Source organism: Sphingomonas sp. PEI4, assembly GCF_056679955.1.
Map to the genome: position 1 here is coordinate 2,875,172 of NZ_CM155258.1, position 56,050 is coordinate 2,931,221.

52 protein-coding genes and 4 pseudogenes (1 of these 56 only partly in view) are annotated in these 56,050 nt (G+C 62.7%); 20 read left to right on the forward strand and 36 right to left on the reverse strand.

Annotation, left to right across the window (positions count from 1 at the left end; translation table 11 throughout):
• Positions 1–93 precede the first annotated feature (93 nt).
• Positions 94–648 carry a TetR/AcrR family transcriptional regulator gene (locus tag AC1MLZ_RS13345; protein WP_480958893.1) on the forward strand — a complete coding sequence of 185 codons (555 nt, stop codon included), beginning with the start codon at positions 94–96 and terminating at the stop codon, positions 646–648.
• A gap of 15 nt (positions 649–663) precedes the next feature.
• Entirely contained in the window at positions 664–1,128 is a 465-nt protein-coding gene (locus AC1MLZ_RS13350; protein WP_480958894.1) for a nuclear transport factor 2 family protein, read from the forward strand.
• 67 nt (positions 1,129–1,195) lie between these two features.
• Here AC1MLZ_RS13350 and AC1MLZ_RS13355 read toward each other — a convergent pair whose 3' ends face one another.
• Positions 1,196–2,095 carry a LysR substrate-binding domain-containing protein gene (locus AC1MLZ_RS13355; RefSeq protein ID WP_480958895.1) on the reverse strand — a complete coding sequence of 300 codons (900 nt, stop codon included), beginning with the start codon at positions 2,093–2,095 and terminating at the stop codon, positions 1,196–1,198.
• Between the two features lie 150 nt (positions 2,096–2,245).
• Here AC1MLZ_RS13355 and AC1MLZ_RS13360 point away from each other — a divergent pair, with 150 nt between their 5' ends.
• A complete protein-coding gene (locus tag AC1MLZ_RS13360; protein WP_480958896.1) occupies positions 2,246–3,625 on the forward strand; it encodes an NAD-dependent succinate-semialdehyde dehydrogenase in 1,380 nt (459 codons plus the stop codon).
• 120 nt (positions 3,626–3,745) lie between these two features.
• On the forward strand, positions 3,746–4,366 hold the full coding sequence (locus AC1MLZ_RS13365; protein WP_480958897.1) for a hypothetical protein: 621 nt from the start codon (positions 3,746–3,748) through the stop codon (positions 4,364–4,366).
• 321 nt (positions 4,367–4,687) lie between these two features.
• Here the strand turns inward: AC1MLZ_RS13365 and AC1MLZ_RS13370 are convergent, their stop codons facing one another.
• Both AC1MLZ_RS13370 and AC1MLZ_RS13375 read right to left on the reverse strand, forming a co-directional pair.
• The gene (locus tag AC1MLZ_RS13370; protein ID WP_480958898.1) at positions 4,688–5,419 is read right to left on the reverse strand and encodes a TetR/AcrR family transcriptional regulator; all 732 of its coding nucleotides are present in this window, start codon (positions 5,417–5,419) and stop codon (positions 4,688–4,690) included.
• 138 nt (positions 5,420–5,557) lie between these two features.
• Positions 5,558–6,145 carry a DUF308 domain-containing protein gene (locus tag AC1MLZ_RS13375; RefSeq protein ID WP_480958899.1) on the reverse strand — a complete coding sequence of 196 codons (588 nt, stop codon included), beginning with the start codon at positions 6,143–6,145 and terminating at the stop codon, positions 5,558–5,560.
• A 354-nt stretch (positions 6,146–6,499) separates the two neighbouring features.
• On the opposite strand from AC1MLZ_RS13375, the gene AC1MLZ_RS13380 reads away from it, so the two are divergent.
• From AC1MLZ_RS13380 to AC1MLZ_RS13390, 3 genes are all read left to right on the forward strand, one after another.
• Entirely contained in the window at positions 6,500–6,646 is a 147-nt protein-coding gene (locus tag AC1MLZ_RS13380; protein ID WP_480958900.1) for a hypothetical protein, read from the forward strand.
• Entirely contained in the window at positions 6,639–7,301 is a 663-nt protein-coding gene (ribB, locus tag AC1MLZ_RS13385) for a 3,4-dihydroxy-2-butanone-4-phosphate synthase (protein ID WP_480958901.1), read from the forward strand. Before AC1MLZ_RS13380 ends, ribB begins: the two co-directional genes overlap by 8 nt.
• 117 nt (positions 7,302–7,418) lie before the next feature.
• On the forward strand, positions 7,419–8,192 hold the full coding sequence (locus AC1MLZ_RS13390; RefSeq protein ID WP_480958902.1) for an AraC family transcriptional regulator: 774 nt from the start codon (positions 7,419–7,421) through the stop codon (positions 8,190–8,192).
• Here the strand turns inward: AC1MLZ_RS13390 and AC1MLZ_RS13395 are convergent.
• The gene (locus tag AC1MLZ_RS13395; protein WP_480958903.1) at positions 8,174–9,745 is read right to left on the reverse strand and encodes an alpha/beta hydrolase; all 1,572 of its coding nucleotides are present in this window, start codon (positions 9,743–9,745) and stop codon (positions 8,174–8,176) included. The two genes, AC1MLZ_RS13390 and AC1MLZ_RS13395, sit on opposite strands and share 19 nt — an antisense overlap.
• A gap of 234 nt (positions 9,746–9,979) precedes the next feature.
• Between AC1MLZ_RS13395 and AC1MLZ_RS13400 the strand changes: the two genes are divergently transcribed.
• A complete protein-coding gene (locus AC1MLZ_RS13400) occupies positions 9,980–11,158 on the forward strand; it encodes an aspartyl protease family protein (protein ID WP_480958904.1) in 1,179 nt (392 codons plus the stop codon).
• A 159-nt stretch (positions 11,159–11,317) separates the two neighbouring features.
• Here AC1MLZ_RS13400 and AC1MLZ_RS13405 read toward each other — a convergent pair whose 3' ends face one another.
• On the reverse strand, positions 11,318–12,811 hold the full coding sequence (locus AC1MLZ_RS13405) for a catalase (protein ID WP_480958905.1): 1,494 nt from the start codon (positions 12,809–12,811) through the stop codon (positions 11,318–11,320).
• Positions 12,812–13,146: 335 nt separating this feature from the next.
• On the opposite strand from AC1MLZ_RS13405, the gene AC1MLZ_RS13410 reads away from it, so the two are divergent.
• Both AC1MLZ_RS13410 and AC1MLZ_RS13415 read left to right on the forward strand, forming a co-directional pair.
• Positions 13,147–13,857 (forward strand): siderophore-interacting protein, encoded by a 711-nt coding sequence (locus AC1MLZ_RS13410; RefSeq protein WP_480958906.1) that lies wholly within the window; start codon positions 13,147–13,149, stop codon positions 13,855–13,857.
• Between the two features lie 159 nt (positions 13,858–14,016).
• Positions 14,017–15,150 (forward strand): fatty acid desaturase family protein, encoded by a 1,134-nt coding sequence (locus AC1MLZ_RS13415; protein WP_480961555.1) that lies wholly within the window; start codon positions 14,017–14,019, stop codon positions 15,148–15,150.
• Between the two features lie 8 nt (positions 15,151–15,158).
• Here the strand turns inward: AC1MLZ_RS13415 and AC1MLZ_RS13420 are convergent, their stop codons facing one another.
• The 11 genes and pseudogenes from AC1MLZ_RS13420 to AC1MLZ_RS13470 form a co-directional block, all read right to left on the reverse strand.
• A complete protein-coding gene (locus AC1MLZ_RS13420; protein WP_480961556.1) occupies positions 15,159–15,893 on the reverse strand; it encodes an SDR family oxidoreductase in 735 nt (244 codons plus the stop codon).
• Between the two features lie 437 nt (positions 15,894–16,330).
• A complete protein-coding gene (locus AC1MLZ_RS13425; protein WP_480958907.1) occupies positions 16,331–16,792 on the reverse strand; it encodes a putative quinol monooxygenase in 462 nt (153 codons plus the stop codon).
• Complete coding sequence (locus AC1MLZ_RS13430) at positions 16,767–17,177, reverse strand: (R)-mandelonitrile lyase (RefSeq protein WP_480958908.1); 411 nt, start codon at positions 17,175–17,177, stop codon at positions 16,767–16,769. The genes AC1MLZ_RS13425 and AC1MLZ_RS13430 overlap by 26 nt, the downstream gene beginning before the upstream one ends.
• Positions 17,178–17,238: 61 nt before the next feature.
• Positions 17,239–17,559, reverse strand: coding sequence for a carboxymuconolactone decarboxylase family protein (locus AC1MLZ_RS13435; RefSeq protein WP_480958909.1), 321 nt, complete (start codon positions 17,557–17,559; stop codon positions 17,239–17,241).
• Positions 17,560–17,602: 43 nt separating this feature from the next.
• Positions 17,603–18,721, reverse strand: a complete 1,119-nt coding sequence (locus AC1MLZ_RS13440; protein WP_480958910.1) for an MFS transporter — start codon at positions 18,719–18,721, stop codon at positions 17,603–17,605.
• Between the two features lie 189 nt (positions 18,722–18,910).
• Positions 18,911–19,819 (reverse strand): LysR family transcriptional regulator, encoded by a 909-nt coding sequence (locus AC1MLZ_RS13445; RefSeq protein WP_480958911.1) that lies wholly within the window; start codon positions 19,817–19,819, stop codon positions 18,911–18,913.
• Positions 19,820–20,155: 336 nt separating this feature from the next.
• Positions 20,156–20,293 (reverse strand): hypothetical protein, encoded by a 138-nt coding sequence (locus AC1MLZ_RS13450; RefSeq protein ID WP_480958912.1) that lies wholly within the window; start codon positions 20,291–20,293, stop codon positions 20,156–20,158.
• A gap of 473 nt (positions 20,294–20,766) precedes the next feature.
• Complete coding sequence (locus tag AC1MLZ_RS13455) at positions 20,767–21,630, reverse strand: hypothetical protein (RefSeq protein ID WP_480958913.1); 864 nt, start codon at positions 21,628–21,630, stop codon at positions 20,767–20,769.
• Positions 21,631–22,034: 404 nt separating this feature from the next.
• Positions 22,035–23,005: pseudogene (locus tag AC1MLZ_RS13460) on the reverse strand (SDR family oxidoreductase).
• Positions 23,006–23,364: 359 nt separating this feature from the next.
• A complete protein-coding gene (locus AC1MLZ_RS13465; RefSeq protein WP_480958914.1) occupies positions 23,365–23,634 on the reverse strand; it encodes a DUF6351 family protein in 270 nt (89 codons plus the stop codon).
• Positions 23,635–23,657: 23 nt separating this feature from the next.
• Positions 23,658–23,828: pseudogene (locus AC1MLZ_RS13470) on the reverse strand (transposase); the annotation flags it as partial.
• Here AC1MLZ_RS13470 and AC1MLZ_RS13475 point away from each other — a divergent pair.
• Positions 23,746–23,949, forward strand: a complete 204-nt coding sequence (locus AC1MLZ_RS13475; RefSeq protein ID WP_480961612.1) for a hypothetical protein — start codon at positions 23,746–23,748, stop codon at positions 23,947–23,949. The pseudogene AC1MLZ_RS13470 and the gene AC1MLZ_RS13475 overlap by 83 nt on opposite strands.
• Before the next feature lie 70 nt (positions 23,950–24,019).
• Here the strand turns inward: AC1MLZ_RS13475 and AC1MLZ_RS13480 are convergent, their stop codons facing one another.
• From AC1MLZ_RS13480 to AC1MLZ_RS13490, 3 genes are all read right to left on the reverse strand, one after another.
• On the reverse strand, positions 24,020–24,529 hold the full coding sequence (locus AC1MLZ_RS13480; protein ID WP_480958915.1) for a DUF2243 domain-containing protein: 510 nt from the start codon (positions 24,527–24,529) through the stop codon (positions 24,020–24,022).
• 313 nt (positions 24,530–24,842) lie between these two features.
• On the reverse strand, positions 24,843–25,928 hold the full coding sequence (locus AC1MLZ_RS13485; RefSeq protein WP_480958916.1) for an SDR family NAD(P)-dependent oxidoreductase: 1,086 nt from the start codon (positions 25,926–25,928) through the stop codon (positions 24,843–24,845).
• A gap of 3 nt (positions 25,929–25,931) precedes the next feature.
• Positions 25,932–27,032 (reverse strand): SDR family oxidoreductase, encoded by a 1,101-nt coding sequence (locus AC1MLZ_RS13490; RefSeq protein WP_480958917.1) that lies wholly within the window; start codon positions 27,030–27,032, stop codon positions 25,932–25,934.
• A 96-nt stretch (positions 27,033–27,128) separates the two neighbouring features.
• Between AC1MLZ_RS13490 and AC1MLZ_RS13495 the strand changes: the two genes are divergently transcribed.
• Positions 27,129–28,442, forward strand: coding sequence for a cytochrome P450 (locus AC1MLZ_RS13495; RefSeq protein WP_480958918.1), 1,314 nt, complete (start codon positions 27,129–27,131; stop codon positions 28,440–28,442).
• Positions 28,443–29,190: 748 nt separating this feature from the next.
• Here the strand turns inward: AC1MLZ_RS13495 and AC1MLZ_RS13500 are convergent.
• Positions 29,191–30,348 (reverse strand): tetratricopeptide repeat protein, encoded by a 1,158-nt coding sequence (locus AC1MLZ_RS13500; RefSeq protein ID WP_480958919.1) that lies wholly within the window; start codon positions 30,346–30,348, stop codon positions 29,191–29,193.
• A gap of 332 nt (positions 30,349–30,680) precedes the next feature.
• Between AC1MLZ_RS13500 and AC1MLZ_RS13505 the strand changes: the two genes are divergently transcribed.
• Positions 30,681–32,447 carry a sensor domain-containing phosphodiesterase gene (locus AC1MLZ_RS13505; protein ID WP_480958920.1) on the forward strand — a complete coding sequence of 589 codons (1,767 nt, stop codon included), beginning with the start codon at positions 30,681–30,683 and terminating at the stop codon, positions 32,445–32,447.
• Between the two features lie 92 nt (positions 32,448–32,539).
• Here AC1MLZ_RS13505 and AC1MLZ_RS13510 read toward each other — a convergent pair whose 3' ends face one another.
• From AC1MLZ_RS13510 to AC1MLZ_RS13530, 5 genes are all read right to left on the reverse strand, one after another.
• Complete coding sequence (locus tag AC1MLZ_RS13510) at positions 32,540–32,899, reverse strand: circadian clock KaiB family protein (protein ID WP_480958921.1); 360 nt, start codon at positions 32,897–32,899, stop codon at positions 32,540–32,542.
• Entirely contained in the window at positions 32,900–34,678 is a 1,779-nt protein-coding gene (kaiC, locus tag AC1MLZ_RS13515; protein WP_480958922.1) for a circadian clock protein KaiC, read from the reverse strand. It abuts the gene before it with no gap.
• Entirely contained in the window at positions 34,675–36,831 is a 2,157-nt protein-coding gene (locus tag AC1MLZ_RS13520; protein ID WP_480958923.1) for a putative bifunctional diguanylate cyclase/phosphodiesterase, read from the reverse strand. The genes kaiC and AC1MLZ_RS13520 overlap by 4 nt, the downstream gene beginning before the upstream one ends.
• Before the next feature lie 291 nt (positions 36,832–37,122).
• On the reverse strand, positions 37,123–37,566 hold the full coding sequence (locus AC1MLZ_RS13525) for a hypothetical protein (RefSeq protein ID WP_480958924.1): 444 nt from the start codon (positions 37,564–37,566) through the stop codon (positions 37,123–37,125).
• A 263-nt stretch (positions 37,567–37,829) separates the two neighbouring features.
• Positions 37,830–38,288: a CAP domain-containing protein gene (locus tag AC1MLZ_RS13530; RefSeq protein WP_480958925.1), complete on the reverse strand. Its 459-nt coding sequence runs from the start codon at positions 38,286–38,288 to the stop codon at positions 37,830–37,832.
• Between the two features lie 584 nt (positions 38,289–38,872).
• Between AC1MLZ_RS13530 and AC1MLZ_RS13535 the strand changes: the two genes are divergently transcribed.
• From AC1MLZ_RS13535 to AC1MLZ_RS13545, 3 genes are all read left to right on the forward strand, one after another.
• Complete coding sequence (locus AC1MLZ_RS13535; RefSeq protein WP_480958926.1) at positions 38,873–39,343, forward strand: response regulator transcription factor; 471 nt, start codon at positions 38,873–38,875, stop codon at positions 39,341–39,343.
• Entirely contained in the window at positions 39,330–40,520 is a 1,191-nt protein-coding gene (locus AC1MLZ_RS13540) for an ATP-binding protein (RefSeq protein ID WP_480958927.1), read from the forward strand. The genes AC1MLZ_RS13535 and AC1MLZ_RS13540 overlap by 14 nt, the downstream gene beginning before the upstream one ends.
• Positions 40,521–41,036: 516 nt before the next feature.
• Positions 41,037–41,339 (forward strand): RNA polymerase sigma factor sigma-70 region 4 domain-containing protein, encoded by a 303-nt coding sequence (locus AC1MLZ_RS13545; RefSeq protein ID WP_480958928.1) that lies wholly within the window; start codon positions 41,037–41,039, stop codon positions 41,337–41,339.
• 420 nt (positions 41,340–41,759) lie between these two features.
• Here AC1MLZ_RS13545 and AC1MLZ_RS13550 read toward each other — a convergent pair whose 3' ends face one another.
• Together AC1MLZ_RS13550 and AC1MLZ_RS13555 are read right to left on the reverse strand one after the other, a co-directional pair.
• Entirely contained in the window at positions 41,760–42,416 is a 657-nt protein-coding gene (locus AC1MLZ_RS13550) for a response regulator transcription factor (RefSeq protein WP_480958929.1), read from the reverse strand.
• Between the two features lie 542 nt (positions 42,417–42,958).
• Complete coding sequence (locus AC1MLZ_RS13555; RefSeq protein WP_480958930.1) at positions 42,959–43,858, reverse strand: histidine kinase dimerization/phospho-acceptor domain-containing protein; 900 nt, start codon at positions 43,856–43,858, stop codon at positions 42,959–42,961.
• 505 nt (positions 43,859–44,363) lie between these two features.
• On the opposite strand from AC1MLZ_RS13555, the pseudogene AC1MLZ_RS13560 reads away from it, so the two are divergent.
• Positions 44,364–44,582: pseudogene (locus AC1MLZ_RS13560) on the forward strand (haloacid dehalogenase); the annotation flags it as partial.
• Positions 44,583–44,655: 73 nt separating this feature from the next.
• On the forward strand, positions 44,656–45,192 hold the full coding sequence (locus AC1MLZ_RS13565; RefSeq protein ID WP_480958931.1) for a hemerythrin domain-containing protein: 537 nt from the start codon (positions 44,656–44,658) through the stop codon (positions 45,190–45,192).
• On the opposite strand, the gene AC1MLZ_RS13570 is transcribed toward AC1MLZ_RS13565, so the two are convergent.
• From AC1MLZ_RS13570 to AC1MLZ_RS13585, 4 genes are read right to left on the reverse strand one after another with little or no spacing between them, the layout of a single operon-like run.
• On the reverse strand, positions 45,189–45,899 hold the full coding sequence (locus AC1MLZ_RS13570; RefSeq protein WP_480958932.1) for a Crp/Fnr family transcriptional regulator: 711 nt from the start codon (positions 45,897–45,899) through the stop codon (positions 45,189–45,191). The two genes, AC1MLZ_RS13565 and AC1MLZ_RS13570, sit on opposite strands and share 4 nt — an antisense overlap.
• A 55-nt stretch (positions 45,900–45,954) precedes the next feature.
• On the reverse strand, positions 45,955–46,077 hold the full coding sequence (gene cydX, locus AC1MLZ_RS13575; protein WP_082470763.1) for a cytochrome bd-I oxidase subunit CydX: 123 nt from the start codon (positions 46,075–46,077) through the stop codon (positions 45,955–45,957).
• Between the two features lie 25 nt (positions 46,078–46,102).
• Positions 46,103–47,242 (reverse strand): cytochrome d ubiquinol oxidase subunit II, encoded by a 1,140-nt coding sequence (gene cydB, locus AC1MLZ_RS13580; RefSeq protein ID WP_480958933.1) that lies wholly within the window; start codon positions 47,240–47,242, stop codon positions 46,103–46,105.
• Positions 47,243–47,256: 14 nt separating this feature from the next.
• Positions 47,257–48,843: a cytochrome ubiquinol oxidase subunit I gene (locus AC1MLZ_RS13585; protein WP_480958934.1), complete on the reverse strand. Its 1,587-nt coding sequence runs from the start codon at positions 48,841–48,843 to the stop codon at positions 47,257–47,259.
• A gap of 121 nt (positions 48,844–48,964) precedes the next feature.
• On the opposite strand from AC1MLZ_RS13585, the gene cydD reads away from it, so the two are divergent.
• Both cydD and AC1MLZ_RS13595 read left to right on the forward strand, forming a co-directional pair.
• Complete coding sequence (gene cydD / locus AC1MLZ_RS13590; RefSeq protein WP_480958935.1) at positions 48,965–50,626, forward strand: thiol reductant ABC exporter subunit CydD; 1,662 nt, start codon at positions 48,965–48,967, stop codon at positions 50,624–50,626.
• A gap of 848 nt (positions 50,627–51,474) precedes the next feature.
• Positions 51,475–52,002, forward strand: a pseudogene (locus AC1MLZ_RS13595) (ATP-binding cassette domain-containing protein); the annotation flags it as partial.
• Positions 52,003–52,147: 145 nt separating this feature from the next.
• On the opposite strand, the gene AC1MLZ_RS13600 reads toward AC1MLZ_RS13595, so the two are convergent.
• From AC1MLZ_RS13600 to AC1MLZ_RS13620, 5 genes are all read right to left on the reverse strand, one after another.
• Entirely contained in the window at positions 52,148–52,876 is a 729-nt protein-coding gene (locus AC1MLZ_RS13600) for a sterol desaturase family protein (RefSeq protein WP_480961557.1), read from the reverse strand.
• 59 nt (positions 52,877–52,935) lie between these two features.
• Positions 52,936–53,640 (reverse strand): OmpW/AlkL family protein, encoded by a 705-nt coding sequence (locus AC1MLZ_RS13605; protein WP_480958936.1) that lies wholly within the window; start codon positions 53,638–53,640, stop codon positions 52,936–52,938.
• A 490-nt stretch (positions 53,641–54,130) separates the two neighbouring features.
• On the reverse strand, positions 54,131–54,949 hold the full coding sequence (locus AC1MLZ_RS13610) for a hypothetical protein (protein ID WP_480958937.1): 819 nt from the start codon (positions 54,947–54,949) through the stop codon (positions 54,131–54,133).
• A 42-nt stretch (positions 54,950–54,991) separates the two neighbouring features.
• Entirely contained in the window at positions 54,992–55,648 is a 657-nt protein-coding gene (locus AC1MLZ_RS13615; protein WP_480958938.1) for a hypothetical protein, read from the reverse strand.
• 74 nt (positions 55,649–55,722) lie between these two features.
• On the reverse strand, positions 55,723–56,050 hold the final stretch of the coding sequence (locus AC1MLZ_RS13620; RefSeq protein ID WP_480958939.1) for a hypothetical protein. The gene runs 383 nt beyond the window's last position; only the last 328 of its 711 coding nucleotides appear in the window; its start codon lies beyond the right edge, outside the window; its stop codon occupies positions 55,723–55,725.

Genomic DNA, 56,050 nt, shown 5'->3' on the forward strand with positions numbered 1-56,050 from the left:
GCATGGTGATAAACGATTCGGCGGTCAATTACAACAATGAGCATTGTGGAAATAAAGAGAGGGCGCGGTCGCCCCCCTGCCTTCGACCGGAACGTGGTTCTCGACGCGGCGATGCAGGTGTTTTGGGCTGCGGGCTATGAGGCGGCATCCATTCCGATGCTGACCGAGGCCATGGGCATATCGGCGCAGAGCCTCTACGCCGCCTTCGGCTCGAAGGAGGCGCTCTATCGAGAGGCGCTGGAGCGGTATCGCGTGACGATCGGCGGGTTCGGGGCGCGTGCGCTGGAGGAGGAGGCCGATGCGCTGGCGGCGGTCGAACGCCTCCTTCGCGATGCGGCAACCGTCTTTGCGCGCACCGTCGGCACACCGGGCTGCATGATCGCCACGCCCACCACCAGCGCGACGGAGAGGGAGCTGACAAACCTTGGCCGCGACTTGCGCGCCGACAGCATCGCGAGCGTCGAGCAGCGCCTCGAACGCGGCATCGCCGAGGGGCAGGTGCGCGCCGATGTGGATTGCGCTGCCTGGGCCCGCTATGTGGGGACAGTCGTGCAAGGGATGTCGGTGCAGGCGAGAGATGGAGCGTCGGCCGAAGCGCTGCTGATGACTGCCGACATCGCCGTGCAGTCGCTGGCCGTGCTGCGATAACGTAGAGGTGTAACCATGTCCCGTCCCCCCTTTCCGCCCTTCACCGCCGAAACAGCGGCGCAGAAAGCCCGCATGGCCGAGGACGCCTGGAACGGCCGCGACCCGGAGAAGGTGTCGCTCGCCTACACGTCGGACAGCGTATGGCGGAACCGGGACGTTTTCCTGACCGGACGGGAGGCGATCGTCGCGTTTCTCACGCGCAAATGGGCGAAGGAACTGGACTATCGCCTCATCAAGGAGATGTGGGCGCACGAGGGCAATCGGATCGCGGTGCGATTCGCCTATGAATGGCGCGACGACAGCGGCAACTGGTTCCGCTCCTACGGCAATGAGAATTGGGCGTTCGACGAAGCCGGTCTGATGGCGCGTCGCATAGCCTCGATCAACGATCGCCCGATCGCGGAAGGGGAGCGCAAATTCCATTGGCCGCTTGGCCGACGTCCGGACGATCACCCCTCGCTCAGCGATCTTGACCTCTGAGCAGAAGGCAAATCCTTACCGCATAGGCATCGACGTCAACTGACCCACTTTAGACGGGCATTCTGGATTAGGGCTTGTTCCGTGCCGCGCCGCCGCATGCCGCTCCCGTTAAAAACGCGCGCAACTGGCTGATCAGGCGCTCTTTGTGGCCGTCCGGTCCGGCGACCAGATAATAGGTTGAATCGCCGCGGTCGACCTCGGTTGGATGTGGCAGCATCAGACTGCGCTGCTCGAGCTCGGTCTCTACGAGGACCCTCTGTGCGAGCGCGACACCATTTCCCTCGATTGCCGCCTGATAGGCCAGGGCGGAGCTTTCAAGCTCGCGCTTTCGCAGCAGTCGCCCATAATCCACCCCGGCGGTGTCGCACCACAAGTGCCAGTCGTCCGGGCGCGCACGCGACACCAATATGGTCTGTTCGGCGAGCCACGCGACATCGGCTGGCCTGCTCGGTCGGATGAGCGCCGGGCTACAAACCGGCACGAGCACGTTGGAGACGAGCCGTGTGGATCGATATTGCGGCCAGTTGCCGTCCCCCAGCCGGATCGCCGCGTCGAAATCGCCGAGATCGCTCCATTCCGAATCCATGCTGAGGCGCACATCGATCTCCGGATGCGCGAGCTGGAACTGGGTGAGACGCGGGATGAGCCAGCGCGTTGCGAAGGTAGTGTGCGACCGGAGCCGCAGCACCGAGCGACCGGCATTGCCGTGCAGGATTGCGCTGGCCTGGCGCAGCCCTTCGAAGTGGGCGGTGACGCGCTCGAAATAGGCGGCGCCGGACGCGGTGAGCGCCAGCCCCCGGCCGTGTCGCACGAAGAGGGGGACGCCGAAATGCTCCTCCAACTGGCGTAGCTGATGACTCACCGCCCCGGCCGTGACCAGCATCTCTTCGGCAGCCGTCTTCACGCTGCCGACCCGGGCGACACATTCGAATGCCGACAAAGCATTCAATGGAGGCAAATCGCGCACGCAACATTCCTCAACTGTTGAGCAAGATTACTCCGTTGTTCCGATCCGACCAAGGCCGCAGATAAGCGTGATCGGCGAACGCCTTCCCCCCGAACGGCGGTCGGGACCCTAAGACCCGACGATATCCCGTCGCGGAGCAAAGGAAACATCATGATCAAGGTCACAAATCCGGCCGACGGCTCTGTCGTCGGCGAAGCACCCGAATATAGCACAGCGGAGGTCAAGGCCGCGATCGACCGCACGTGCGACGCGTTCCCGGCATGGTCCCGGCGTCTCGCCAAGGAGCGTGGCGACCTGTTGCGCCGCTGGTTCGAACTGGTGCGCGCCGACAGGCGCCTCTTCGCCGAGATCATGGTCCAGGAAAACGGCAAATGCCTGTCCGAAGCGCTGGGCGAGGTCGATTACGGCCTCGGCTTCATCGAATGGTATGCCGAAGAGGCCAAGCGCGTTTACGGCGACACCATCCCGACCCACGCGCTCGGCGCGCAGGTGCTCGTCACCAAGGAGCCGGTCGGCCCCACGGCCGCAATCACGCCGTGGAACTTCCCGTTCATGATGATCACCCGCAAGATCGCCACCGCGCTGGCGGCGGGCTGCACGATGATCATCAAGCCATCGGAAGAGACGCCACTCACCGCCTACAAGCTGCTCGACTATGCCCGCAAAGCCGGCATTCCCGAGGGCGTTTTCGAAATGGTGACCGGCGATTCCAAGGCGATCGGCGAAGCGTTCACCGGCGATCCGCGTATCCAGAAGATTTCCTTCACCGGATCGACCAACGTGGGCAAGCTGCTCGCGCGGAACAGCGCCGACACGCTCAAGAAGATGACGCTCGAACTGGGCGGCAACGCGCCGTTCCTGGTCTTCGATGACGTCGATCTGGACGTGGCCGTTCAGGGGCTCGTTTCCGCCAAGCTGCGCAATTCGGGTCAGGTCTGCATCTCGCCGAACCGCGTCTATGTCCAAGCCGGCATCCACGATGCGTTCGTGGAGAAGCTAAAGGAGGCGGTCGCCAAGATCCGCGTCGACCAGGGCATGCAGGACGAATTCGTCGTTGGCCCGCTCATCAACCAGTCGGGGCTTAACAAGGTCGCGGCGCTCGTCGCCGATGCGGCCGACAAGGGCGCGCGGGTCGTTCTGGGTGGGCAGCCGGCACCGCAGGGCGGCCTGTTCTATCTGCCGACGATCCTCACCGGCGTCACCGACGGGATGCAGGTCGCCTCGACCGAAATCTTCGGGCCGGTGTTCGCCATTTACCGCTTCGAAACCGAGGACGAGGTCGTCACGCGCGCCAACCACAGTGAATATGGCCTCGTCGCCTATGCCTATACCCGCGAGATCGGTCGCGCCTTCCGCCTTTCGCGCAATATCGAGGCGGGGATGGTGATCCTCAATTCGGGTTCAGTCGGCACGGCGTCGGTGCCATTCGGCGGCATCAAGCAGTCGGGTTATGGCCGCGAGGGCAGTTATTACGGCATCGAGGAATATGTGAACGTCAAGTACGTGCTCATGGCCGGCCTCGACATCTGAGCCACGAGGCGGAAGCGACGCTTACGCCGCTTCCGCCTCGACCGGCGCCCAAGAGCGACTGCGATTGTTGCCGCGCTGCTGTCGCCTCGAGCGGCCGCCCGCAGGCGACGAAGGATGCACATGGCGCTTGTTGTCGAACTTGTTTGTCCAAACCGGGAACTGCGTACCGGCATAGATCGTCGCACCCAGGAAAAGCGAACGAAGGCGCCATCCGTGGTGGCAGCTGAGCTGCAAGCGACGCCGTCTGTGAGTTCCAGATACAGTTCGCACGGCTCCCAAGTCTCTGCATCTGGGCAGGCCTCGCCCCACGCCGGCCCGCTCGATCAGCGGGTGACTGTCGACATCTGGCGCAAGCAATATCGTCACGGCAACGAGGCTACTCCGTTCGAGACATTCGCGCGCGTCGTCGACGGTGTATACCCTCAGGATACCAGCCATGCCGCCGCCGGGCTCGATGCGCTGGGAGCGCGCGACTGGGTGCGGGGCGGGGGCATCCTCGCCAGCGCGGACATCGGCAAGCGGGTCATCAGGGTTAACTGCTTTGTGAGCCCGATCATCCAGGCTTCGATGGACAGCAAGCCCGATCTGCCGGGCGTTGGCATCATGCCGGCGCTCAACGTCGCTACCTTCACCCCCGCAGCAGGGCGGCGGCATCGGCAGGGATTTCGGCTCCTTCCGCCCGATGGCGCGGCGGTGATCGGTCGCATCCTGCGCCAGCGTTCGGCGCCGCAGCAGGAATAGTATGCCGGGGTAGCATCCGACCCCGGCAAGACCTGCCCGAGCTGCAAGCGCGATACCGCGCACAAGATCGAGGGATGCCCCACATGCTATCAATGCGGCTACAGCAAGTGTGACGGGGCTGATCCAGAGCCGATGCTCCGGGGAAGGCTGAAGACTTCCCCGGCTTCTTAAGGGCGTTCCACAAGGTGATCCCACTTTCCGCTGGGATGACGGTCTGTGCAAATATCAGCTAGCATTGCACCGCGTGGTTCGATGCGCTGACGAAAGTTTACGAGATGCCCGTTCCGACGACGACACGTGCAAAAACACAACCGGTGAAGCTTAGGTCGTGGACGCGCGTCCGGTTCTCATGCGTGTCAGGAACGCATCGGCGACGAAGGTAAATTTGGACGGATCGTGAAAGGCCCTAGCCATCACCATGGCGCCGTAGATCGTCGTTTGAAAAAACTGCGAGGACCGCTCGGGATCGAGCTCCAACGTGATCGTGCCCTGTTCGACGCCCAACGTCATCACGCGCTTCAACCATTGGTTGAGGTCATTGAAATGGCCGTGCACCGCGTCGGCCACGGCAGGCGGAAGGCCGGGCATCTCGACCGCCAGTACGCCGGCGAGACAGAAAGACGCCGTCTGATCCTCGATGCAGCGTTTCCAATACTCGACATAGGCGTCGAGCTCGGCGAGAGCATCCGAAGTCTCGCCGTCAAGCGCTTCGATCTGCTCCTTGATCGCCAAACGCTGTTGCTCGACCACGGCCACCACCAGATCCACCTTCGATGGAAAATGATGGTGGATGCTGGAGTTCCGGATGCCGAGGCGCTTGGACAGATCGGCATAGCTGAAGCCATTATAACCGACATCCGCGATGAGCTGCCTGGTCTCCTGGATCAATTTGCTGGCGGTATTGCTCTCGGTCAACGCAACTTCCTTCTGGTAGGTCGGCGACATAACGCTGCCGACCCGACCGGGCAAGAAGGACTGCGCCTCCCACGGATGTGGGCGGAAGCGCCGCCGGGATCGCTGGATCCGTTGCTCACGCGCGTTCGGCAGCAGCAATGCCGGTGCCTTGGTCCCAAGTGAGGTTCCAGGGGATGTGCTCGGCCGCCCAGGGCAGGGCGGCAGCGCACATAAACGGGGTGCAGGGCATCCCAGCGGTGGGAGAGACACGCCGCCCAAAAGGAAGTCTTGCCGGGATCAGAGTGCTGGGCGCTGCACGGGCCTGCGTGCGTCGCTCACCAACAGCCAGATCGCCGAGACCAGGAAGTAGAACGCACCGAATGCGGCGTAAGGGGCGATGCTGGTTATGCTCACCGCGTCGGTGCCACCCGCTCCCTTGACCATGAACACGCCTGCCAGGACCGACTGGGCGCCACTCAGGATCATCGCCCATTGCGCGCCAGCGGACTTCCAGCGCCGAAGGCCAGTGGCTAATTGGAAGACGCCGGAAAGCGCCGCCCAAATGCCGAAGACGAACAGAACGTCCTGCATGCCGCGGCCGAGGGCAATGGCGACCGCAACCGCCGCGACGACGCTGACGAAGACATTGAGCAGCTGTGACTGGTTGCGGCCCAGCCCACCGCTGCGCTGGGCATCGACGAAGTTGGCGACGGCATCCCAGGCCGGATAGGCGATGAGCATGATGCCGGCGAGCGCGGGAGCATCCTTTGCGAAGCTGAATGCGAGCGCGACCCACGCGGCCGAAAAAGCGAACCGTGTGAAATAATAGCCCTTGAGCCACGCGGACGACTGGCGGGACACGGTGTCGATGCTTGTAAACGCCATTTCGAATCTCCTTGGGGTAGCGACCTACTAGAAGGTAGGCAGTTCGGGTGTCAATGTGCTTTGCTGCGACTTGCATGCCGCGGCGCGCGCGCTCTCGTTGCGCCGCACCGCGACGGCTACCTATGTGGTGGTGCTTGGGGGCGGGTGATGGCGCCGGTCCGACAACCAATAGCGCTGGTCCGTCATTCTCGCGGCCTCAGCGAGACGCGGCCGTCGATCCGGCATATGCGCGGCAGTCGAACGCCCAGGGCGAGGCCTCTTCTCCTGCAGGATGCCACCGTGTCGAACGAACAGATACTCTTACTTCGCCGTATCCCAGAAGCGCCAAGGCGGACCGCAACGCCGCAACCGGCCATGACGACGGACCCATTGTCGGGCTGTTTTCGGCAGCGTGACCCCGCGCGACTGGTGCCGGTGGCGCGCGGCACGCGGTCCGGGCGTGGGGCCGAGCAACCGATCCGCCGGCTTGCGGCCGACCATATGGAGAGTTGCGATGCTTGATGATGTGCGGGATCCGTCCCCGAATGATGTAGCACCGCCCGCGTCTCCGTCGCCCGCGATCGACCGCGTAGGGCGTGCGCTGGCGCAGCTTCGTGCGGGGCGCGGCGTGATCGTCGTCGACGACGAGGATCGTGAAAACGAGGGCGACATGATCTTCGCCGCGCAGACGCTGACGGTCGCGCAGATGGCACTGATGATCCGCGAGGGGTCTGGCATCGTCTGCCTGGTGCTCACGGTGGAAACCGTCCGCGCGCTCGACCTGCCGCCGATGGTCGCGATCAACAGCTCCAGGTTTGGCACCGGCTTCACCGTGTCGATCGAGGCGCGCGATGGCGTGACCTCGGGGGTGTCCGCCGCGGACCGGGTGACGACGATCAGGACGGCGATCGCGGACGGCGCGACGCCGGATACGCTGGCACGGCCGGGGCACGTGTTCCCGCTTTGCGCCGATCCTCGGGGGTTACGCGGACGGCGCGGTCATACCGAGGCCACGATCGCGCTGATGGACCTGGCTAAGCTGCCGCGCTCTGGCGTGCTGTGCGAGGTTACCGGCCCGGACGGCACCATGACGCGCGGCGCGGAGCTTGCGGCCTTCGCCGCGCGCGAGGGAATGCCGATCGTGTCGATCGACGAGCTGCTGGCCTATCGGGGCTGAGTGCGGAGACGGCGGAGGCAAGTCGGAGGTAGCGAGGCTAAGCAGGCGATGGCCGGTCGGCTCGCCGGCGGTCTATCGTAAGCGACATTCGCGCTGGTATCGCTATGTTGCCGTTCCATGCCGCAGATCCCTCAACGTCCCGGACAGGAGATGCGCGCACAGTTGTGCGGCTTTTCGCTCACGCAGGGTCCTGGCTCGCTCGCCCCACACACGCATGCCGACCGCACGCAATTGATGTACGCCACGGCGGGCGCGATGCACGTGCCGACGCCTGCGGGCAGCTGGATCCTGTCGTCTGGACGTGCGCTGTGGATCGAGGCGGGGACCGAGCATGGCCTGGAGGTACGCCATCGGGTCGACCTGAACATCCTGTACGTCGATCCGGCGATGAAGGGGCTGCCGTGCTGGCCAGGGATCAAGGTCGTCAACGCGACCCCGCTGTTGCGCGAACTAATTGCTGCGGCGGTCGATCTGCCCTGGGACTATGACCCGGCGTCGCCACATGCCCGGTTGAGCCGGGTGCTGGTCGACCAGCTCGCTCGGATGGCGCAGTCGCCCGTCGACCTGCCGCAGCCCTCCGATCCCCGCGCGTTGCGCGTCGTCGACCTCGTCCGCCGCGACCCCGCCGACCGCGCGCCGCTCGCGGCGCTCGCCCCGCTCGCAGGGGCCAGCGTCCGCACGATCGAGCGGCTTTTCCTCGCGGAGACCCGTATGAGCTTCGGCGCCTGGCGCCAGCGCTACCGCCTGATGATCGCGCTCGAACGCCTCGCCGAAGGTCAATCGGTCAGCAGCGTCAGCTACGCGGTCGGCTACGATAGCCCGTCGGGCTTCATCGCGGCGTTCAAGGCGATGTTCGGCAAGACCCCCGGCACCTATTTCAAGGCGGACTGAGCCGGGCGCGCGACTGCATACATTGCCTTGGTCATGTCCTTGTAGAGCGCGGCGCGATCCCCGTCCCGAGTGTAGAGGCTGTTCATGCCGTGCGTTGCGTTGGGAACGAAGGTGAAATCGGCCCGTCCCCCGACCTTGCGAAACGCCCCTTCGAGCCGATGCGCCGCGCCATCGAGATAGAAGGAGTCGGCGGTGCCGACCGTCAGGTGAACCTTCCCGTCGAGATCGCGTCGCAGGCGCGGCCACTCGGTCTCGATCAGATGTCCGATGTCATAATGGTCGCGCCAGTAGGAGACGACCGTCGGATCGACGGCTCCGCTGTCGCGATCGAACATTGGCGCCGGCGTGCCGTCGGCACGGCGCGGCGAGAATACCCAGTCGAAGGACTGGAGCTGTCCTCCTCTGTGGCCGAGGACCCTCTCGACCCGCGCGGCGGTCTCGATCGTCGTCAGCACCTGGCCGTGATCTCGCTCCAGCGGGCGTGAGCCGTTCCTATCGTCCCGGTACATGTTTGCCCCAGGCGCGTAGAGGTCCACGCCGAGAAAGTCGCGAAAATCGCTGGGGTCCGGCGATGTCGGCCAGCTTCCGCCGAACATCGCCGGATACCGAACCATCGCCCACAAGGCGAACCAGCCGCCCGAGCTGTGCCCGGTCAGGAAGCGACCAGGCGGCTTGGCGTCCATCCGGTATTTGGCTTCGAGCGCGGGAATGATCTCCGCAACCAATGCTTGTCCCCATGGGCCGTTGTTCACGCTGTCGGCGAATTCGGTCGTGCCGGTCGGTGAGGCATAGTCGGGCGACACCCAGATCATCGGCGGGATGGCCTGCGTTTCCATCAGCTGCCAGATTTTCGACAGCAATTGTCCGTCCATCTTGTGGGACGTACCGAAGCCGTTGGCCGTATAGACCGTCGGGTACCGCGTGCGCGACGTCGGGTCGTACCCGGGGGGTGTCAGTACCCAAACCGCGACCGATTGCGGTGTACCGCGAAAGCGCGTGAGCGCGCCTGATGCCACGCGCTCTTCGTGGAGATGCTCGCGCGACGCGGCAATCTGCGCCATCGCTCCCGGTGGCATCCCGTTCGTGTCGAATTGATCGCTCGCAGGCGGCATCACGTGGTCGAGCGCGATCGAGGGCACGGACTCGAGCGGAAAGTGGATCGTGACGGTTTTCGAGAGGATATCCCCGGGACCGCGTCCCGCGAAAGCGTAATCGCCGTTCCGATCGAGCACGACCTGCACCCGATAATCCCCCTTTGCCGTGGTCGCGAAGTTTACGGGGAATGCAGTCTCCCGCGCGTCGAGCGTCACGGCGTGTTCTGGCCCGAAGCCAGTCACGTCGCGCGCCGCGACCGAGACGCCATCATGATCGGACGTGTCGGTATCGACCTCGGTCGCTGTCACATTTTCTGACGTCGCAGGTGCGGCGAAGAGCAACAGCCGTTCGGCCGGATCATCTGCAAATGATGAAGGCAGCGTAACGGTAAACCGCGTCTCCGGGGTGGTGGCACCGAGCAATGTAGGCAGGGCGATAGCAAGGAGTAGCAAGCGCATTTTGTAGGTCCGTCGCTAGAGCAAAAGTGGCTTGTCGGGCCAACGCGGTTTTCTGCGCCAGGGTATGTACCTACTAGAAGGTAGGTAATTGTGCAACTGAGCAGTGTTGCCGATGGAATGTCAAAGAACCGCTCGCGGCTGCCGCGTCGCAGACAGGGCCGGTCGGCATCGCGGTTGACAAGATACGGGCCAACGGAGCAAAGATAGAACTACCTCCCTACTAGTAGGTGTGCAATGTCCTTGATGCTCCTGTCCGCCCTCATCGTTTCCGCGCTGCCGCAGCCCAGCCCCTATGCGCCACCGCCCCGCGACGAGGCGCAACGCTTGGCCTATCGAGCCGAACTCGGGGGTGACTCGGAGGCAAGCGCCATCGAAACATGGCTTCCCCGTCATCCGAAGGCGCCGGCTGCGGAGAGAGCGATGCTCGCCCATCGGCTCTGCAACAATCTGGGTGTTCTGACGGGCGGAAAACGGCGCGTGGCGGCTTGCCGCCTTGCGGCTGACTTGACGGGTGATCTCGAGGACCGAGCCGACCTCGCCATGGCGGAAGCGTTTCAGCATGAAGCCCCGATCAAGGCGAGGGGTTCGGCAACGGTGCCCTTGACCCGCTCCGCGGTCGGCCTTCTCACGGTCGAGATTGCCGCGAACACCGCGCGGTCGTCGTGGATCGTCGACACCGGGGCGGAGATCACGGCCATTTCGGCAAGCACGGCCAAGGCGCTGAATGTGCGCTTCATCGCGGGGGTTGCCACCGTCGGCACCGCTACGACGATAAGGGTCGAGGGCCGATTGGGGATGATCGATCGTTTGACGATCGGGTCTGCCGTCATCGAACATTTGCCCGTCTTCGTGCTGCCGGACGCCATGCTGCGCTTACCCGACGGAAGCGTTATTCCCGGCATCCTGGGGCTGCCGGCCTTGGCCGCTTTCCATAAGGTCGCCTGGCTCGACGGAGGCAAGCAGTTGGCTCTTGGGACGACGGAGCCCGCGATGAATCAGACATCCTCGCCCGGCACCAGTTCGTCCGCCACCAGAATATATTGGCATGAGAACGGCGTGGGCGTGGCGATATCGACCCCGATTGGCGTTCAGGGAATACATCTGGATACCGGCGCCAATGCTGGCCAATTGGGTGTTGCCGGGCTGTCCTTGCTGACGCCCGCACAGCGCGCGAGCGTGATCGAGGCGAGCGCCCGAGTGGGTGGAGCGGGCGGAATACTGGACGTAACCGAGCGGCGTATCCCCGAGCTGGATTATAAGCTGGCCGACACTCCGCTCCATGCAACCGGAATGGCCATTGGCAGCAGTGCTAACGACGACGGCGCCGTTGGCGGCGATGTGATCTTCAAGCTGGCGCGGTTACAACTGGATTTCGATACCATGACGATCAAGGTCGATAGGTTTAGCCGGTAACCTGATGCCTATTGATCGGTTTTGAGCATGATTTCGATGGCCATGCTATTATTCCGAATAGGGGATGCAGTCTCGTGCCTTCTGTCAAAAATCGCGTATCGCTTTTTATAGTTCTGACATGCCTGACGACTGGTCCTTTCTGGGCTTTCAGGATCGAGTTCAATGCTCGCCCATACCATCCGCCAGCGCCGGCGTACTTCCAGCCCTGACCTTGTCTTCGATCTGTCGACCGGTGCCGAGGTCGACCTGCTTCCAGTAATCGAGCGCACGCTCCAGAACGATCCCGTGCACGCCACCGAGCAGGCTTCCCGCCACCTGTTCTACGAACCGCGCACGCTCCGCGTCGTTCCAGACATCCCGGACCATCGTGCCGGCCTGGCCGAAGTCATCGTCTTGGGGATGCAGGGTATAGGCGCTCCGTACCATCGGGCCATCCGCTTCCCAGCCATCGGCGACCGGCCCGGTCTGGTCCGCCCATGGTCTCCCGGCCGCGTTGGGGACATAGACCGGGGCAGCGCCGCTATGATCGTAGGCCATCTGGCCATCGATAATGTAGCTGTTCACCGGCACCTTGGGGCGATTGACGGGCAATTGATGGAAGTTGGTCCCGATGCGGTGACGCTGCGCGTCATTATACGCAAAGGCCCGGCCGAGCAGCATCTTGTCGGGCGACAGACCGATCCCTGGGACGGTATTGCCTGGGGAAAATGCTGCTTGTTCAATCTGCGCGAAGTGGTTGGTGGGATTGCGGTCGAGCGTCATGGTGCCGACCTCGATCAGGGGATAGTCGGCGTGCGGCCAGACCTTTGTCAAATCGAAGGGATTGAAGCGATAGGTGGCGGCGTCGGCGTAGGGCATGACCTGCACTGACAGTTTCCAGTGCGGATGGTCACCGCGCGCGATCGCATCGAACAGGTCGCGGCGGTGATAGTCGGCATCACTGCCGGCCATCGCCGCCGCCTCGTCGTTGGTGAACGACGCCAAGCCTTGCTCGGTGTGGAAGTGATATTTCACCCAGGATTTCTCGCCGTCGGCGTTGATCCACATATAGGTGTGCGAGCCATAGCCGTTCATGTGCCGCCAGGATCGGGGCAGGCCCCTGTCACCCATGAGATAGGTGACCTGGTGGGCGCTTTCCGGATTGCCGGTCCAGAAGTCCCATTGCATATGGTTGTCGCGCAGCCCGGAATCCGGAAGTCGTTTCTGACTGCGGATGAAATGGGGAAACTTCATAGGGTCGCGGACGAAGAAGATCGGCGTGTTGTTGCCGACGAGATCGTAATTTCCCTCACCGGTGTAGAACTTCAGCGAGAAGCCGCGGACGTCGCGCCAGGTGTCCGGGCTGCCCATCTCGCCGGCAACCGTCGAGAAGCGCGCGAGCATCTCGGTTGCCACGCCCGGCTGGAACAGCGCCGCCTTCGTGTATGCCGACACGTCCTGCGTAACCTCGAATACACCGAACGCGCCCGAGCCCTTCGCGTGCGGCTGGCGCTCGACGACTTTCTCGCGATTGAAGTGCGCCAGCTGCTCGAGCAGATGAACGTCGTGCAAGAGGAGCGGGCCGTCGGCGCCGATCGTCAGCGAGTTGCGATCGCTGATGGCGGGCGCGCCGCTACTGGTCGTCGAGCGACCATGCTTGTCGAAGTCGGTCATGTCTGTTCCTTCTCTTCCATGCCGTTGTCGCAGTCCTGCTAGCTCGCGACGAAGGTCGGTACGGGGCGTGGTGGGACGATCCGCTCGCTCGGACGCTGCAGCTTTGACGTCGTCATCGATGCTATTTTGAATGCACGGCAGTTGGAGCGTTAGCGCCAGACAGCCAGCTTATGTCGCGATCTCGCCATATCCCGTGCAGACCGGCGATCGCCAGGATCGATCCTAGATTGGCGAGTTCGCGGTACCGCCTGTCGGTCGGCGATCATGCGACGCCGTTTGCGAAGGTTTATCGTCAGGCTCGCTGATGGCGCATGGTCGCGCCGAAGGAGCGTTCAATGCATCATAAGCCAGTCTACCGGCTGTACGATACGACGGTGCGGCAAGTCGTCGACGTCACGCCGCGCATGCGGCGCGTAACGCTTGGCGGCGACGATCTTGCAGAGTTCACCAGCGATCGTCCCGGTCAGTGGGTGAAGCTGTTTTTCGATGCCGGCGTCGAGGGACGCGCCTTCACGATCAGGGCGTGGCGGCCGGCGCGACGCGAGATCGATATCGATTTCGTCGTCCACGGGCACGGCTTGGCAGGGCGATGGGCAGCATCGGCGAAACCCGGCCTGATCGTCCAGCTCGCCGGGCCGCGGGGCGAGTTCAGGCATGCGCCCGGAAAGAAGCTGTTTCTGCTGGGCGACGAGACGGCGATCCCCGCGATAACAGCGATACTGAAAGAGATGAACCCAGCGGAGCGCGTCGTGGTGGCGGTCGAGGTGTCGACGCCAGACGCGGTTCAGCCTTTGCCCGTTGCCAACGGCACACCGGTTAGCTGGATTATAAGTGGCGCGCAGCCCGGGCTGGTACTTGCGAGATACGCCGTGGCGCTGACGGTGAGTCCCGAGACGTCACAGATATGGGGCGCCTGTGAGGCAACGGCTGCGCGTGATCTCAGGTACGAATTCGGGCGCATCGGCTTCGATCGATCCGCGCTCCATGTCTCGGGCTATTGGAAATGCGGGGAGATCGAATATGTCGACCATGACAGCGACTATTAAGCAGCCGGTTCCTCCTTCGGCCCAGTTCGAACGGTTGGGGATGGTTTTGGCTGTAGGTCAGATCGACACGTTGGTCGGGATCATCACGCGGCCTGAGACGGACGGCTGCGCTTTCCTGGATACGGTTCGGCGATGAACGGGCCCGAAAATGGGCCGTCGATGGTGCACGTCGATCGCCACCAATCCACGCGCACCGCATCCGTCAGCGAACACCGCGCATCGGCTGTTGCCGACAGTCGGAGCGGGCGGGGCGGTATTGCCGACGACAAGGCAATGCTTCGAGCTGCGGCCGACCTGACCCGCGAGCTGATAAAGCCCCGCGCGGCACTCTATTGGGGAGACATGGTCGTCTCGTCGGCGGTCGGCTATGGCGCGCTGGTCGTCGCCGCCTCGGCACGAACGACGTCGCTGATGAGTGTTGCGGCGCTGATTTCGGTGTTCACGCTATACCGTGCGCTTTCGTTCATCCATGAGATCAGCCACATCAAGCACGCCGCGCTGCCGCGCTTCCGGCTCGGCTGGAACATCCTCGTCGGCGTGCCGATGCTGGTGCCATCCTTCCTGTACGAAGGGATCCACCACCTTCATCATGCCAAGACGCGCTATGGCACGGTCGACGATCCCGAATATCTGCCGCTCGCGCGGATGAAGCCATGGACCCTTCCAGTGTTCATCGTCGTATCCGCGCTGGCACCGATCGCCGTGCTGCTACGTTTTGCGGCTTTGGCGCCGCTGTCGCTGCTATCGACTCGCCTGCGCGTTGTCGTCGTAGAGAGATATTCGGCGCTGACGATCAACCCGTCGTTCCGCCGGCGCATGCCCATAGGTGACGCTCGAACGCTCTTCACCCGGCTCGAGGCAGCGGCAAGCGTGTGGGCCATTGCGTTGATAGCATTGGTCTCGAGCAGCACTGTTTCACTGCATGCGTTTCTTGTGGGGACGGCTATCGGCTCGGGCGTCGCCGTGCTCAACCAGGTCCGCACGCTTGTCGCGCATCTCTGGGAGAACGAGGGCGAGCCGATGAGCGTAACCGCGCAGTATCTCGACTCCGTCAACGTGCCGCCGCCCGCGCTGCTGCCAATACTATGGGCCCCTGTCGGCCTGCGATACCACGCGCTGCACCACCTGCTGCCCGGGCTGCCCTATCACGCGTTGGGCGAAGCGCACCGCCGCCTCTCGGCGACCCTCGAAGGCGGTTCGTCCTATCACAGAGCGAATTATGCGGGACTGCCGGGCTTGGTGGGCAAGATCATGCGGAGCACGATTAAAGCCGCCAGCCGGGCCGGTCGGTAACTGATGGACTAAAAATGGGCAAGGTAGCCACCATCTACGGCAAGCACCTGTCCCGTCACATAAGATGAGGTGGGCAACGCGAAGAACAGCACGGCGCCTGCGATCTCTTCGGGCCGTCCCCACCGCCCGAGCGAGGTGCGACGGGAAAGATGGTCGGCTACGGCAGGGTCGGCGACCATGTCCGCGTTCGCGTCGGTCGCGAAGAAGCCGGGTGCGACCGCATTGACGGTAATCTGTCGCGGACCGAGTTCGGCCGCCAGCGCCCTGGTCAATGCATCAAGGCCGCCTTTCGTCATCGTATAGGCGGCATCGCCCGACCGTGCGATCTGGCCGGCGATCGACGTGATATTTATGATGCGACCGCCGGCCGGCATTCGGGCACTGAGAAGGCGCGCCAGGTCGAATGGCGCTACCAGGTTCACCTCGAGCAGCTTCCGAACGGCCGCTCGATCAAGCCCAGTCAACGCGCGTCGATCGCGATCCCCCGCGTTGTTGACGAGTATCTCGATCGTATCATGACTGGCCAGGAGCTTCGCAGCGGCATCGTCTCGACGAAGATCGGCGACGACTATCTCGGACGAACCGCCGATGTCGGCGATCATGCGCGCCAACGGCATGAGCCGCTCTGCGTTCCGGCCATGCAGCAGCACATGGGCACCGGCCGCGGCCAGACACTTGGCAATCTCACCGCCCAGGCCTCCGCTGGCCCCGGTAACGAGTGCGATCTTACCTTGAAGCTGAATCGCAGCCACTCCGCCCCGCTCATCCGACTGGATGGTTCGAAGGAACGATTGGCCGCTTTGGGGACCGGACGCAATGTCTCTGGACAGCCGCGAATGGGCGCGGTGCGGATCATTGGCGTCGATCAACCCAAGCGGCAGCTTCCGCCACGATCAAGGGTTCATCGACGCATCTCGGGCTGATTGGCTTTGGTCGGGTGAGGTGAACGTAACCGTTCTACCGGGCCGGGGCCGGTGATTGGAAACGCGACGGACCGCGGCAGTCGAGCCGGACAGCTGGCGGACGCTACAAGCGCATCGCCGATGACTAACGGCGGATAGGCAATTTTCGATTGTTCGCATCAGGCGGGGTGAGGCCGCCTCCGGCCAGTTCGCCGCAACCTTAACGCGCGGCATGTTTCGGGATGCGGGATAGGGTAGCCCAAGCGTCTACTTATGGGTCATCGCTTCCAGCGAAGGGCAATCGGAACAGTCTCCCTCAACGTTAGCGACGTCACCATGCCAGCTGTGGCGTTCTTGTACTTCGTGAAGTGCGGCGATTTCAGATGTGCCTCATACGCCGTCTGGTCGGCGTAGATTTCCATCAGCCGGATTTGGTCCGGAGCGTCCTTCAGCGCGACCGCGTTAAGGGTCAGGACGCCGGGCTCGAGCCGAATTGATGCCTCGATCTCTTCGCGTAGCAGCGAGAGATAGGCCTCGCGCTGCGCCGGATCGATCTGCAGTTCCGCAAGGCGGACGATTGGGGCCGGTGGTGTCATTGCTGTATCATCCTGTGGCGATGCTGCCGCGGTCAGAAGCGGTGCCAGCGCGACCGCTGCGATCTTAGCGTGCCGGTTGACGATCCGGGTGAACAGGGTTGCGCGAAGCTGCGCCATGTCAGGCGTCGCCCCGAGCGCCGGCATATTGCGCATCGGTGACGGGTTCGAGCCATTCGACATTCTTGCCGTCAAGCGCCTCCTGGATGGCGATGTGGGTCATCGCGGTGGTCGCGGTCGCACCGTGCCAGTGCTTGTGGCCGGGTGGGCACCAGATCACGTCACCCGCGCGGATTTCGACGATCTTCTCGCCTTCACATTGCGTCCAGCCGCAGCCGGCGGTGACGATCAGCGTCTGGCCGAGCGGATGCGTGTGCCAGTGCGATCGCGCGCCGGGCTCGAACGTCACCGCCGCGCACGAATGACGCGCGGGCGCGGGCGGGGCGTTCATCGGGTCGATGCGCACGGTGCCCGTGAAATAGTCGGCGGGGCCGGGCTGCGACGGCTGCGATCCTGCACGCTTGATTTCCATTGGATGATCTCCTGGTCAGTTGCGACGCGGCCGTTGGGCGCGTCTGAATGGATGCGGCTGGTCAGGCGTCCTTGAGCGCGTCGCGCGCGACGGACACCGCAGTCATTGCAGTGGGCCAGCCAGCGTAGAAGGCAGTGTGGGTGATCGCGGCGATGATCTCGTCCTTGGTCAAGCCGTTCTCGATCCCCTTGCCGAGATGAAAGCCGAGTTCGTTGTGCCGATACAGCGCAACCAGCGTGGTGATCGTCACCAGGCTGCGGTCGCGCGGGGAAAGTGCGTCGTCCGCCCACACGTCGCCGAACAGCACCTTGTCGGTGATCTCGGCGAGCTTGGGGGCGATATCCCCGAATGCCTTGCGGGCGTTGGTGGGTTCATCGGCCATGCGTAGGTTCCTTGTACAGGTGGGAAGGTAGGACGTGCTTCGATCAGGCGCTTCGGCGGAGGCCGCCCAGGAGTGCGACGGCTGCGGCCGCGACAAGCACCGCCGCGCTGCCGAGGAACGCGCTACTCGGCCCGGCGGCATCATACGCGAGTCCGCCGACGGTCGCCCCCGACATGATCGCGAACTGGACTATCGCGACCATCAGGCCGCCTCCGGCTTCGGGGTGGTCGGGTGCCGCGCGCGTCACCCAGGTCCACCAGGCGACCGGCGCCGCCGTGGCGACGAGCCCCCACACTGCCAGCAGAATTGCGACGACCGCCAGCGACGTGCCGAACAGCGCCAGGCCGATCGCTGCCGTTGCCATGATTGCCGGGATCGTCGCGAGCAGGATGTGAAGCTTGCGGCCGATCAGACGCCCGATCAGCGTCGTGCCGACAAATCCCGCGACCCCAACTACGAGCAGGAGGACCGACAGCGTACCCGGCCCGACATGCGTCACCTGCTCAAGGAACGGACGCAGATAGGTGTAAAGGGCGAACTGGCCCATGAAGAGCAGCGCCGCGCCCGCCAGCCCGATTACGACAGTCTTGCGCCTCAACAGAACCAGCATGCCGCTGCCTCCATCGCGTCGCTCGGCGGGAAGCGCTGGCAGCGCCAAAGCCTGCCAGACGGTGGCGGCGATCGCGATCGGCACCACGCAGAAGAAGGCGCCGCGCCAGCCGATCAGCCCACCGAGGAAACTGCCGAGTGGCGCGCCGATCACCGTGGCAAGCGCATTCCCGCCATTGAGCATCGCGAGAGCCTTGGGCACCGCCTCGGTCGGTACCAGCCGCATCGCGATTGCCGCGGACATCGACCAGAAGCCGCCGATCGCAATTCCCAAGACCGCCCGGCCGAGCATCAACATCGCGTAATTGGGCGCGTAGGTCACGAGCGCGCCGGACACGATCAACAAGGCGGTCAACCCGAGCAGTACCACGCGCCGATCGACGCCGTTGATCAGCCGGCCTAGCGACAGGCTTGCGATCATCGCAAACAGGCCGGAAATCGCGATCGCTCGACCCGCTTGGCCGGCGGTGAGGTGGAGGTCGGCTGCGATCGGGCTGAGCAGGCTGACCGGCATGAACTCGGACGCCACCAGCACGAAGGTACAGAGCGTCATCGCATATACGGCGCCCCATGCGGGTGCTTGCGACGCGAGGCTATGCTCGGTTGGAAGCAGGGTAGCGGTTGTCAGGGAAGCTCTCCTCGGAACGCGGTAGCGTATCGTTCGAACGAGATAGGCGTCGTGGTTGCCGCGGATTAGCCCCGGCGTGCTTCATGGACCTGTGAGCAGCGCTCAACGTCCGCGTCATCGTCCGAGCGGCTGCAACTCCCTGATCAAGTCGATCAGAGCCCGTAGGCCGGTCGGTACGTGGCGGCGGCTCGGGTAATAAAGCTCATAGCCGGGGCCGGTCGTGGACCAGGACTCCAGCACCAGCGATAGCGCGCCGGATGCCACAAAAGGCGCGAAAAGCGGCTCGACGCCATAGACCAGCCCGGTGCTGCCAAGCGCCATTGCAAGCATGGCGCGCCCGTCGTCGGCGGTGATGCGGCTGGCGACCGGCACCGCGAACTCACCATCCGGTCCCTCGAACTCCCATCGATAGATGCGATCGTCCCCCAGACGCACGCCGATGCAGCGATGCCGAACAAGATCGGCGGGGCTTTCCGGCGTGCCGAAGCGCGCGAGATAGGCCGGTGCCGCCGCCACGACCCACCGTAGGTTGCCCGACAGCCGCTGCGCGATCATGTCCTCGGGCACCGTTCCGCCGTGGCGAATGCCGGCGTCGAACCCGGAATCGATGACATCGATCATGCGGTTGCTCGCGACGATGTCGACTTCGACATCGGGATAGCGATCGGCGAACTCGGACATCACCGGCCCGAGCAGCAACGTCGCAGCGTCGGCGACGACGTTGAGGCGGATGCGCCCGGCCGGCGTATCGCGGAAGCGGTTGAGGCCTTCCACTGCCGAGGCGATCTCGGCGAACGGCCGTTCGACCGCATCGCGCAGTGCTTCGCCGGCCGCAGTGAGGGTGACGCTGCGACTGGTGCGGTTGAGCAGGCGCACGCCGAGCCTGCCTTCCAGCCCCTTCAAGGCGTGGCTCATGCCGGAGGCAGTGACGCCCAGCTCCACCCCCGCGCGGCTGAAGCTGCGATGCCGCGCGATCGCAAGAAAATAGGTAAAATCGGCCAGATCAGGGCGGCTGGAGGGCATGCCGTACGTGTGCGGCGCTCGCTGGAGGAAGGCAACCGCTACTCGCGCCGACGGCGAGACTGATAGCGAACCGGAGATCAATGGCGCCCCCGCTCAGGCATCCGGAACGGATTCTGAACGAACTTCGGGTTTCGGTAAGCGGCAGCGGCGACTCCAATGTCGCTTTGTGGGTCTGAATAGGAATCGCTCGCGAACTTCAACGCGCGATAACGTTCAAATTGAAGGGCATCCCTGCGCTTCCGCGCCGGTGTCGGCCCGGTTGGCAGTTGTCCACGGCTGGCAGGTGTGAGTACCCGCAGGCCGCGCCACGAGCAGCGCGGGCTGCGGGCATTTGAACTACTTGTGACCGCCGTGACCAGCGTTCTGGTTGTTGTTCTTGCTCGCGGTGTTGTCGCTGTTGTCCTGCTTCTTGTTGCCGCCCTCGTCATCCTTCCCGTTCTTGTGAAAGTCGCCCTTTTTCTTGTGGTCGGTCATTGTCTCTCTCCTAGTGGAGTAGGATGAACGCGCAGAAGCAGGCGAGTTTCCGGCAACGCATCTGCCAGCGCATCGGCACAAAGGGCACGAGGGTCATTGGAGCTGTCCGTGTCTGATCGGAGGGGCGGCTCCTATGAGCGCACGGAGAACCGGCCAAGTGCGTTCGGGACCGCGTCCAGGACGCTAACAAGCCGGCCCGAATGTCCGGATGTGGGTCGCCCTTGCGCGACGCTCCTCACCGTTAGATGTCGACTCTGGCTGGTAGCACCGGCCAGCAATCGCCTCGAGCCGCTCATCGAGGCACCCGGCTTCACCGGCAAGGCCCCCGGCGGACCAAGCCGATGGAACAACGGCAACGAAAGCGAGTGGGAGCCGCTCCGGAGCGAACTTGTCGTCGAAGTGCTCTACGGTCGGGTCACAGGCAACGCTTCCGGCATGGCACGAAGCTTCTGAGGCGGCGACCGGACAAGATCCTAGCAGCCGTTCGTAGCGTTGATCGACCTGATGAGAGGTCGGGTTCCTCCCGAGGTGAGCCGGACGATGGCGCTGCCGTTGCAGCGCAATCCCGGGGCGGCGTAGCGATACGTTACCCGATAGGCGTCACCCTGAAGGGGGCTGATGCTGGTTAGCCGCAAGGGGTCTCGCAACCGGCCGTAGAAGTGCGAGATGGCATCGGCCGAATAGGCGCGGCTCGACCTCTTTTGCGGTATCACCTGCGCCGAAGCCACGTCGCCGCTCCCGGTGCCGAGGGCGTTGTAGAAGGTCCGCACCGTCGCTTCACCCGATGACCCGGCGACCGTGTCGGGTCGAGAGGCGCTCGCGGGTGCCTCTGATGTCTTCGCAACCGAGGAATACGGGGCTCGTGACGCATCCTCCTCCGCACGGTCGTCTGCGCCCGAGCCCCCGATCTGGGAGGCGGGAGTTTGATCAGCGACCTCGGTCGGTAGCGTATCTGGGCTTGGCAGCTCGGTTTTCGAAACCTCCGTATCGACCGCGGGCAGCGGACGGTATGTCGCGTCGGACAGGCTGAACGCGGCGAGTTTGCCGACGATCGGCGCTGCGCCCGTGAGGGCATAGACCAAACCGCTGGCATCAGCCGCACCCTGAGCTGTGTAGGCGATGTCCGCCGCCAGGCGGCGGTTGCCTCCGAGCGCCTGTTCGGAGCCCGGCGGAACGTCGAGGATAATGCGACCTTTGCAGCGTGTCACGTCGAGCGCCGGATCCCAGCCTTCCACGAGCGGCTTTTCCATCCTGACGAAGGAGAACGCCTCCAGCGTGTCGAGGTTGGTACGGTGGCTGCTTTGCTCGCGCGCCTGATCGAAGATGACGCGCTTCATGCGATCATAGGCTGTACTCGACGCACAGGCGGCCTTGTGTCGTTTGGCTTCGGCCCGCGTCTGCGCCGTCTCGGCCGGCTTGCTCTCCTTGATCTTGCCACACCCGCCAAGCAAAAGCGCTAGGACAAGAAGACACGCCGGGGCTCTCGCCAATGTCGCTGACGGGCTCATAGCCACTCCCAAAAAATCAACCTCGTCCGTCCAACCTCTGCAAGCGGGCAAGGTTCACGCCCGGTTCGAATGCATGTCTGGGTTTGGAACGTGATCAGGCGCGGCGAACGCGCGCAACCGGGTCTCGCGGCGCGGACGAGTGCCCCGCCTGCGCCCCGCCGCTGCCAGCGCGCGGCCGCCACCATGGCCGCCCACAACCGCTTAGTGGCCGCCAGGCACCGTCGGCGGCTGGGTTACTTGCGCCGCCACAGAAGGGCTCCCAGCGCTATCATCCCAATTGCCGAGACGCCGATTCCGGCAGCCGCGGCCTTGCGGCGCTGGTCGGGTCGCCGCCGACCGCCATCGATGCCGCTGGCTGCGGCAGGCGGATCGAACAGCGCGCCGCTTCCATCCTGTCCCGGATGAGCCTTCGCGGTCCAGCTGTCCATGAACCCGTTCATCATCGCCGCGCTGAGATTCGGCGCGAAGAACTGGCCGAGCTTGAGTGCCAGCGCGGGCGCGCCCACGACGGTTGTGGTACGCGGATGGTCCGCGAGCCGCACGACCGCCAGCGCGACCGTCTCTGGCGCGAGCGCCCCGGGCGGCAGCGACAGCTTTGCGCCCGTGTAGTTCGCGGCGTGATCGATCCCCGGCGTGTCGACGAAGGTTGGGTAGACGTCACAGACATGGATGTGTCGATGTTTCGAGAGCTCGCCGCGCAATGCCTCGCTGAAGCCGCGTAGCCCAAACTTACTCGCCGAGTAGGCGGCGGCATAAGGGGTCGCGACAAAGCCGCCGACCGAGATCATGTTGACGAAAATGCCGTGATCCTGCGCCAGAAAGATCGGCAGCACGGCGTGCGCATCATTCATGTGGCCGAGAAGGTTGGTCGCAACCACCCGGGAATGATCGGCAACCGGCACGTCCTCGTACTTGCCGACGACACCCACACCGACATTGCTGAACCAAAGGTCGATTCCACCGAGCCGGTCGCGAGCCTCCGAGGCCAGCTGCGCTACTGCCTGTGCGTCGGTAACGTCGACGACGCGGACATGCGCTTCACCGCCGACCGCACGGCAACGCTCGCGATGTCGTTAAGCCCAGCCTCGCCCCGCGCAGCGAGGACGAGCTGCGCCCCGTGCTCTGCGAAAGCGATGGCCGTAGCAGCACCTATGCCGCTGGAGGCACCGGTAATGACGACACGTTTCGCTGTCTTGGCTGTCATGTTTGCTACCTTGTGGAGACGACAAGAGCAGGACGAATGCTAGCGCGCGTCGTTCCCAGCAACACCTTTAGGTTTCGTAGTATGGACGCCCGCATGGATGCGTAGCGGGCGTTCAGCATCGAGGACGGTCAGCTCGGCCATCCGAAGCCTATCGCCGAAGTTGGGTTACCGTTACCAGCATGAACGAAGGACGGAAGTTGGGAACCGTTTTGCGGCCGCTGAACGACCGAATTGCGTCACCCTGCCGCGAACCTGGCGAGAGCGCCGTTGTCGCCCGAGTGAGGCGACCCCGTCTAGGCTCAGTTGCACGCAAAAAGCGAAGCGACGCTCGAAAGACGCCGCTCCGTGAGGCTGGTACGTCAAATAGGCGTCGACACCGGTTCGGCCGCGAACGGTACACCGCCCGGCCCCGCCGCAAAGTTGAGCGCCTCGAGCTGACATTTGAGGATGTCTTCGGTCCGCGGACCGCCGGCAACGTGGCGAGGCGAGCTCCGGATCACCAGCGGCGGGCCGCTGTCGCAGATGCCGAGGTCGCGCACTTGGGTGGAATAGCTTGTGTCCGTGCTCAGATAGCAGAAGTCGAAGGCCGTGGCGGGCTTGGCCGTCAGAATTTGCGCCTGATTGCGCACGGCGTTGGTAGATGCCTTCGGGGCCTCAGGCGCCTCAGTTCGCTGACGCCGAGACCGTCGTACACCTTCTTCCAACGGTAGAACGTCTGCTCCGAAATCCCCCTCCGCCGGATGACCTCGGCCACCGACGTGCCGGTTTCCCCCTGCTTCAACGCAAAGGCAATCTGCTCGTCCGTGTACCTAGATTTCTTCATTTCCAGCTCCTTGCCCGAAGGCTTCTCAAGGCCAGAAAACTCTCGTTCAAAATGGACAAAAAAACAGGGGGGACGTCACGCCGCTATCGCGCTTGCCGCCACCGTCATCTTCTGGCTCTAATCGGCGAGACCTGACCCTAACTTGAGTGCTGTATGAGGCCGCAAGCATTGGCTTATGGGGCGTTCAACGACTAGTTTGAATGGTCGTTTGGGCCCTCGGGCTCACCTATCGGCGCCGATCGACCATGACGGATCATCAACCAGCCCGTCAGTATCAGTGCCACCCCGGACGCCAGGAAGACGTAGTCCCAGATCGACGATCCAATCCTCTCGTAGACGTGGTGAAGGTTCAGGATGTGGTGATCGATAATTCCCTCGACGAAATTGAATAAGCCGAACCCCAGCAGGGTCGATCCGAATAAAGCCTGGCCGGAAAGTAGCACGTCAGCGCGCTTTACGGCCTTCCAGAGCATCACGATGCCGGCCGCGGTCGCTATCCAGACCCCGGCGTGAAACAGACCATCCCACACCATGTTGGTCTTGGCGCCGATAAGAGTGTCCGTCGATATCCGCGCGGACAGCATGTTGTGGAGCTGTAGGATCTGGTGAAACAGGATGCCGTCTACGAAGCCTCCCATCCCGATCCCAATCACCATGCCAGCGGTGGTCAACGGCTTCGTTGTCAGTACGCGGTCAGGCATAGTTGCTACCTTACAAAAGATACTTGCGAACTGCGTAAGCGGCTATGATCAGTACGGGCGCTGGCGCAGCCAAAGCAGCACAATTGCTGACGAAATCCGAGCCAAGAACGGCTGCACGAACCGCCTCCGCCGTTCTGCTGTGACAGAGGGTGCACGTCCACGCTGGTGTCGCGGTCATGAGCAACGGAATTGTAGCGAGGCGGGCAGCCAGCTTCATGCAGCACCGGGCGGTAGTAAGTGTCCGCCCGGAGGGGGCGGGGCTCTATAGGAGTCGCTACCGACGATCGTTACACAGAGATCGTAGGGCATCGCCTCAACGTGGCTCCTCTAGCTTGGCGGGCGTGGGCGAGAAGGCGGTAGTCGGTAGGGCAGGTGGTGGGGTGCCAGCCTTCGCCGCCGCGTCTTCCCGTTGCATTCTGTCACGCACGCCGCCTTCGACGCTGCGGCCTTCCGGGACGGGCCGGTGGACCGAACCCGCAGTGGGTGCCAGCGGCGTGCCCCGACTGATCTCGGCGCGGTGAATGTTGGCCGAGATCCGCTCGGTCAGGTCGGGGAAGATGTGGTGTGCCGAGGAGGCGGCCTTTGCCTTCCATCCCACCGGCAGTTCTTCGCGCGGATGGAGCGAAACCCAGACCAGCGCCTGCACGACCTTCTCCGGCCCATCCATCATCGCCATGCGGTCGGTATGGCCGCTATAGTTGGCAGTGTGCTGGAAGAAGGGCGTATCGACCGCCCAGGGCATGACGGTCGCCACCTTTATCGTCTTGCCGTGCCCGGCGTGGCGAAGTTCCTCGTTGAGCGACCGGCCGAGGCTTAGCACGCCAGCCTTCGTTGCCGCGTAGGTGCCGTGATAGGCAAGTGGGATCTCGCTTTCGACCGATCCCATGTTCACCAGGGTGCCTTGGCCTTGGATCAGGAAGCGCCGCACAGCGGCATGGCTGCCATAGATCACGCCCTTCAGGTTCACGTCGACGATGCGCGAATAATCCGCGACCGGCACGTCCCAGAAGCGTCCCGTCGCGCCGACCCCGGCGATGTTCATCCACACATCGATGCGGCCAAAACGCGCCGTCGCCGCATTAGCCAGCGCCTCGACCTGCGCGGGATCGGCAACGTCGGTAGTGACGACCAGTGCCTGCCCGCCGCCTGCGCGCACCTTGGCGGCAACCTCCTCCAGCAGATCGGTCCGCCGTGCTGCCAGGACGACGTTGGCGCGCAACGCCCCCAGCCGAAGTGCGGCACCCTGACCAAACCCGCTCGATGCGCCGACGATCACATAGGTGCGTCCGGCGACCCGCGACAGTTCGCTCCGTGCGAGATGCGTTGAGGTGGCGCACCCGCCGAGCGAGAGCGCAGCCAGAACTGCGGGGGCAAGTAGCATGTGGGCCCGGCGGCGCACTGTTCAGGCTCCATCCGACTGGGCGACGTCGATGCCGTTGCCGGTCGAGATCTGCGCCATGTCGCCAGCCTGGGGAGGCGGCAAGGAATCCTGCGTGTCACGGCCGCGCAACAGTCTCCAGGCCAGCGCACCGCCCCCCAGCATCACGGCCGCGGTCAGTGCCGGGCGCTTGGTCGCCTTCACGTACAGGCTGCCGCCGCGCATCAAATGCGGCTCGTGCGTGCCACGTTCGTGCCCGCCATAGCCGGCCTCGAACAACGCCCGCCGGTGATCGCCGCTTGCCTTGCGGGTTCGCGACTGTTGCGACGTGTACATCAGCGTCTCCATCACACGATCGGTGAAGCGCGGCGCCACCGCGCCGAGCACGGCGGCGAACTTCGCCTGGCTGCCGACGAACATGTCGCGCTTGGGATGCGCAGCGCACCAGAGGATCGCCTCCGCTACGGCCTCGGGCGGGTAGATCATGCCGCGGTGGACAGGCTGCATCGGCATGAAATTGCCCGCATGTTCGTTGTACGGCGTGTCGATCCGCCCAGGATGGATCAGCGAGACCGAAACCGGCCAGCCCTCATGCTCCACCTCCTGCCGCAGCGACCCGGTAAAGCCGTGCAACGCGAACTTGGCGGACGCGTAAGTGCTTTGCACCGCCGGCGCCTTGTCGCCGAAGAAACTGCCGATGTTGACGATCGCGCCGGGTTTATCGGCATCGCGGAAGTGCCGGACCGCAGCAAGCGAGCCATAGACCGTACCCCAGTACACCGTGTCGAACATGCGGCGCCATTCCGGCATCGGCACATCCCACAGTCTGCCGAAGATCGAGATGCCGGCATTATTGACCCAGGTGTCGAACCCGCCGAACTCAGCCACCGCGACATCGACGACGCGCGCGACATCCGCCTCGTTGCCTACGTCGCAGATGACAAAGGCGGCGCGGCCACCGGCGCCCCGGATCTCATCAACCAGCGCACGAAGCGCTTCTTCGTTTCGCGCGGCGGCGATGACTGCAGCACCGGCCTTCGCCGCCATCCGGGCCGTCACCAGTCCTATGCCACTGCTTGCACCGGTGATGATGATCGTCTGTTCGGACAAAGGCTTCAAAGTCATGGAACAACCTCATAAATCTAGGTTAAATACTTGAGCTAAAATAAGAAAAAGCTCGTTTTGCCGTCAACGAAGTCGGCCTTCGAGAGTTCAGAGATCATGACAAATACTTTGCCTGACGAATTGGTGCGGCTGACCGCCATGGAGACTGCCGCGGTACTGGCCGTCGTCGGCGGGCCGCTCGTCGCGAAAGGCGTCATGGTTCGGCGCCCGTGGGTCGTCGGCGTATTGCACGCAACCGGCATCGAGCGATCCGCGGTGGCCCTGCTCCAGCGACTGCGTCGCCGATACGGCGATGGCCCGGTGATGCTGCGCCTGCCCGGCCGCGAGCAAGCTGTGCTGCTGTCGCCCGACCATGTCCGCCGCGTGCTCGCCGAAACACCCGAGCCGTTCGAGACGGACAGCAGCGAGAAACACGCGACGCTCGCGCATTTCGAGCCGAAAGGTTCGTTGATTTCGCGCGGTACGGCACGTACCGAGCGGCGCGCGCTCAACGACCGGGCACTCGAAAGCAATCGCCCGATCCATTCGCTTGCGCCGCGGTTCCAGGATATCATCGCGGAGGAGATCGCCGCCTTGCTGCAGATGAGCGGTGAGACGGGCGAACTCGGCTGGGGCGCCTTCAAGGATCACTGGTTCCGCATCGCCCGTCGATGCCTGTTCGGCGATCACGCCGCGGACGATCAGGCGTTGACGGACATGCTGATCCGGTTGCGCAGCGCCGGCAATTGGGCGTTCCTTCATCCCAAAAGACGCGCGTTGCGCGCGCGCTTCCTGTCACGTGTCGCCGCCTATCTTCACGCGCCGGCGCCAGGAACGCTGGCCGAGCGCCTCGCGGCGCATGCAACAAGTCGGGCCGCGGCGGAGGACCAAGTGGGGCAATGGCTGTTCGCCTTCGATGCGGCGGGTATCGCCACGTTCCGCGCGCTTGCCGTCCTCGCGTCCACCGACCGGCTCATGGAACGTGCCCGTGACGACGCCGTACCAGAGATGCCGTTCCTGCGCGCATGCCTGCTCGAATCGGTGCGGCTGTGGCCGACCACTCCGGCGATCCTGCGACAGAGCGACCGGGCCACCGACTGGAACGGCAGCATGATGCCGAAGGATACCGGCGTTCTCATCCACGCACCGTTCCTGCACCGCGACGACGAGCGTCTCCCCTTCGCGCACCGGTTCGCGCCCGACGCGTGGCTCGACGGTGATCCGGCGGTATGGCCGCTGATCCCGTTCAGTGCCGGGCCGGGCGAATGCCCTGCGAAGAATCTCGTTCTGCTGCTCGCTAGCAACACGCTGGCCGCGATGCTGGATGGGCACCGGTTCGCACTGCCACCTTCACGCCGGATCGACCCTGACCAGCTCCCGGCAACGTTCGACCAGTTCTCGCTCGTGCTCCACGTGCGCCTCGCGAATTGATCGGAGAACACGGAGACTGGTTGGTGGATGTCCGACTTGGGTCGCAGCGCAAAGGATGCATGAGCCGCCCATTGTCTTCCAGCGCAAAGCCACGCCAGTAGCTAAGCTGTTCAACTCTGAGGAGAATTGCGGTCACGGCGCCCTTGGTCGTCAGGTCGGTAGGCGAAGTGGTCGCCCTCGCGCAACGCGTGAAGGGTGATGTCGTGCATCGACAGCACGCGGTCGGGTTTCGGCTAGGCGACGTTGGAGCGGGCAACGGCAGCGGGTCGCCACCGGCGCTGAACCAGACAAGATGCCCTTCTGCATGACACGCCATCGCAGGCGTCATCGGATCTTTGGCGTTGAGGAAACAGTGGCGTCAGCCAGAGAATCGGCACCAGCTCAACATGCTTGGGATGGCTTACTAGAGTTAGCCTCGTGCGCACGGGAGCGATTGAATGCCTGTCCGACCGTATGCGACGAGGACGACCCAATCATAGTGGAAAGCGACCAGCACGCGTTAGGCCTTAAATCCTCACAATGGTCAGGCAGGCCAGCGCCGCCTTGCCCATGAACCACGCCGGGCTTGTCGGAGGTTCCAACTCTTGAGAGGATGAGCCTGCATGGAGATCGCCTTCGTCGGAGTCCGGTTCACTGTCGCTCGCGATCCACTTTTTCACCGGACAGGGGTGAGCAGAGTCTGATTTCATCGTTCTCTTTGCCGGGGGGGGATGTCGGCTATCATGTGTCTGGCGTCAGGCAGGTCGCGTCAGTTGCGGACGTTTTTCTGGCGATCTCCCAAACGCTGATACGCCTTAGCTCTCATCGAAAGTGCCCAAGCGTCATTAGGATCTTGAGCGATCGCCTTGCCGAAAAGCCGGATCGCTTCATCCGTTTCGCCGCGCGCCATGGCAAGAAGGGCCTCCCCATGCAGCAGAGTCAGGTTGGATGGATCGCTCTTCCTGATGACCGCGAAGTCCTGCTCGGCGCGTGCGCGATCGTTCTTCCAAGCGTAAGCAACGCCGCGACTGGCGAGCGTGATCGCGTTTGTGGGCTGCAGTTTGTACGCGTCGGTGAAGTCGGCGATTGCCTGATCAAACCTGCCCGAGTCCAGGTGAATGAGGCCGCGGTTCTGCAAGGCTTCGACATTCTCCGGGTCAATGCCGATTGCCGCGCTGTAGTCCGCGAGGGCCTGTCGATGGTCGCCGAGCTGCGCATGTACGAGCCCGAGATTGTAGTGAGACGAACTGTCTTGCGGGTTGAGGCGGATCGCGTTTGTGTAGTCCAGGCCGGCGCGACTGTAATTGCCTGCACGGTAGTAGGCCGATCCGCGCGAGGCGATCACGCCGGACCGGTCGTCTTCCGCATGATCGGCTAGCAATCGATCACAGGCCGCTATCTCGTCCTGCGGCGTGCGCTCGTTTTTCCAATCATGGCAGCGGTCACGAAGCGCCTGAACTGGAGCGTCGACAAGCGACTGCACGCCGAAGACGAGCATGAACGCCGCGAGCAGCGCGTTCCATGCCATGGAGGCCCAGTAACGTTTCGGCTGCTCAGTGCGATCAAACCGCCAACTCGCTCCGCGGACCATAGGCTCGACGCTGCCCGTCATCACACCCTTGACGACCCACCAAAGCGCGATGGCACCAAAACCGACCAACAGGATCGGCATGAAGCTCGGCGATCGCGCGAATTCGGCAGCGGCGTCCGTGAAAATGAAGATTGCGAGCGCCGCCAAGCCGATCAGGATCGCGCTGTTCTTTATCAACGCGGTCGGTGACCTCCAGCTGAGGTCTTCCGCAGACTGCGTGATGTCGCGCCTTGATGGCGACCATGCAACGTGCCGAAGGGCGTAGCGCATTGGCATCCAAGCGATCGCCCCGATGAGAAGCAGTAGCCAGACTTTGACGGGAACAGCATCGAACATAGACCGTGATGCTGACTGACCGATCTTACTCGCGCAATAGCTCGCGCAATCTGTCCGCAGATAGGTGCGCGATTGGCAGGGCTTGCCGCCCGCTGCAACGTAGCAATCGGGCGTTTCTCGGCCGGCAGAATTCCAAAATGCGTGTGGTGCGCCCGCTCACCGCGACCGCGTTTGGCCGCCACGCCTTTCCCGATTGAGATCGAGAAATGGGACTCCAAGCCTTCAGAACGGAATTGCTGTTCCCATCAGGAACATAGTAACACCGCAGGAAGCCGCGAAATTTACCACTTCAGGTAACCGCGTGTTTGGTTCCTCCGCCTAATATCCATCATATGGCCAACCTTGATGAGGAAGCGCGTCTCGACGCCTTGTATAAGCTCAACCTGCTTGATACTCCGCCGACCGAGAGCTTCGACCGGATCACCCGGATGGCAAGTCAGATCTTTGGCCTGCCCATATCCGCGGTCTCCCTAACCGATCACGACAGGCAGTGGTTCAAGTCCCGCGTAGGCGTGGAGCATATGTCTATCCCGCGCGATAAGGCACCCTGTGCGCGCGTGGCCGAGAGTGCCGAGGTCGTCCTGATCCCTGACCTCCTCGCGGACGATTGTTATCGGAGCAGCGTTCTGGCTGGGCAGGGAGTGCGCTTCTATGCCGGCGCCCCGCTCGTTACTCGGGATGGCTTTGGCCTGGGTGCATTGTGCGTACTCGGCATGGAGCCAAGAACGGCTTCGCCAGCCGAGATGGCGGCGCTGAACGATCTGGCGCAAATGGTCATGTCGCAGATCGAGCTTCAGCACGCCTTTGGCCGTGTCGATCCGCTCAGCGGACTGCCAAACCGGACGCAGTTCCTCGACGACCTCGACGATCTGGGCAGAGACGATCCCGGTCGGCGCAGGCTGGCGGTGCTCTTGGACCTCGCCCGCGCCGAGCAACTCAATGCGGGTGCCCGCGTCATGGGTTCCAGCTACGTTGACGACATGGTGCAGGAAGCCACCCTTGCACTCAGGGCCATTCTGGGTTCGTCTCGCACAGCCTACCACGTCGCAGCCACGCAGTTCGCCTTTCTTGCTCGCCCCGATGTTGACGAGGATGCCTACGTAGCGGAGCTTGGAGCGCTGCTGGACCAGCTTCGCGCCGGATCGCAAGCACGCTTCGTTATGTCCGCGGCGATCGGTCTGGCGCCCTTCGTGACTGGTCAAACATCGTCACGCGACGTTTTGCGAACAGCTCACAGCGCAGCACTGGAGGCGCGGACGGCCGAGACGGCGGTCAGCGTCTACTCGGCGTCGAAGGATAGTGCACACCGTCGCAGGTTCCGGCTTCTCAACGATTTTGGACCGGCGCTCGATCAGGCCGGTCAGCTGCGGCTGGTCTTCCAGCCGCGGGTAGATCTCGTCACGCGCACGTGCGTCGGCGCGGAGGCCCTGCTTCGCTGGGCGCATCCCGTGCTGGGCGAGGTCTCACCAGGCGAGTTCATCCCGATCCTGGAACAGACTTCGCTGGCGCGCCCGACGACCGCCTGGGTGCTCGATGCCGGCCTGAAGCAGCTTGGCACCTGGTGCGCGGCAGGGATTGGCATCCAGCTTTCGATCAACATCTCGGCTGCAAATCTCGACGAGAGGGACTTCGCGCAACGCGTTCAACTCTATCTTCTCAAGCACAGCGTTCCCGCTGCGATGCTCGAGCTCGAAGTGACCGAGAGCGCCATTATGGATAACTCCGGCCAGGCAATCGGTCAGCTTGCCACGCTGGAAGCCGCTGGGGTTCGTATCGCAATTGACGATTTCGGCACGGGCTACAGTAGCCTTGCCTACCTCCAGCGCCTCCCGGCGCAGGTCGTAAAGATCGATCAGACGTTCGTCCGCGATCTCGCCAAGGGTGAGCGGGAGCAGACCCTGGTGCGCTCGATGATTTCGCTATCGCACGAGCTGGGGTACCGTGTGGTTGCCGAGGGTATCGAGACAGCAGAAGCGGCGGAGATGCTGACAGAAATGGGCTGCGACGAGGGCCAAGGCTACTACTTCGCTCGCCCCATGGAGTTGCCGGACTTTGAGCGATGGATCCAAAGCTATAGCTTGTTACCGGCGGCTGCCTGATCGGGTAACTGCAGCCCCAGCTATCGTTCGATACCGTTGCTGATTGTCGTCGGCGGCATCCGTCGACGATGCTGCTGGCATTGCCGTGGCTTCTAGCGATCTGCCGGGTCGTTGATTTCCAGAAAATCTTGAAGTGTGCGTTGTAGATGATCCTGATCTGCCAAATCGCCCATGAGCACTACGCGTTTGGCAGCCGCGGTTGCAATGAGGGTCGGGGTCACGACCACGCCATCGATGATCGCGCGCTTGGGCTGTGAAAAGACGTCTATTATCTCCAGCTCTGGCGATAGCGCGCCCTTCATCCCTTCAAGGGCAATGGCAAGATTGTGCTGAGCGCGAACCGAATTCGGTGTCGAGCGCGCGATGTACAGTCGCAGACGGGCGACGATCGTTCCGGGCGCAAGGCTGGCTGGGGATGACGGACCGCGAGGGGTGATGTCGTTCAGGGTCACTTACTTATCCACGCCAAGGTCAACAGGGGCACCGCTGAGAACATCGGGAACGAGGCTGTCATCCCCGGAGCGCCGCAGGCCAAGCCGCTCGATCGCCGACACCCGGCCGACCTCGACGCGGCTTTTCTCCGCGACCCTGACCAGGTCTGCCTCCCGTTGTTTCCAAGACAGTTCCAACGTCGCTGCATGGACGCGCGCATGCGCTTCAGCGAGTTCGCGTTCGAGGTCGAGCCTCTGCCGCTCCGCAGCGATGTCGCCCAGCACGTGCAGGCGTTCCGCTTCTGCCTCTTTTTGGGCACGCGCACTGCCCATCAGCACCTCGCCCTCGGCGACATAGACGTCGACCAGATCGATTCCGGAAGCGTCCAGCACCAGTTCGCGCACCTGGTTGGAATGGCCTGTGCCGCGCGACTTGATGATCGTCAGCGCGCGGTTGCGCTCGCCGTCGCGGGCAACGTACGAAACGTGGATCCAGGTATCGGCGATCGTCGAGATCTGGCTTTCCGAAAGCTCTGCGTCGCCCGCCGCCTGATCGAGCAAGGACGTGCACAGCACGGTGATACCGAGCGACTTCGCGGTATCGAGCAGGTTCTCGCAGATCATCGCTGAAAAGGGATAGTCCGCCTTAGGCAAGGCCGAAATCGGATCGATCACCAAGCAGTCGGGTTTCTGTGCCTTGATCAGCTTGCGGATCTCGATGAAATGTTCTTCCGGGCTGCGTCCGCCGGACAGGAACGAAGCAATGGTCAACAGCCCGGTGTCGACGTGCGGTGCCATATCAATGCCGATTGATGTCATGTTGGCGACGATCTGCGCCACGCTCTCGTCGAAGCTGATGAGCAACGCGCGATCGCCGCGCGCGCACGAAGCAACTGCGAAACTTGCGCCCAGGCTGGTTTTTGATGTTCCGGGTGAACCTGAAATCAGCGTGCTGCTACCGCGCAGATAGCCGCCGTTGAGCAGCGCATCGAGCCGTCCGACGCCCGACGACACACGGTCAGTGAACATCGGATAGGCGACACGTGCGCCCTTGAAGGCGATGACATCGATTCCCGATGGGCCGATCACCACGGGGACCGGGTTGGCGGCAAAGCCCGAGCCGCGATATTTGGCGATACGGATTGCGCGTGACGATCCGGTGGCGGTAACAGTCTCGGCAAGGATGATCAGGCAGTCGGTCATGTATTGCAGGAAATCTGCGCGGATCTGATCGCGATCACCCGCGCCGAATGTCTTGACGGTGACGATCGCCGAGACGTCTGATCGACGGATCCAGCTATCGAGCCGCAGCAATTCCTGCCGCTCGAGCCTCTCGTCGTGCAAGCTGCTCAGCAGCATGTCGATGCCGTCGAACACGACGTTGCAGGCGCCGATCTCCTCCTTCAACGCGGTCAAGCCAGCGAGTAAGCCTTCAAGGTCGAAGGCGCCTGTAACCACGGCATTTTCCGGGATCCGCGCGTCGATGAAGAAGAACCGGCCTTCGTCCAGCGCTTCGACGCACCAGTCAAACGATGCGACGTTGCTGCGGATGCGGTCGATCGGCTCCTCAAACGTGACGAAGATGCAAGGCTCACCAAGGTCGACAAGGCGGTTCATTAAAGTCTGAAGTGCAAAGACGGTTTTACCGGCCCCGGCCGCGCCGATGATCGCGGTAAGCCGCCCTCGCGGCAGCCCGCCGCCACTAATCTCGTCAAAGCCCTGTATGCCGGTAATGACTTTTTTGACGGGCTGCGCGCTGGAGTCATCCAACGCGTGAGCCGGCTCTGGCATGGACGTCATATTGTCTGACCTTCTGAACTGAGTCGGCGTTCTGGAGCAACACTCAGTTCGCCTAGCGGCAACCGAACGCCGTTCGAGAGCATCCAGGCAAAATCCTCAGGCAGCAGCGGCATGCTGAAGAGATAGCCTTGTCCGATCACGCAACCCTCACGGTGCAAGAAATCGCGCTGCATTTCTGTTTCGATCCCCTCGGCAACCAAAGCTAGCCCCATGCTGCGCGCAAGCGAGATGATTGCGCGAATAATCAGCGCGTCGGTAGACTCGAGCACCAGCTTGCGGACAAAGATCTGATCGATTTTGAGCTTGTCGATTGGGAAGTCACGCAAGTAGCGAAACGTGGCATGACCACTGCCGAAATCGTCGATCGTTAGGGTGAAACCCATCGTTCGTAGCGCGTTCAGGGATGCCATGATCTGGGGCGATGGCTCAATCAGCACGCCCTCGGTCAGTTCGATCTCGAAGTCTTTCGCACTTGCGCCACTTGATCGTAGGGCGTCCTCAACCAAAGCGATAAAATCGGGGTCGAGCAGCTGGATACCCGAGACGTTGATCGCAATCGGCGGCGGGGCGAGGCCGGCATCCTGCCAGCTTCGGTGCTGGCACATCGCGCGCGCGAGTACCCAGTGCCCGAGTTGCCCTATCAGACCCATTTTCTCGGCCAGTGGGATGAATAGATCAGGACGCTGCATGTCCAGTGTGGGGTGACGCCATCGCACCAGCGCCTCGGCCGAAACGATGTCGCCGGAGGCCAGATCGACCAGTGGCTGGTAGTGCAACTCCAATTCGTCGTTTGCGATCGCGTGTTCGAGCGAGTGCGCCAGGACATTCTGGTTTCGAAAGCGATCATCCCGCTCGCTGGAGTAGGCGACTGGCGTACCGGGGCCCGCTTGCTTTGCCCATCGCAAGGCAAGTTCCGCCCGTTTTATCAGTTCGCCCGCGTCATATCGTTCGGGGGCTCCCCCGGGCTGGATATTCTCCTCCAGCGCCGCACCTACATAGGTCCGGATGGCAACGTCTTGTCCGCCAACGTGGATTGATGCTGTAAGTGAAACGACTGTGGAGCGTGCTGCGTTCGCCAGGGCGTCTTCGGTACCGCAGTCCGGGATTAGCACGGCGAATTCGTCGCCTCCGAGGCGAGCGGCGGTACCTGCAAAGCCAGTGGCAATTTTGCCAAGCCTTTGCGCGGTCTCGCACAGTACGGCGTCGGCAAGCGTTTGGCCCAGTCGATCGTTGAGGGCGCCGAACGCCTCGATGTCGATATACAGAATCCCGCACCGGCTGGTTTGGCGCCCGCTATCGTCCACCTGCAGCTCGAGCGCCTTACGCCACGCGGCTCGCGTGAGAAGGCCCGTCAGCGGGTCACGAAGAGCCTGGTTCGCGATCTCGCTTTCCCATCTCTTCTCGGCGGCGATCTCGATCGCGAGGCCGTCCCATACGGTATCGCCGTTTGACATTCGCCGTGGTGGCGCGTCGCTACGCATCCAATGCGTGGCGCCGTCAGCCGAAATGAGCCTGAACTCCTCTCGGAAAATCGATAAGTTGGCGGCCGAATTACGGACCGCAGCGAACAACTCAGCATGGTCATCGGGGTGGACATGGTCGTAAAATGCTGTTCCGACTTCCGCGTCCCCAATGCCAAGCAATCGACGCAACGAAGGGCTGATATAGAGAACCTCGATCGAGCCGTCCGTGCGCATGATCCGGCGATACACATAGCCGGGGATGTTATTTGCTATGCTGGCAAGCCTAGTATCTGCCTCCGCCTGTGCTGCCGCGGTGATTTGTGCCGTGTCAGCGACGTGCTGTACGCCAATATAATGGGTAACGCGCCCAGATCCGTCGCGTACCGGGTCGACGGTCACATCGTTCCAGAACGGCGTCCCGTCTTTGCGGTAGTTCAGGATGGTGCGCTGGATGCCCGTCCCGGCAGCAATTGCCGCGCGGATGTCGTCGCAAACCAGGCTATCTGTGTCGGGCCCCTGCAGAAATCGACAGTTCTGGCCCATTACCTCCTCAAGCGAATATCCGGAAAGCGCGGTGAACGCAGCATTCGCAAAGATGATCGGCTGATCGTCCCCGACCGCATCCGTGATAAGAATGGAGCAGGATGTCGCCCCCAGAGCGGCTAAGGCTGCACGTTCTGAAATACTCACCCTGTCATGCACGATTCGCTACCGGCGAGCGTGTCAATCGGAATGGTATTATCATCAGATAAGATTTGGATAGTTACAGGGGGGCAAAGACAAATCTGAAAATCTCCGACAATCACGAACACTTTCTTTTCTCTTTAGCACAGAGGCATCCCGAAGACGGGCAGCGTATGCCGAATGGTTGGCAACCTGCAACGCCTAAAGAACGAATGATAATAATCGCCACAAAGGCTCTCTGCAACTGATGCAGCAAGATGCTGCAACCCGTACGAGGTCAAAGGTAGACCAACCACATCAGGTCGAATAACATTTTTCCATATGCGCGACACGGGCCGAACCACTGGCGTGGGTCTCATCGCCAGGGAATTGATCCATCGATCTGTTGAGCATCGTCAATTCGTCACGCGGCAGCCAGCCTTGGAGCTTGCCCTGCTGGACAGCCCAGCAATCCGCCGCGGCTTCGCCCGGCCCAAAAATCTGATGCGCGCATTCATGCGTGTACCAGAAGAGTTGCTGAGCGCGGGGTAGATTGAAGACGCGGGGATGAAGAATAATTCGGCCCCGATAGGCCGCCGCGATATCATTGATTGGCTGAATCACCGTATCGACCGGACCACAAGTAGCGCGGTACCCGGCTAGTAGCAGCGAACCGGGAAGGACGAGCTGCTGGGCGGATGAGGGATGTGGAACGAGCGCGAGCAATGACGCCGCGGCCCCAGCAATAAGATGTTTGAACATGGCAATGCTGACCTCGCGATGTACAAGGGTGTGAGATTGGTAGTATTGATGGTTATCGACAGCAGAACTGTTGAAGGCGGGCGTCGCTTTATGGGCACCTTGCTCTGCTGAGGTAGATATGCAGTGAGCTAGATTCGCGCGGCCATGCTGCCTGTGAGTGACTTGGTTCTACGTCGGCCGCTTTGAAAAAGGTGTCGCAACCCTCCAAGACCGAACCGGTTTCAGTCGTCCAATTCACTCCGCAACCGCTTTCTGGCAGCATTTTAGAAAGGTCGCTCACCCTCGTAGTTTCCCGGGCTCTTGTAGCGGCACACAAGAATATCCAGACCTCGCCCAGCGGCTTTTCCGCAGCCAACCTCATTGGTGTCTCGCCACATTACCTGCGTGTAGTGCCCAACGTCGGAAACATCGCCAGTAGTGCTATTGTCGGGAAAAACGCCTTGCTTGAAAGCGCGCTTTTCCTCGATCCACCCGTTCACCATCGCTTCCGGTGAATAATATCCTTTAGTACCTCCCCAGAGATTTTCCCCTGCTGGATCGCTGGAGTCATCATCCGAGTGCTCAAACGTGCCCGTGGAGGCAAGATGATTAGCCCAGTACTGTGCTGAGTCCTGTAGTTGACTGTTCCAAACCAACGGTGCGATCCCCATCGCCGTACGCTCGCGATTGTGGGAAGCGAGGATGCGCTCGTTGAAAGCTCCGCTCTGGGTTTGGCTTCCCATTATTGGCGGCGAGGATCCCAGCATTACGACGGACAGGGCGGTCTGTATTATCCGGCGGCAGAGCATGGCGCAGAACTCCTCCTAAGTGGAGGCGTATAATTGCCTTGCGGTGATTGCTCGTGCGTTACCGATATATTAGTAATATTACGAACTGGCGCTGAGCAGCAGTTTTACACAATATTAACTATGTTGATTTGCATCTGCGCTGGGGTGCGGTTGGGCTCTTAGCGCCGTTTTGTAGACCCATTACGTCCAAGTCAGACGAGGCTGTTCTTTACAAGGAATGGGGGCTCGATTGAGTGGGTGCTCATCCGGCTATGTCGTTGATTTCGTTAATTTCTGCCGTTTTGACCCATACCCGTGTCTGAGTCGCCACTCGTGGTGCTCGGTTTGAGTCAAGCGGCCGACGTCTCAGTTCCGAGCAGGCAAAGAGGGTAAGCACCTCTGTTCTTGTGTCAGCCTGCGTCTTAACCATCTCGCGAACTGACCTATCCAACGCCGCCACTTTCTGCACCTTGCTGAACCCTTGATTGACAATGCGATGACTCGGGAACATGCACGACGTCCGTCGCCAGGAGCTCTTAGTGACCACTCATTCCGACTTTCAAGCGGCGGGACAGGACGGTGCGGCTCTGAATTGTGGCCCCACGGATGTGTATGTCATTGACGACCACCAGGAAGTACGCCGGTCGCTCACTCTTCTCCTCGGTACGTTCGACCTTGCCATACGCCCGTTCTCGAGTGCTGCGGCGTTTCTCGAACGGTTGCCGTCGCTGGTACCAGCACCGGTGCTGCTCGACATCACCATGCCCGGTATGAGCGGAATCGAACTCCTGGAGGAATTGGCGACCCGTAACGTCAAGTGGCCAGTATTGATTATGACAGGGCTGAACGACGCCCCCGTCGTCCTCCGAGCCCTGGAGCTGGGGGCGATGGGCTTGCTCCAAAAGCCGTTTTCAGCCGAAGCGCTTGAAGCCGCCGTTCGTAGTGCACTCGCAGCGGTGTCGGAGTTCGATACGATATCCTCAAGTGTGCCGTTTGATGCCGCTCGCTGATCTGCTTGCCGCCACCGAGCAGAAGCTAGCCGCAGAATCCGAGCGTTGCCGTAACTTGACGGCGGAAGTTTATGACTATCAGCTCCGGTACCGCTTGATCGGTGAGGCTACCGACGACGCGGTTTGGGATTGGAACCTCCGCTCGGGGGAGGTGAAACGCAATCACGTTGCCTCCACCCTGTTTGGCTACAGCGACTCAGTCGAGGATCGCTCTATCGAATGGTGGAAGAACAATATCCATCCCGACGACCGAACCGCTGTGCTCAACGCTTTCGCCCTCGCAATAGAAAGCGGCCAGAAAAGCATTTCCGCTGCATATCGATTTCGCAAATCGGATGGAAATTTTGCGGACATCAGCGACCGTGGATATTTTATCTTTGACACAGCCCGCAACGCAGTCCGCGCGATCGGCGTGATGATCGACATGACCGAGCTCCAGCGAACCAAGGAGCGGTTGCGTCTCGCGGAAGATAAATTGATCCATCTCGCTCGGCAAAATGCGATGGGAACAATTGCGACGGTAATCGCTCACGAGCTCAATCAGCCGCTTGCCGCCATTGCGAACTATGTTCGTGCGGGGCGGCGGCTGGCGGCGGCCGCGTTATCCGATGCGCCACCGAACTTTGACCTCGCACTTGAGGCGGCAGAGCAAAATGCCCTGCGCGCCGGTGAGGTTGTCCTTCGGCTGCGCGACCTAGTGAAGTCGAGAATAGTCGACCGGCGTCCCGAGGGCCTTGGGTCCTTGATCCACGATGCGAGCCTTATTGCGCTGGTCGATGCGGAAAGCGCCGGTATAACCTGTCGTGTCGAGCCAGGGATCGATGGGCTGACCGTCACCGCCGATCGTATTCAGATTCAACAGGTTATCATCAACCTCGTCCGCAATGCCATGGAAGCGTTGCTCACCACTGATCATCGCGGCATCTTCATCTCTGCGCGAGAAGCAGACGGATTCGTTGAAGTTAGTATCCGTGATAATGGGCCAGGGATACCTATCGAGCGGCGTGCAGGTCTCTTCACCGAACTTATAACGACAAAGGAGGCAGGGATGGGGATTGGCCTGTCCATTTGTCGGACGATCGTCGAAGCGCACGGGGGGAAAATCTGGCTAGCCGACAATCATGAGGCCGGAACCGATTTCCGCTTTGCTTTGCCGGCCGCCGATCGGCCTTATTGAACTCCAGCGCTGGCAAGGACCACGCGCGCGCGTCACCCCCCCCCGCTCATGCGCCGAAGACCGTTCACCTTACGGCGCTCGCCGACTCGTCGCGTCACGTAGAGACGCGATCCCATAAAGGTTACCGCCATACGCCTCCTCGAGCGAGACGACTTGTTGCTTAACTTGAAGGCGGCACGAGCCATCTCGATATCGAACTCTCTGCGGCCCCGGTGGTATTTTCCCTGTTTCGTTGGCGATAAGCTATTGAGAACCGAGGAAAAACCCTGAGTTCGGAACTCGGATTTTCACAGCGCTCACAGCCCGCCGAACGCTCTGCCCGCGAGGCGGCCGTCGAGCCGCGCTGATTGGGGATCTTGCAAGGGTTTTGTCGTGCAGCGCGATGCTTCGCGAGAGCATCGGCCTTCGCGGCCGAGATGTTCCACTGCATCATCGCGACTATAGTAATTCCCCTATTGTAGATCCCACGACTGTCGGCACCTGTTTAGATTTTGCTAACCATATTTGCACGCACTGATGCGCGGAAAGGCTTCACAATCCATCAACCTAGGATTCTTCCGGATGAGCATAGCAACAGACATCGCTATCAGCACGCCTCCTGCGGCATACAATTCGGTCGCGGCCTGGGATCGTTCATACGGTTTGGATCCCTACGAGGATATACTTCCTCACTGCGGATTCGATAAGCTCACCTATGAAGCAATGGTCATTCGTCTTCATTATATCGAAGGGCTTACGATCAGCGAAATCGCTATCTACTTCGGTGCCCACCCTATCGACATTTGCCTTATAAAGTGGCGGGCACTGCGCGCCCACTAGTAATAAATCTGCCTTCGTTTCAAATATAGACGATGTGCGGTCAGTTAGATTATCAACTAGCTCTCCCGTCACCGAGCGACAACACGGGGCCATTGCTTGCTCTTGATCTATTAGCGACCGGCTATATCTTGCCAAAATGCTCCCGTCACCGCGCGGGCAAGATTTCGGATCCGTCGTGCTCGCACTCAGGCTGATTTCCCCTCCAGCGGTTGCGCCGGTGTGCGAGGTCGTTGACGAACAGGCCTAGGAGGTTCTCCGAAACTTCAAGCAGTATCAATGGCGTCACCGTGAGGGCGATCATCGACACTGGTGCACAGGGCGCGATCCTATCGCCCGTGGCGCACGCGCCATCATATTACCAATCGTAGGCAATGGTGGGAATCAGCGGTCTGACGATGCTCAGCTTCGACCGTGTCCGTCTCAGCGTTGATCGGCCGATGCAAAAAGAACTACGACCTCTGCTATGCTTCTGATGTTGAGCTTAGAAAGAGCATTCGCACGGTAAATCTCAATAGTTCGCGTACTGAGGCCTAACTGATAGGCAACCTGCTTATTGGCAGCGCCGGTCATTAGCGCTCTGAGTACCTCGTTCTCGCGACTAGTCAGCTTTCCCAAGCGGCGTTGCGCGGACTCCTGTTGCGCCAAAGCAGTAACGGCTTTTTCAAGATGGTTTCGCGCGAGCGCCACACTCGCCTCGAGTGCCTCCAGTTCAAAGGGTTTCTCAAGAAACTCGATCGCGCCGAGCTTCATGGCCCGCACTGCGATCGAGATGTCACCATGTCCGGACATGACGACAACCGGCCATTTCACCCCGCGAGCGTCCAACTCACTTAGAACTTCGAGCCCATCCATGCCCTCCATCCTGATGTCGAGCAATATTGGCGCTGGCTTCAGGGCTGAAAGGTGATCGAAGAAGTCGCCTCCGCTGGAGAACGGCCAACTCGTAATCCCGCAGGAATAAAGCATAAAGTTCAGTGACTTGCGAATCTCAGCATTATCATCGATCACATAAACAGTGTTCAGGGGCGGACTATCCGGCCCTTCACCGCCCCGATTTACATTGTCTAGCGCGTTCATACCTACAGCCTTAAATGCCTTGCGCGGTGTAGTGCGACAAGTAAGTCGCAGTGGACGTTCGCGCTGGGCGTGACAACCTTATAGACATGTCGTAATTGTCGAGAATGGTGAGGCAGCATCTATGATCGAGAGTTATCCGTTACATAAATTCATCGTCTGAGGTAAAAGAATTTATCATTTCGACAGGAAAGTGAAGCAATATGGGTCTTAGTTAGGCGACCTGTTCGAACCCGCTATAGTGCCGCCATAGGCTTCGATTGCCGTCCTAGTGACTGAAAGACCCGTACCCAAACTTTCGTCGTTCGTCGTCGCAGCGCGCGAGAAAGTCGCTGAGAGCGCCTCCGGAGTTGGCTAGACCCTAGACCCTAGACCCGCTGTCGCGGCGGTTACCTCGACCATATCCGCCCCCCGACAGACGAAGGGTCAGAAGATTTCGCGCTTTGGCCGACTGTGCATCGCATCCATAGCATTGCGGACCAGGTCGGTCAGCACATGCTGCATCTGAATGCGATCGGCAATGAGGACCGCCTTCCGACCGAAATCTAGAGTATGCCCGACGCTTCGGCCGCCCCGTCGGCCATGCCCAAGTCCAAAGCCTCGCGCACAAGTTGCGACAAGTTTACCTCTTCCTGCAATATGTCGTACTTGGACACGATCGCGCGCAGATTCCGGATGATCTCCGTTGCACGGTGAGCATTTTCCACAGCCGAATCCAGGGCATCGGATATGGTTGGCGAAATGGGTACGGAACCAGCTTCCAGCAGTCGCTTGCTACCGCGTATGTAGTTCACCGCTGCTGATAACGGCTGGTTGAGTTCGTGCGCAATCGTCGATGCCATGTTACCCATCGCACTCGCTCGCGCGATATGGTTCAGTTCTGGCTGCATCCGCTCCATGGCGTTCTGAGTCCTGGTGCGCTTTTCCATTTTCAGGACGATTTGATCGTTTATGAGGGCAAGGGCGCGTTTGTGCTCCGCAACTTGTTGCTCAAGATCCTTGACGGTTTCGCGTAAGGTCTGTTCGACACGCTCCTGATCCCTTGAATAGTGTCGAGCATCTTCTTGCCGATCGTGGGCGCGCTTTGCTGTTTTCACTAGTCGGATCAGTGTACTTGGTTGAACCGGACGCTCTACTTGGGTGACATTGCCGAACACCGCAAGAAGTGACTCGAGTCGAAGGGTCGGCGGTCGCGGCGAGGTCAAGACGATGAACGATACGTCTGACCACCCAGGTTGGTTAGCGACCGCGCGCTCGACGTCATCGACAGAAAACCGGAGCACTGCTTCCTCGGTAAGAAGCGCAGCAACGTATTGCGCCTCTGCGACCCCCGACAGCAACGTCGTGGACTCAACCAATATTCCGGGAATTCCGACGACGGCCAGGATCCTCAGCAATGCCTCGCCATCGCGTCCGCTATGAGCAGAGATCGCCACGCGCTTCATGAGCTACCGATCGTCAGAGGTCAGCAGGCAAACACTATCCGGAGCCATTGGCCTATAACTCGGAATGCCGTTACAAATTCGCGAAGTGCCAAAATTCGGAGGGGGTCGAGATCACTTATGACCAACCGGCAGTCAAATACCACAGGTTTCTCAACTTGGGTCATGCCACCCAATTACCGCCACGTAGGATAGTATATACCGGATGCCTTTGCGCTCAATGAGGCGCTGACCCAACTATTATCTTCAGTCAAAGGTAACGTGATGCGCGCCGCCGACCCCGATATCTATTTTGCCAATAACTTGCCAATTAGAAAGTAAGCATGGAAGCCTCCTGAGTGGCGTTCGCTTTCTTTTCCCAAGGTCATGACGACCCTCTATCAGCTCTACGGTAACGACGGGATTGGCTTCGAAAGGGAGCCATTTATACACGCCCGCCGCCTTGGCTTTGGCATTGCCTCCGCCTGCCTAGGGCGACGATCTTCATAGTCCTTGCGGGCCGCGCTGGGTGCCTGCGCGGCGGCTGGCGCAGGCGACGATGCGCAACCTCCGTCAGAAGCTGGCATTCTCGTTCCTGTTCAACGGGATCGGCGTGCCGGCGGCGGCGGGCATACTGTACCCGATGACGGGAAATGCTGTTTCGCCAATGATGGCTGACGCGGCGATGGCGCTGTCGTCGCTCGCGGTGGTGACCAACGCGCTGAGGCTGAACGCGGTGCGGTTGTAGGTCGGCGCGCTGTTTGACGGTCGTCAATGTCACGTCTCCGGGGCCGTGCAAGCTGCCGGCATGGAGAGCTGCGATGATCGAGCATGACGAACTCGCCGGGCGTGTCGTGCCGTTCGGGCGGCACTGGCGTGTCATCCATGAAATCGATCTTGCGCGGCTCATCGCCGACCATGCCTGCCTTCGCGCGGTGTGCGACGAGTTGGAAGCTTGCGCCGACGCCTTGCCCGATCGGCCATCCAACGCGGATGCGGACGCGATTTGCCTGAACTTGCGCAGGATTGTCGTCAGCCATCCGCGAGAGGAAAATGCGGTGATCGACACGGTGTTCGAGCGCGATCTCGATGATCCGCTCACCGCCGCGATCATCGGGCGGATGCGCGCGCGGCACGTCAGCGATGCGATCCATGCCGACGACCTGCTCGCCGCGCTGTCCGGTGCCTCGACGCCGTGCGGGGAGGCATTCGGCTACATGTTGCGCGTGTTTTTCGAAGGGTGTCGGCAAGCGATGGACTTCACTGAACTGGCGATGCTGACGCTAGGCGCCGGGCGTCTCAGTCGCGATGCGCGGGCTATGCTCGTCGACGGCCTGTGCAAACGGACGGCGCGTTAGGCGGCCTCGGCGCGGCCTTGCAGCGCGTCCGGATCGGAGATCGTGATCGCGCGACCGCCCGGCAACGCGATCACTCCGGCAACCTTGAGCCGGGTCATCTGGCGGCTGACCGTCTCGATCGTCAGCCCGAGCACGTCGGCGATCTGTCCGCGCGTGAGCGGCAAGTCGAACGTCATCGGCCCGTCCGGCGTCGCGCGACATCCCGTCGCATTGGCGCGGACGGCCATATCGAGCAGGAAGCCGGCGATCTTCTCCTGCGCGGACTGGCGCGCGAGCGACAAAATCCGTGTGCGGGCGACGCCGAGCGCGGCCAGCGTCCGCTGCAGCAACAGCCGTTCCATCCGCACATGATCCTCCAGCACACGTTCGAACGCGTCGCGCGGGAAGATGCACAGCTCGGACTCGGTCAGCGCGGTGATCGTGAAGTCGGCTTGTCCCGCATAGGGCTGCCCGACGAAATCGGCAGGGTAGAGCAGCCCGACGATCTGCTCGCGACCATCGGGAGTCGCCGCTACCAGCTTGAGCACGCCCGACAGCAGGTTCGCGCAGATGATGCTCTCGTCGCCCGCCCAGATCAGCGTCTGGCCGCGCGCGATCTTGCGGCGGCGACCGAGCGTATTCAGTGCGCTGAGCTCGACGTCGCTGAGGCTGCTGCAAAGCGCTTGGTCGCGGACCGCGCAGTCCGCGCAGATGTCGGGGTGAGCCATTGATCCAGTATAGTATGAAGGCCCGCGATATCCGCGCGAATTCTTTACGCGACCGTTACGAGTTCGCAGGTGCGTCCGCGTCGTCCTCGATCGGCAGATGGAACTCGTGCCAGATGCCGTTGAGGATGCCGAAGCCGACGGCGAGTCCGAGGCCGAGCACCCAGGTGAAATACCACATGATCAGATATCCTTAGCGTTTGGGATCAATAGAAATCGGGGTTGGTCGCGACCTCTTGGCTGGTCACGCGGCCGAACATCACCTTGTACGCCCAGGCGGTGTAGGCGACGACGATCGGTAGGAACACGACTGTGACGAACAGCATGATGCCGAGCGTCTTGGCGCTCGACGACGCGTTCCAGACCGTGAGGCTGGAGTGCGAGTCGATGCTCGACGGCAGGATGAAGGGGAACATCGACAGCCCGACGGTCGCGATGATGCCGAGCGCGGAGGCCGACGACCCGGCGAACGCCGCGCCCTCCGATCCGCGCCGGATGCCGAACAGCGCGAGTGCCGCGCCGCCGAAGCCGAGCACGGGGGCGATCATCATCCATGGATACAGGCCATAATTGGCAAGCCACCCGCCGCGCGCGATTTCGCTGGTGGTCCGCAAGGGATTGGACGGACCGGAGGGATCGATCGCGCCGACGATGCGGTAGCCGATGTCGCCATAGGCCACGAACGCCCAGCCGATCGCGAACAGCGCGAGCGACGCAATCCCGGCGACCGTACCGAATGTGCGTGCGCGATCGTGGACCGCGCCATGCTCGACCTTGATCGCCAGCCATGCGCTGCCGTGCAGCACCAGCATCGCCACCGACAACAGCCCGCACAACAGCGTGAACGGCGTGAACAGTCCAAGGAAGCTGCCGTCGAAGAACGCGCGCAGGTCGCTGTCGAGGCGGAAGGGCGCGCCCGACAGGACATTGCCGACCGCTACGCCGAACACCAGCGCGGGAACGAACCCGCCGACGAACAGCGCCCAGTCCCAGCGCGACCGCCATGCCGCATCAGGCCGCTTCGAGCGGTATTTGAACCCGACCGGGCGCAGGATCAGGGCTGCGAGGACGAGGAACATCGCGAGGTAGAAGCCGGAGAAGCTGATCGCGTAGACGAACGGCCACGCCGCGAAGATCGCCGCGCCGCCGACGATGAACCATACCTGGTTACCTTCCCAGGTCGGCCCGATCGCGTTGATCACCATGCGTCGTTCGGCATCGGTGCGCCCGACGAAGGGGAGCAGCGCCGCGACGCCGAGATCGAAGCCGTCGGTCAGCGCGAACCCGATCAGCAGCGTGCCGAGCAGCACCCACCAGATGAGACGCAGCGTTTCATAATCGAACATCGTCGTGTCTCCTGTCAGGCCGCTAAGGGGAGGGGCGGGGTGGGTGCTACGAGGATCGGACCCGCAACTGGTTGTGGATCCTCGTCATGCTCGAACGGTCCCTTGCGGATCGTCGCGAGGATCAGCCGCACTTCGATCACCGCCAGCGTGCCGTAGATCGCGGTAAAGCCGATGATTGTCGTCCACAGCACGCCGGGGGTCAGCGACGACGCGGCCAGGAACGTCGGCAGTACGCCCTCGATCGCCCATGGCTGACGGCCGATCTCGGCGAGCATCCAGCCGAGCTCGATCGCGATCCACGGCAGCGGGATCGCGATGACCGCGAGCTTCAGGAACCAGCGCGTCTGCGTATGCATCCGAAGGGAGGTCAGCACGAACGCGGTGCCGAACAGCGCGATCATGAAGAAGCCGATGAACGCCATGATCCGGAAGCTCCAGAACATCAGCGGCACGTTGGGCACCACGTCCCACGCAGTCGCGGCGATCAGTTGCGGGCTCGCCGCGCGCGGATCGGCGACGTGGCGTTTCAGCAGCAGCGCATAGCCGAGGTCGCGCTTGTGCGCCTCGAACCGTGCACGCTGCGCGATGTCGGTGCGGTCGACCTTCAGATGCTCGACCGCGTCATAGGCGATGACGCCCGAGGTGATCCGCTCCTGCGCCTTCAGCACAAGTTCGGACATCCCCGTCACCTCCTTGTCGAGGCTCCGCGTCGCGATCACGCCGAGGACCCAGGGCACCTGCACCTCGTACCGCGTCTCGCGCAGGGCGACGTTGGGCATCCCGAACAGCGTCAGCCCGGCAGGGGCTGGCGCGGTGTGCCAGGCGGCCTCGATCGCGGCGAGCTTCATCTTCTGGTTGTCGGTCAGCGCGTAACCGCTCTCGTCGCCGAGCACGACGACCGACAGCGATCCGGCGAGCCCGAACGCGGCGGCGACCGTCATCGAACGGCGCGCAACCGCGGTGTAGCGCCCCTTCAGCAGCCAGAAGGCGGAGATGCCGAGCACCACGACGGAGGCGCAGACATAGCCCGCGCTCACTGTGTGGACGAATTTGGCCTGCGCGATCGGGTTGAACAGCACCGCGCCGAAATCGCTGACCTCCATCCGCATCGTGTCGGTGTTGAATTCGGCGCCGGTCGGGTTCTGCATCCAGCCGTTCGCGACCAGGATCCACAGCGCCGACAAATTGGTGCCGAGCGCGACCATGCATGTGACGATAAGGTGGCCGAGCTTCGATAGGCGCTCCCAGCCGAAGAACATCAGCCCGACGAACGTCGCCTCCAGGAAGAACGCCATCAGCCCTTCGATCGCGAGCGGCGCGCCGAAGATGTCGCCGACATAATGCGAGAAATACGACCAGTTGGTGCCGAACTGGAACTCCATCGTCAGCCCGGTGGCGACGCCCAGCACGAAGTTGATCGCGAAAATGCGTCCCCAGAACCGCGTGATGACGCGCCAGATCGGCCGGTTCGTCATGACGTACACGGCCTCCATGATGACCAGCATCATCGACAGCCCGAGCGTCAGCGGCACGAACAGGAAATGGTACAAGGCGGTCAGCGCGAATTGCAGCCGCGACAGATCGATGACCCCAAGGTCCATGATTAAGCTCCCCACACGGCCGTCGACGGCCCTGTCTGTGGGATGGGCTAGGCGAGGCCGGCGGCGCGAACATTGACCGTGGTCAAAGACGCGTGCGGGCGCTCCTCCGATGGCGATGAGCATGAGTAGTATTGCTAAAGACCGCGCGCGCGTCTCCCGCGCCTATTTGAAGACGGTCGTCGCTGACGGCGGGGGCGCGCGGCTTTCGACGAGCTTGTTGTTGCTCGATACGGTTGCGGCGATCGGTTTCGCGGCAGGACTGGCGGGCGGCGTCGTTGCGGTTCCTGACGGCGTCGCGGCGATGCTGCCCTGGGCGATGCTCGCGGGCGTTTCGGCGATCGGGCGCGGTGCGTGCGCGATGCTGGCGGCTCGTGTCGGCGCGGGCGGGGCGTACCGGGCAAAGACGCGGTTGCGACGGCGGATCGTCGATGCCGCGCTTCATCGTACGCCGGGATCGGACGCTACCACCGGCACGCTGATGAGTGCTGCCGTGGACGAGGTCGATGCGATCGACGGCTATGTCGCGCGCTTCCTGCCCGCGCGAATGGCGGCTTCGGTGGCGCCGTTGATCGTGCTCTCCGCGACAGCCGTCGCCAGCCCGATCGCGGCGGCGATCCTGGTGGCGACGTTCTTTCCGTTCCTGGCCGCGATGATACTCGCAGGCGGTGCTGCGGCGGACGCATCGCGCCGCCAGTTCGTTGCGCTCGCTCGGTTGTCCGGGTTGTTCGCGGACCGGATCGGGGCGCTGCCGATCATACTCGCCTTTCGTGCGGAGGGGCGCGAGGCTGCCGCATTTGGCGACGCTTCGGAGGATCTTGCGCGGCGGACGATGCGCGTGCTGCGGGTCGCGTTCCTGTCGTCGGGTGCGCTGGAATTCTTCGCCGCGCTTTCGGTCGCGCTGGTTGCGGTCTATGCCGGGTTCAACCTGCTGGGCCTCCTCCCGTTTCCGGTTCCCGAGACGCTCGACCTTCGCCGCGCGTTCTTCGTCCTCGCGCTTGCCCCGGAATTCTACGCGCCGATGCGTCAGCTGGCGGCGGCGTACCACGACCGGCAGGCGGCAGAGACTGCGGCCGAGCGGCTGGCGGACGTCGAGCAGGCTAAGACCGCGGTCTCGCCGGTCGTGCCGGTTTGGTCGAACGCGGTGCCGGCGATCAGCTTCGACTCCGTTGCGGTTCGCTATGACGGTCAGGACTGCGCGGCGGTGTCGGGGGTCTCGTTTGTCGTCCGGCCCGGCATGATTGTCGCGCTGGTAGGCCCATCGGGCAGCGGCAAGAGCAGCCTGCTTCATCTGCTCCTTGGCCTTGCGCCCTTGGCCGAAGGACGCGTGTCGATCGGCGATCACGACCTTGCCGAGATCGGCAGCATCGCACCGATCGCGGCATGGATGGGACAGTCGCCGCTGATCCTGCCGGGAACGATTTGCTCGAACATCGCGCTTGCCGATCCGAGCGCGTCGGTCGAGCGGATCGCCGAGGTCGCGCGTACTGCCGGGCTGTCGCCGATGCTGCTAGCACGCGGAGGGTTGGGCGCGGTGATCGATGCGCGTGGCAGCGGGCTTTCGGGTGGTGAGCGGCGCCGGATTGCGCTTGCCCGCGCGCTGTTGAAGCCGGCGCCGGTGCTGTTGCTCGACGAGCCGACAGCGCATCTCGACGCGGACTCCGAAGCGCGGTTGATCGAGGCGATCGCGCGGGCTTGTACTGGGCGCACCACCATCATCGCGACGCATAGGGCACGGCTGGCCGCGATCGCCGACGTCGTCATCGATCTGGGAGAGCGAGCATGACCGCGTTCGACACGCTGATCGCCGACGAGCGGCGGCAGCAACGCCGCGGCTTGTGGCGCGCTAGCGGGTATGCCGCGGTCGTCGCGATAGCCTCGGTCGTGCTGCTTGGGCTGTCGGGCTGGTTCATCACCGCTGCCGCGGTTGCCGGGATCGCCGGGACGATTGCCGCGCAGGGCTTCAACTACATGCTGCCGAGCGCGGGCATCCGCCTGCTTGCGATCCTCCGCACCGCGGGGCGGTATGGCGAGCGGCTTGCCAGCCACGACGCGGCGTTCGGCGCGCTGGCCCGCATCCGACCGGCGCTATTTCTTGGATTGGCACGCGGCCCGGCGGACCACGCGCTGGCGTTGACGCAGGGCGAGGCGACCGCGCGCATCGTCCAGGACGTGAACGTGGTCGAGGCGCAGTTCGTCCGGCTCTCCGCGGTGCCCGGCATGATCGCTGCGCTCGCGAGTGGCCTGCTCTTGTGTGCTTTGGGAGGGTGGCGGCCTGTCGTGGCGCTCTTGCTGTGTCTGGCCGGTCTCCTGGTGCTCGCAACCTTCCTCGCCCGACGCCTCGAGGCGCCGGGGCGCGAGGTGCAGCGCGCGAGCGGGGCGTTGAAAGACGCGTTTGCCGGCGTGGCCGATGCCGCCGCGGAACTCCGCTGCTATGGTGTCGAAGCGCAGGCAGTGGAAGTGGTCGACGCGTGCAGCCGGCGTCTCGCGAAAGCGCAACGCGCGCAGGCCGACGTTGCTGGCTGGTTCGAGTTTATCCAGGCGGTCGCTCTCGGCTTGGCGGGACTCGCGGCTCTGATCCTCGCTGCACCACAAGGCGCACCGATCGCAGCCTTGTGCGCGCTGGCGGCGGTGATGACGATCGACGGGGCAGGGCCGGTGTTGCGGAGCCTGGCGCAACGGAGCGCGGTGCGCGAGGCCACGGCGCGGCTGAATGATCTGCTGCCCGGCAGCATCGAAGAGGGCGAAGCGACCGCGTGCGTAGCTGCTTCGTCGATCGATCTGCTTGGCACGCACCTGCTCGCCGGCACGCGCGTTGCGCTCGTCGGCGCATCAGGGACGGGCAAGACAACGCTCGTGGAAAGCCTGCTCGGCCTGCGAACGGTGGAACCCGGTATTGCCTTCATCGACGGCAGAGACATTGTCGAAATCCCGCTCGCCGTTCGCCGCGCGACATTCGGCTGGGCACCGCAGGACGCCGCGCTGTTGGCCGGCACGATCCGCGACACTCTCGCTCTTAGCGATCCGCTGGCTGACGATACGGCGATGTGGGCGGTACTCGCCGACGTCGCGCTGACCGACGTGATCGAAGCGCTCCCGAACGGTCTGGACAGCTGGGTCGGCGAGCACGGTGTACGACTGTCGGGCGGCGAGCGTCGGCGGCTGGCACTTGCCCGCGCCTATCTTGTCGCGGCGCCGTGGCTGTTGCTCGACGAACCGACCGAGGGGCTCGACGCCGCCACCGAACGCCTCGTCGCCGAGCGCCTGTCCGTCCGGCTCGCCAGGACAGGGCAGGGGCTCGTGATGGTCAGCCACCGTCCGGCGATGGTCGCGCTGTGCGATCGGCGGCTCGCGATCGCGCCGCCGTCGGATGCGATCGTCGCGCTACCCACGGATACCGCGCCGCGACCGCGTCGGTATAGCCGAGATTGAAGACCGTCGGGCTTTTGGCGGGCCTCTCGATACGCCGATAGAGCGTCCCGAACACGCGGTCCCAGGTGAAGTTCGTGATCCCGAAATTACCGGTCTCGTCATGGAAATGATGCTCCATGTGGCGTGCCTTCATCACCGCCAGCCACTTGACCCGTGGCTTGTACGAGAGGTGCTGGATGCAGTGGAAGAACTCGTAGACGCAGGTGCATAGCAGCCCGGTGGCGAACCCGGCCGCGGCTCCGCCGACACCGCCGATCAGCCAGCCCGGCACGGCGGCGACCAGCAGCAGCGTCGGCAGCGTCGTGTAGAGCGCGCCGAACAGCACCTCTAGGTGATTGGGATCGCGGTGATGATCGTAATGGATCCGCTTCCACACGCCCGCCAGCAACAGCGTCTTGAACATCCAGTGCGAGTGCAACACCCAGCGGTGCAGCACGTACCAGACCAGGGGATAGGCGATCACGACCAGCGCGATGGTCGCGACGGTCGGCACCGCCCCCGCCGGATGCCACGCGAAAATCCCGACCGACACCGCGACCAACGCCAGATAGGCGACGATCGCATGATGTTGGAAATACGCGATCACCAACTCGCGCAATGTCATGCGATCGAGGTGATGCGAGCGGCCCCAGAACGGGTCCACTCGCTCGGTCGCACCGGTCGTCACAGTCGTATGCCGAGCCCGACGCCGAACACCAGCGGATCGAGGCTGATCGCGACGCGCTGCGTACCTGCCGCCGTCTTCCGCAACCGCGCATTTGTATCGATATCGATGTATTTGACGTCGAGGTTCAGGAACACCTTCGGCGTGATGTCGATATCCACGCCGGCCTGTGCCGCCCAGCCGAAGCTGTCCTTCATATGGACGTTGGTCGATCCGACGGCTGCGACGAGTCCGTCGGACGCCTTCTCGTTCCAGAAGATCGTGTAGTTCAGGCCCGCACCCACATAGGGGCGGATCTTGCCCGTCGGGTTCAGGTGATATTGCGCGGTCAACGTCGGCGGCAATACCCAGGTCGAGGCGAGCTTGCCGATCGAGCCGGTCGTGCCGGTGCGGCCATCGGCGTGGTGCTTGGTGGTCGATGCGATAAGCTCGAAGCCGATGTGATCGGTCGCCATGTAGGTGACGTCGACCTCGGGCATGAAGCTGTTGTTGACGCTGACATGCTCGCCGGGAAACGCAGGCAGCACGCTGCCGGATTTCTCGTTCGGCGCGACCAGGATCGTCCGCACGCGCAGCAGCACATCGCCCGCGGCGACGCCCTGCCTTGGTGCCGCATCGGTCTGGGCGAACGCTGGCGCGGCCACGGCCATACCCATACCCATACAGGCCGCACCGATAGCGAGGCTCTTGATCGACGATGTCATGGTCCGACTCCTGTAATCCAATGCCGCCGGGTTACGCGCGCGGCGCGGCGACGGCGTTGATCGCAGACAAGGATCGGGTTGACCGCGGTCAAAGACATCAAAGCCCGCCGCCGCCCAGCTCACGGCCATGTGGATCCATCATCCAAGGCTGCTTGCAGTGCCGTCACGGCGCTTTTCCACGAACGGTTCAGGGTTACGCTCAACGTGGTTCGACGAAGCACGACCGCGCTGCTGGCCCGGAGAGCCGATGACGCCGCTGCCGCCATTTTTCGCTGTTGCGTGAGAGGCGAGCGCTCGTCCGCTTCCGAGTTTCGGAACCGGATCTGGCCCCAAGGAACGGACCGTGCTCCCGATTTTGCAATGCTGCGACAGGATCTGAAACGCACGCGGGCTACCTCGTACGCGTGACGTTTAGCGGCTGAAACGGCAAAGGCTCGAAAGCCGCTCGTATCGGGCACGGAATGGACGATGCCGCGATACGTCGTGTCTTTCAGAGGCGGATCAATGTCACCGTCGGGTTTTGATCGGTGCTATTCACCGTGGCCATGATCCTTGTAACGGGATCGCCCACGACCTGCGCTGCGCCGAAATACGCGACATAGAGCAGCCCGCTTGGCCAATTCAGTTCGTATGACCAGCTATTGCCCGAACTGGTGGCATAATAGCCGAGCGGTGCGGGCCTGCCGGTATTGGGCCCAGTATCGCCCGCGATCGAGTTGAGCGCGATGACATAGGCGTTGGTCCCATCCGCGTTGATCGGGCCGCCGATGATACCGAACACCGCCGGGTCCCCGCTGCTCTGCCGAAATCCCAGCTGCATCCAACCACCGGTCGTCTCTCCTTGAGCCGCTTCCGAAAGCGCGATTTGCACACCCAGTCGGCCGATCGGAAGCGGTATCGGCGTGCTGCCGAGCCCTGGACCATAGGCAGAGACCGAAATGGGCGTTGCGGTAGCTACGCTGATATTGGTTATCGTCAGATTGTTGCCGCCCCAATCATGGGAAAACACACTGGGGGCCAATGCCAAAGCTGGCGCCAACAGTATGACCGGCGCGCTGGCGCCACTGGTCCAGGCCAGCTTGCCCGCGCTGTTGAACGGCGAGACGTTGGTATAGCCCAGCAGCATCGAGCCGTTGGGCGTCTGTGGCATAGTGACACCCTCATATTGCTCAAGCGTCGTGGCGGCGCCGTCCCAGGGCGGAGCGATCGATAGGGGCGACGATCCAGCGGCACGCGCAGTACCCAGAATGGCATATGCCGGACCATCGGTCATGCCTGCACCAGCACCTGCCAAGAGGAGGTCGATCACGATTGTGCGCCGCGATATGTGCATCCTAAGGGACGAACCGGGCTATAACGCCAGCATCGTGACCGCAACCGGTGCCGCGCCGATGGGGGAAAGGTTGGCGACATAGACGATGGCGGCGTTCCAGTTGAACGGGAAGTCGTAAGAATTGTCCGGCACGGTCGCGTGATAGCCGGGTGGCGGCAGACCCTCGGGAGCATTGAGCGCGATGACATAGGCGTTGTTCTGATCGGGCGGGTTCGCGGGGCCGCCGACGATGGCGACGATAGTCAGCGCGCCGCTATTGGCTTTGAAGCGGAGCAGCGACTGCTTCGGCTTGGACAGGCCTTGCGCAGCTTGCGCGACGCCGAGCGTGATCGAGGAGCCGATCGGGAGATTGATCGGTATCGCACCGGGGATGCCGGGTCCGAACGCCTGAACCAGGATCGGCGTGGCGGATGCGTCGCTGGTGTTGGTGATCGTGAGATTGTCGCTCTGCCACGTGTCGACCAGGAGGCTCAGCATCTGCTGCAACGCCGGCACCGGATAGGAAATCGGCGCGCCACCGCCCGAGGTGACAGTGATCTGTCCCTGATTGTTCAGCTTCGACTGGTTGAGATAGCCCACGATCAGCGTGCCGTCGGGTGTCTGCGGCATGGTGACTTGCTCGGTCGTCGCCAATATTGTTCGGGCGCCATTCCACTCGTCTTGTTGGCTCTCCATCCTCGTTCCTCGCGTCGCTAGCTTGGGTCGTGGGAGAACCCGGTCCCGCAGACCGCTGGACCGGGTTCGTCGCATCAGAGCGCGACCAGCGTCAGCGTGACTGCCGCCGCCGTCGAAGCCGACATGTTGGCGAGGTACACGACCGATGCCCCCCAGTTGAAGGTGTAGTTGATGGTGTTCCCCTCGGTCACCTTGGTATACCCGGCCGCCGATTGCGCGTTCGGAACATTTAGCCCGAAGACATAGGCGTTGTTACCGGTCCCGTCGGGAGGACCGCCAATCAGCGCGACGACTGAGGCATCGCCGGTCGTCGAGGTCATGCGTAGCAGCATCGACTTCGGGGGAGTCACACCTTGCGCGACCGATACAGCGCCCGGTGCCGGATTCAGAACGAGCGCGGTG

What these genes read in the sequence shown, in the direction of transcription:
- AC1MLZ_RS13350 (WP_480958894.1), top strand. Translation starts at nt 664, where the DNA reads ATGTCCCGTCCCCCCTTTCCGCCCTTCACCGCCGAAACAGCGGCGCAG.
- AC1MLZ_RS13360 (WP_480958896.1), top strand. Translation starts at nt 2,246, where the DNA reads ATGATCAAGGTCACAAATCCGGCCGACGGCTCTGTCGTCGGCGAAGCA.
- AC1MLZ_RS13365 (WP_480958897.1), top strand. Translation starts at nt 3,746, where the DNA reads ATGGCGCTTGTTGTCGAACTTGTTTGTCCAAACCGGGAACTGCGTACC.
- AC1MLZ_RS13375 (WP_480958899.1), bottom strand. Translation starts at nt 6,145, where the DNA reads ATGGCGTTTACAAGCATCGACACCGTGTCCCGCCAGTCGTCCGCGTGG.
- AC1MLZ_RS13380 (WP_480958900.1), top strand. Translation starts at nt 6,500, where the DNA reads ATGACGACGGACCCATTGTCGGGCTGTTTTCGGCAGCGTGACCCCGCG.
- ribB (WP_480958901.1), top strand. Translation starts at nt 6,639, where the DNA reads ATGCTTGATGATGTGCGGGATCCGTCCCCGAATGATGTAGCACCGCCC.
- AC1MLZ_RS13390 (WP_480958902.1), top strand. Translation starts at nt 7,419, where the DNA reads ATGCCGCAGATCCCTCAACGTCCCGGACAGGAGATGCGCGCACAGTTG.
- AC1MLZ_RS13395 (WP_480958903.1), bottom strand. Translation starts at nt 9,745, where the DNA reads ATGCGCTTGCTACTCCTTGCTATCGCCCTGCCTACATTGCTCGGTGCC.
- AC1MLZ_RS13400 (WP_480958904.1), top strand. Translation starts at nt 9,980, where the DNA reads ATGTCCTTGATGCTCCTGTCCGCCCTCATCGTTTCCGCGCTGCCGCAG.
- AC1MLZ_RS13405 (WP_480958905.1), bottom strand. Translation starts at nt 12,811, where the DNA reads ATGACCGACTTCGACAAGCATGGTCGCTCGACGACCAGTAGCGGCGCG.
- AC1MLZ_RS13410 (WP_480958906.1), top strand. Translation starts at nt 13,147, where the DNA reads ATGCATCATAAGCCAGTCTACCGGCTGTACGATACGACGGTGCGGCAA.
- AC1MLZ_RS13415 (WP_480961555.1), top strand. Translation starts at nt 14,017, where the DNA reads ATGGTGCACGTCGATCGCCACCAATCCACGCGCACCGCATCCGTCAGC.
- AC1MLZ_RS13425 (WP_480958907.1), bottom strand. Translation starts at nt 16,792, where the DNA reads ATGCCGGCGCTCGGGGCGACGCCTGACATGGCGCAGCTTCGCGCAACC.
- AC1MLZ_RS13430 (WP_480958908.1), bottom strand. Translation starts at nt 17,177, where the DNA reads ATGGAAATCAAGCGTGCAGGATCGCAGCCGTCGCAGCCCGGCCCCGCC.
- AC1MLZ_RS13435 (WP_480958909.1), bottom strand. Translation starts at nt 17,559, where the DNA reads ATGGCCGATGAACCCACCAACGCCCGCAAGGCATTCGGGGATATCGCC.
- AC1MLZ_RS13440 (WP_480958910.1), bottom strand. Translation starts at nt 18,721, where the DNA reads ATGACGCTCTGTACCTTCGTGCTGGTGGCGTCCGAGTTCATGCCGGTC.
- AC1MLZ_RS13445 (WP_480958911.1), bottom strand. Translation starts at nt 19,819, where the DNA reads ATGCCCTCCAGCCGCCCTGATCTGGCCGATTTTACCTATTTTCTTGCG.
- AC1MLZ_RS13450 (WP_480958912.1), bottom strand. Translation starts at nt 20,293, where the DNA reads ATGACCGACCACAAGAAAAAGGGCGACTTTCACAAGAACGGGAAGGAT.
- AC1MLZ_RS13455 (WP_480958913.1), bottom strand. Translation starts at nt 21,630, where the DNA reads ATGAAGCGCGTCATCTTCGATCAGGCGCGCGAGCAAAGCAGCCACCGT.
- AC1MLZ_RS13475 (WP_480961612.1), top strand. Translation starts at nt 23,746, where the DNA reads ATGACCTCGGCCACCGACGTGCCGGTTTCCCCCTGCTTCAACGCAAAG.
- AC1MLZ_RS13480 (WP_480958915.1), bottom strand. Translation starts at nt 24,529, where the DNA reads ATGCCTGACCGCGTACTGACAACGAAGCCGTTGACCACCGCTGGCATG.
- AC1MLZ_RS13490 (WP_480958917.1), bottom strand. Translation starts at nt 27,032, where the DNA reads ATGACTTTGAAGCCTTTGTCCGAACAGACGATCATCATCACCGGTGCA.
- AC1MLZ_RS13495 (WP_480958918.1), top strand. Translation starts at nt 27,129, where the DNA reads ATGACAAATACTTTGCCTGACGAATTGGTGCGGCTGACCGCCATGGAG.
- AC1MLZ_RS13500 (WP_480958919.1), bottom strand. Translation starts at nt 30,348, where the DNA reads ATGTTCGATGCTGTTCCCGTCAAAGTCTGGCTACTGCTTCTCATCGGG.
- AC1MLZ_RS13505 (WP_480958920.1), top strand. Translation starts at nt 30,681, where the DNA reads ATGGCCAACCTTGATGAGGAAGCGCGTCTCGACGCCTTGTATAAGCTC.
- kaiC (WP_480958922.1), bottom strand. Translation starts at nt 34,678, where the DNA reads ATGACGTCCATGCCAGAGCCGGCTCACGCGTTGGATGACTCCAGCGCG.
- AC1MLZ_RS13525 (WP_480958924.1), bottom strand. Translation starts at nt 37,566, where the DNA reads ATGTTCAAACATCTTATTGCTGGGGCCGCGGCGTCATTGCTCGCGCTC.
- AC1MLZ_RS13530 (WP_480958925.1), bottom strand. Translation starts at nt 38,288, where the DNA reads ATGGGAAGCCAAACCCAGAGCGGAGCTTTCAACGAGCGCATCCTCGCT.
- AC1MLZ_RS13540 (WP_480958927.1), top strand. Translation starts at nt 39,330, where the DNA reads ATGCCGCTCGCTGATCTGCTTGCCGCCACCGAGCAGAAGCTAGCCGCA.
- AC1MLZ_RS13545 (WP_480958928.1), top strand. Translation starts at nt 41,037, where the DNA reads ATGCGCGGAAAGGCTTCACAATCCATCAACCTAGGATTCTTCCGGATG.
- AC1MLZ_RS13550 (WP_480958929.1), bottom strand. Translation starts at nt 42,416, where the DNA reads ATGAACGCGCTAGACAATGTAAATCGGGGCGGTGAAGGGCCGGATAGT.
- AC1MLZ_RS13555 (WP_480958930.1), bottom strand. Translation starts at nt 43,858, where the DNA reads ATGAAGCGCGTGGCGATCTCTGCTCATAGCGGACGCGATGGCGAGGCA.
- AC1MLZ_RS13565 (WP_480958931.1), top strand. Translation starts at nt 44,656, where the DNA reads ATGATCGAGCATGACGAACTCGCCGGGCGTGTCGTGCCGTTCGGGCGG.
- AC1MLZ_RS13570 (WP_480958932.1), bottom strand. Translation starts at nt 45,899, where the DNA reads ATGGCTCACCCCGACATCTGCGCGGACTGCGCGGTCCGCGACCAAGCG.
- cydX (WP_082470763.1), bottom strand. Translation starts at nt 46,077, where the DNA reads ATGTGGTATTTCACCTGGGTGCTCGGCCTCGGACTCGCCGTCGGCTTC.
- cydB (WP_480958933.1), bottom strand. Translation starts at nt 47,242, where the DNA reads ATGTTCGATTATGAAACGCTGCGTCTCATCTGGTGGGTGCTGCTCGGC.
- AC1MLZ_RS13585 (WP_480958934.1), bottom strand. Translation starts at nt 48,843, where the DNA reads ATGGACCTTGGGGTCATCGATCTGTCGCGGCTGCAATTCGCGCTGACC.
- cydD (WP_480958935.1), top strand. Translation starts at nt 48,965, where the DNA reads ATGAGTAGTATTGCTAAAGACCGCGCGCGCGTCTCCCGCGCCTATTTG.
- AC1MLZ_RS13600 (WP_480961557.1), bottom strand. Translation starts at nt 52,876, where the DNA reads ATGACATTGCGCGAGTTGGTGATCGCGTATTTCCAACATCATGCGATC.
- AC1MLZ_RS13605 (WP_480958936.1), bottom strand. Translation starts at nt 53,640, where the DNA reads ATGACATCGTCGATCAAGAGCCTCGCTATCGGTGCGGCCTGTATGGGT.
- AC1MLZ_RS13615 (WP_480958938.1), bottom strand. Translation starts at nt 55,648, where the DNA reads ATGGAGAGCCAACAAGACGAGTGGAATGGCGCCCGAACAATATTGGCG.